This is a genomic window from Variovorax sp. P4_B11 (genome assembly GCF_056402355.1).
The window spans coordinates 1-48,403 of sequence record NZ_JBFUHO010000052.1 but is presented as its reverse complement, the minus strand read 5'-3'; the positions used below and the strand labels follow the sequence as shown (position 1 = coordinate 48,403).

General features: G+C 68.2%; 38 protein-coding genes and 2 pseudogenes. 28 read left to right on the top strand and 12 right to left on the bottom strand.

The window, feature by feature from the left end:
* The 5 genes and pseudogenes from AC1DYD_RS31690 to dhaL all read right to left on the bottom strand — a co-directional run.
* A pseudogene (locus AC1DYD_RS31690) lies at window positions 1–347 on the bottom strand (glucose-6-phosphate dehydrogenase); the annotation flags it as partial.
* A gap of 107 nt (window positions 348–454) precedes the next feature.
* Window positions 455–1,492 (bottom strand): class II fructose-bisphosphate aldolase, encoded by a 1,038-nt coding sequence (fba, locus tag AC1DYD_RS31685; protein WP_478176710.1) that lies wholly within the window; start codon window positions 1,490–1,492, stop codon window positions 455–457.
* A 22-nt stretch (window positions 1,493–1,514) separates the two neighbouring features.
* Window positions 1,515–2,624 carry a class 1 fructose-bisphosphatase gene (locus AC1DYD_RS31680; RefSeq protein WP_478176712.1) on the bottom strand — a complete coding sequence of 370 codons (1,110 nt, stop codon included), beginning with the start codon at window positions 2,622–2,624 and terminating at the stop codon, window positions 1,515–1,517.
* A 29-nt stretch (window positions 2,625–2,653) separates the two neighbouring features.
* Window positions 2,654–4,690 carry a transketolase gene (gene tkt, locus AC1DYD_RS31675; RefSeq protein ID WP_478176709.1) on the bottom strand — a complete coding sequence of 679 codons (2,037 nt, stop codon included), beginning with the start codon at window positions 4,688–4,690 and terminating at the stop codon, window positions 2,654–2,656.
* An 82-nt stretch (window positions 4,691–4,772) separates the two neighbouring features.
* A complete protein-coding gene (dhaL, locus tag AC1DYD_RS31670; protein ID WP_478176708.1) occupies window positions 4,773–6,542 on the bottom strand; it encodes a dihydroxyacetone kinase subunit DhaL in 1,770 nt (589 codons plus the stop codon).
* A gap of 292 nt (window positions 6,543–6,834) precedes the next feature.
* Between dhaL and rpiB the strand changes: the two genes are divergently transcribed.
* From rpiB to AC1DYD_RS31640, 6 genes are read left to right on the top strand one after another with little or no spacing between them, the layout of a single operon-like run.
* Entirely contained in the window at window positions 6,835–7,305 is a 471-nt protein-coding gene (rpiB, locus tag AC1DYD_RS31665; protein WP_478176707.1) for a ribose 5-phosphate isomerase B, read from the top strand.
* A gap of 33 nt (window positions 7,306–7,338) precedes the next feature.
* Window positions 7,339–8,823, top strand: a complete 1,485-nt coding sequence (locus tag AC1DYD_RS31660; RefSeq protein WP_478176706.1) for a sugar ABC transporter ATP-binding protein — start codon at window positions 7,339–7,341, stop codon at window positions 8,821–8,823.
* Window positions 8,824–8,859: 36 nt separating this feature from the next.
* Window positions 8,860–9,843, top strand: a complete 984-nt coding sequence (locus AC1DYD_RS31655) for an ABC transporter permease (protein ID WP_478176705.1) — start codon at window positions 8,860–8,862, stop codon at window positions 9,841–9,843.
* A 25-nt stretch (window positions 9,844–9,868) separates the two neighbouring features.
* Window positions 9,869–10,900 (top strand): substrate-binding domain-containing protein, encoded by a 1,032-nt coding sequence (locus AC1DYD_RS31650; RefSeq protein ID WP_478176711.1) that lies wholly within the window; start codon window positions 9,869–9,871, stop codon window positions 10,898–10,900.
* 13 nt (window positions 10,901–10,913) lie between these two features.
* Window positions 10,914–11,672, top strand: a complete 759-nt coding sequence (locus tag AC1DYD_RS31645) for an SDR family oxidoreductase (protein ID WP_478176704.1) — start codon at window positions 10,914–10,916, stop codon at window positions 11,670–11,672.
* A gap of 24 nt (window positions 11,673–11,696) precedes the next feature.
* Window positions 11,697–12,659 carry a sugar-binding transcriptional regulator gene (locus tag AC1DYD_RS31640; RefSeq protein WP_478176703.1) on the top strand — a complete coding sequence of 321 codons (963 nt, stop codon included), beginning with the start codon at window positions 11,697–11,699 and terminating at the stop codon, window positions 12,657–12,659.
* Between the two features lie 51 nt (window positions 12,660–12,710).
* Here the strand turns inward: AC1DYD_RS31640 and AC1DYD_RS31635 are convergent, their stop codons facing one another.
* A complete protein-coding gene (locus tag AC1DYD_RS31635) occupies window positions 12,711–13,397 on the bottom strand; it encodes a GntR family transcriptional regulator (RefSeq protein ID WP_478176702.1) in 687 nt (228 codons plus the stop codon).
* A gap of 164 nt (window positions 13,398–13,561) precedes the next feature.
* Here AC1DYD_RS31635 and AC1DYD_RS31630 point away from each other — a divergent pair, with 164 nt between their 5' ends.
* From AC1DYD_RS31630 to AC1DYD_RS31580, 11 genes are all read left to right on the top strand, one after another.
* A complete protein-coding gene (locus tag AC1DYD_RS31630) occupies window positions 13,562–14,335 on the top strand; it encodes an SDR family NAD(P)-dependent oxidoreductase (protein WP_478176701.1) in 774 nt (257 codons plus the stop codon).
* A gap of 43 nt (window positions 14,336–14,378) precedes the next feature.
* Window positions 14,379–15,587, top strand: a complete 1,209-nt coding sequence (locus AC1DYD_RS31625; RefSeq protein ID WP_478176700.1) for an ABC transporter substrate-binding protein — start codon at window positions 14,379–14,381, stop codon at window positions 15,585–15,587.
* Between the two features lie 49 nt (window positions 15,588–15,636).
* Window positions 15,637–16,539 (top strand): branched-chain amino acid ABC transporter permease, encoded by a 903-nt coding sequence (locus tag AC1DYD_RS31620; RefSeq protein ID WP_478176699.1) that lies wholly within the window; start codon window positions 15,637–15,639, stop codon window positions 16,537–16,539.
* A gap of 5 nt (window positions 16,540–16,544) precedes the next feature.
* Window positions 16,545–17,489, top strand: coding sequence for a branched-chain amino acid ABC transporter permease (locus AC1DYD_RS31615; protein ID WP_478176698.1), 945 nt, complete (start codon window positions 16,545–16,547; stop codon window positions 17,487–17,489).
* Window positions 17,486–18,250: an ABC transporter ATP-binding protein gene (locus tag AC1DYD_RS31610; protein ID WP_478176697.1), complete on the top strand. Its 765-nt coding sequence runs from the start codon at window positions 17,486–17,488 to the stop codon at window positions 18,248–18,250. The genes AC1DYD_RS31615 and AC1DYD_RS31610 overlap by 4 nt, the downstream gene beginning before the upstream one ends.
* A complete protein-coding gene (locus tag AC1DYD_RS31605; protein ID WP_478176696.1) occupies window positions 18,243–18,977 on the top strand; it encodes an ABC transporter ATP-binding protein in 735 nt (244 codons plus the stop codon). The genes AC1DYD_RS31610 and AC1DYD_RS31605 overlap by 8 nt, the downstream gene beginning before the upstream one ends.
* Window positions 18,978–19,008: 31 nt before the next feature.
* The gene (locus AC1DYD_RS31600; protein WP_478176695.1) at window positions 19,009–19,761 is read left to right on the top strand and encodes an SDR family NAD(P)-dependent oxidoreductase; all 753 of its coding nucleotides are present in this window, start codon (window positions 19,009–19,011) and stop codon (window positions 19,759–19,761) included.
* Window positions 19,762–19,777: 16 nt separating this feature from the next.
* Entirely contained in the window at window positions 19,778–20,512 is a 735-nt protein-coding gene (locus AC1DYD_RS31595; protein ID WP_478176694.1) for an SDR family NAD(P)-dependent oxidoreductase, read from the top strand.
* Complete coding sequence (locus AC1DYD_RS31590) at window positions 20,509–22,239, top strand: FAD-dependent oxidoreductase (RefSeq protein ID WP_478176693.1); 1,731 nt, start codon at window positions 20,509–20,511, stop codon at window positions 22,237–22,239. Before AC1DYD_RS31595 ends, AC1DYD_RS31590 begins: the two co-directional genes overlap by 4 nt.
* Entirely contained in the window at window positions 22,236–22,844 is a 609-nt protein-coding gene (locus AC1DYD_RS31585; protein WP_478176692.1) for a glutathione S-transferase, read from the top strand. The genes AC1DYD_RS31590 and AC1DYD_RS31585 overlap by 4 nt, the downstream gene beginning before the upstream one ends.
* A 209-nt stretch (window positions 22,845–23,053) precedes the next feature.
* Window positions 23,054–27,889 carry an NAD-glutamate dehydrogenase gene (locus AC1DYD_RS31580; RefSeq protein WP_478176691.1) on the top strand — a complete coding sequence of 1,612 codons (4,836 nt, stop codon included), beginning with the start codon at window positions 23,054–23,056 and terminating at the stop codon, window positions 27,887–27,889.
* A 22-nt stretch (window positions 27,890–27,911) separates the two neighbouring features.
* Here the strand turns inward: AC1DYD_RS31580 and AC1DYD_RS31575 are convergent, their stop codons facing one another.
* Window positions 27,912–29,105: a M20 family metallopeptidase gene (locus AC1DYD_RS31575; RefSeq protein ID WP_478176690.1), complete on the bottom strand. Its 1,194-nt coding sequence runs from the start codon at window positions 29,103–29,105 to the stop codon at window positions 27,912–27,914.
* Between the two features lie 158 nt (window positions 29,106–29,263).
* Here AC1DYD_RS31575 and AC1DYD_RS31570 point away from each other — a divergent pair, with 158 nt between their 5' ends.
* Window positions 29,264–29,968, top strand: coding sequence for a Crp/Fnr family transcriptional regulator (locus AC1DYD_RS31570; protein ID WP_478176689.1), 705 nt, complete (start codon window positions 29,264–29,266; stop codon window positions 29,966–29,968).
* Window positions 29,969–30,055: 87 nt separating this feature from the next.
* Here AC1DYD_RS31570 and AC1DYD_RS31565 read toward each other — a convergent pair whose 3' ends face one another.
* Both AC1DYD_RS31565 and AC1DYD_RS31560 read right to left on the bottom strand, forming a co-directional pair.
* Window positions 30,056–30,709, bottom strand: a complete 654-nt coding sequence (locus tag AC1DYD_RS31565) for a peroxiredoxin family protein (protein WP_478176688.1) — start codon at window positions 30,707–30,709, stop codon at window positions 30,056–30,058.
* A gap of 23 nt (window positions 30,710–30,732) precedes the next feature.
* Complete coding sequence (locus tag AC1DYD_RS31560; protein WP_478176687.1) at window positions 30,733–33,897, bottom strand: adenylate/guanylate cyclase domain-containing protein; 3,165 nt, start codon at window positions 33,895–33,897, stop codon at window positions 30,733–30,735.
* Between the two features lie 18 nt (window positions 33,898–33,915).
* On the opposite strand from AC1DYD_RS31560, the gene AC1DYD_RS31555 reads away from it, so the two are divergent.
* The 10 genes and pseudogenes from AC1DYD_RS31555 (at window position 33,916) to AC1DYD_RS31510 (ending at window position 45,475) form a co-directional block, all read left to right on the top strand.
* The gene (locus tag AC1DYD_RS31555; RefSeq protein ID WP_478176686.1) at window positions 33,916–34,050 is read left to right on the top strand and encodes a hypothetical protein; all 135 of its coding nucleotides are present in this window, start codon (window positions 33,916–33,918) and stop codon (window positions 34,048–34,050) included.
* A 174-nt stretch (window positions 34,051–34,224) separates the two neighbouring features.
* Window positions 34,225–36,906 (top strand): helix-turn-helix transcriptional regulator, encoded by a 2,682-nt coding sequence (locus AC1DYD_RS31550; RefSeq protein ID WP_478176685.1) that lies wholly within the window; start codon window positions 34,225–34,227, stop codon window positions 36,904–36,906.
* A gap of 178 nt (window positions 36,907–37,084) precedes the next feature.
* Entirely contained in the window at window positions 37,085–38,008 is a 924-nt protein-coding gene (locus AC1DYD_RS31545) for a TauD/TfdA dioxygenase family protein (RefSeq protein ID WP_478176684.1), read from the top strand.
* A 49-nt stretch (window positions 38,009–38,057) separates the two neighbouring features.
* Window positions 38,058–39,116: a beta-keto acid cleavage family enzyme gene (locus AC1DYD_RS31540; RefSeq protein WP_478176683.1), complete on the top strand. Its 1,059-nt coding sequence runs from the start codon at window positions 38,058–38,060 to the stop codon at window positions 39,114–39,116.
* 101 nt (window positions 39,117–39,217) lie between these two features.
* Window positions 39,218–39,352, top strand: a pseudogene (locus AC1DYD_RS31535) (alpha/beta hydrolase); the annotation flags it as partial.
* A gap of 43 nt (window positions 39,353–39,395) precedes the next feature.
* Window positions 39,396–40,367: a quinone oxidoreductase family protein gene (locus AC1DYD_RS31530; protein ID WP_478176682.1), complete on the top strand. Its 972-nt coding sequence runs from the start codon at window positions 39,396–39,398 to the stop codon at window positions 40,365–40,367.
* A gap of 28 nt (window positions 40,368–40,395) precedes the next feature.
* Complete coding sequence (locus AC1DYD_RS31525) at window positions 40,396–41,760, top strand: MFS transporter (RefSeq protein ID WP_478176681.1); 1,365 nt, start codon at window positions 40,396–40,398, stop codon at window positions 41,758–41,760.
* 44 nt (window positions 41,761–41,804) lie between these two features.
* Window positions 41,805–43,433, top strand: a complete 1,629-nt coding sequence (locus AC1DYD_RS31520) for a 3-(methylthio)propionyl-CoA ligase (protein ID WP_478176680.1) — start codon at window positions 41,805–41,807, stop codon at window positions 43,431–43,433.
* Between the two features lie 7 nt (window positions 43,434–43,440).
* The gene (locus AC1DYD_RS31515; protein ID WP_478176679.1) at window positions 43,441–44,451 is read left to right on the top strand and encodes a YeiH family protein; all 1,011 of its coding nucleotides are present in this window, start codon (window positions 43,441–43,443) and stop codon (window positions 44,449–44,451) included.
* A gap of 22 nt (window positions 44,452–44,473) precedes the next feature.
* Window positions 44,474–45,475 carry a Bug family tripartite tricarboxylate transporter substrate binding protein gene (locus AC1DYD_RS31510; RefSeq protein WP_478176678.1) on the top strand — a complete coding sequence of 334 codons (1,002 nt, stop codon included), beginning with the start codon at window positions 44,474–44,476 and terminating at the stop codon, window positions 45,473–45,475.
* A gap of 75 nt (window positions 45,476–45,550) precedes the next feature.
* Here AC1DYD_RS31510 and cydB read toward each other — a convergent pair whose 3' ends face one another.
* The 3 genes from cydB to AC1DYD_RS31495 all read right to left on the bottom strand — a co-directional run.
* Window positions 45,551–46,558 (bottom strand): cytochrome d ubiquinol oxidase subunit II, encoded by a 1,008-nt coding sequence (gene cydB, locus AC1DYD_RS31505; protein ID WP_478176677.1) that lies wholly within the window; start codon window positions 46,556–46,558, stop codon window positions 45,551–45,553.
* A complete protein-coding gene (locus AC1DYD_RS31500) occupies window positions 46,555–47,964 on the bottom strand; it encodes a cytochrome ubiquinol oxidase subunit I (RefSeq protein WP_478176676.1) in 1,410 nt (469 codons plus the stop codon). Before AC1DYD_RS31500 ends, cydB begins: the two co-directional genes overlap by 4 nt.
* Before the next feature lie 16 nt (window positions 47,965–47,980).
* Window positions 47,981–48,403, bottom strand: a 423-nt coding sequence (locus AC1DYD_RS31495) for an outer membrane protein assembly factor BamB family protein (protein WP_478176675.1), incomplete at its 5' end; no start/stop codon positions are given.

Below are 48,403 nucleotides of genomic sequence, written 5' to 3'. Positions count from 1 at the left end.
AGGAAGAAGACCCGGACCTCGGCCGGCGAATCCTTCAGCACCTCGGCCAGYGCATCGAAATCCGCGGGCGTGTTCGCCTCCACCTTGGCGTAGTCGAGGCGTTCGGCGAAGCTCGCGAAGGTCGCCTCGTCCATGTCCGCGGCGGGCACGAAGCTGGCAAAGCTGGCCTTCACCTTCGCGATGAAGTCCGAGCGCCCGAGCTGCTCGCGCGCCAGGCCCAGGATCCGGCCATGCGGCGCAAGATCACCGTCGCGGTGGCGGAAGTACAGGGCCGGCAGCAGCTTGCGCATGGCAAGGTCGCCGGTGCCGCCGAACAGCAGCAGATCGAATGAATTGACTTGGGGCATGGAAGAATCCTGGGTTGCGAAGCACTGGATGAAGACGCATCGAAGGCTCCTTCATCAAGCGGGTCCCGGCCTCGGCACCGTGAGGGCATCGCTCTCGACGATCGACATCAGGCGTACCGGGCCGACATGGCTTCGAGCGGAATCGGCTTGATGCGCACCGCGTGCCCGGCGCAGCCGAAGGCCTCGAAGCGCACCTTGCATATGTCGCGCGCCGCCCTCTTGGCCGCCGCCATCGCCTTGCGCGGATCGAACTCGCCCGGCTGCTCGGCGAACACCTTGCGCATCGCGCCGGTCATCGCCAGACGAATGTCGGTGTCGATGTTGATCTTGCGCACGCCGCTGCGGATGCCGCGCTGGATCTCCTCGACCGGAACGCCGTAGGTTTCCTTGATGTCGCCGCCGTACTGGCGAATGATCGCCAGCCACTCCTGCGGCACGCTGGACGCGCCGTGCATCACCAGGTGCGTGTTGGGTACCGCGGCGTGGATCTGCGCTATCCGCTCGATGGCCAGGATGTCGCCGGTGGGCTCGCGCGTGAACTTGTAGGCGCCGTGGCTGGTGCCGATGGCGATTGCGAGTGCGTCGACGCCGGTATTCGCGACAAAGCGCCTGGCCTCGTCGGGATCGGTGAGCAGCATGTCTTGGCTCAACTTCCCGGCCGCTCCGACGCCGTCCTCTTCGCCGGCCTCGCCGGTTTCCAGCGAGCCCAGGCAGCCGAGTTCGCCTTCGACCGATACCCCGATCGCGTGCGCCATCTCACAGACCTTGCGCGTCACCTCGACGTTGTAGTCGTAGCTGGCCGGCGTGCGGGCATCCTCGCGCAGCGAGCCATCCATCATCACGCTGGTGAAGCCCGAGCGGACCGCCTGCTGACAGACTGCCGGCGAGGCGCCGTGGTCCTGGTGCAGCACCACCGGGATGTCGGGGTGCGCCTCGACGGCAGCCAGCACCATGTGGCGCAGGTAGGGCTCGCCAGCGTACTTGCGCGCGCCCGCCGAGGCCTGCAGGATCACCGGCGACTGCGTCTCTTGCGCCGCCTCCATGATGGCGTGGATCTGCTCGAGGTTGTTGACGTTGAATGCCGGCACGCCATAGCCGTGCTCAGCGGCGTGGTCGAGCACTTGGCGCAGGGAGACGAGGGCCATGATGCGGTTCTCCTGGGTGGGGTCACGATTCGGTGGCGGGCCCGCCATCGCGGACATGGCTGCGCTCGGCGAGCGCCCGCGGCGTGCCGCTGTCGCGCGCCGCCGGTTCCTGGTGGTAGCACTCGATGCGCTCGACCTCGTTCCTCGAGCCGAACACCAGGCCGATGCGCTCATGCAGCGCGCTCGGCGGCACGCCGAGCATCGGCTGATAGCCCGTGCTTGCGCGGCCTCCGGCCTGCTCCACCACCATGCCGATCGGGTTGGCTTCGTACAGCAGGCGCAAACGTCCGGGCTTGCTCGGATCCTTGGTATCGCGCGGGTACATGAAGACGCCGCCGCGCATCAGGATGCGGTGCGCCTCCGCCACCATGCTGGCGATCCAGCGCATGTTGAAATCCTTGCCGCGCGGGCCGATCTTGCCGGCCAGGCACTCGTCGACGTAGCGCTTGACCGGCGCTTCCCAGAAGCGGCTGTTCGAGCAGTTGATCGCGAATTCATGGGTGTCCGGCGGAATCCGGATGTCCCTGTGCGTCAGCACAAATTCGCCGAGGCCGGGACTCAGCGTGAAGCCCGCGACGCCGTTGCCGATGGTCAGCACGAACATCGTCGTCGGCCCGTAGAGCGCGTAGCCTGCAGCCACCTGATTCGCGCCCGGCTGGAGGAAGTCCGATTCGACCACGTCGCGGCCGCTTTCGATCACCTCCTTCGGCGCGCTCAGGATCGAGAAAATGCTGCCCACCGAGATGTTGACGTCGATGTTGCTCGATCCGTCCAGCGGATCGAACACCAGCAGGTACTTTCCGCGCTGGTACTGCGCCGGGATCTGGAACGGCTCGTCCATCTCTTCGGAGGCCATGCCGGCCAGGCGCCCGTTCCGCTCGTTCGTGCGCAGAAACAGCGCGTTGCTGATCACGTCCAGCGGCTTCTGCACCTCGCCCTGCACGTTGACGGCGCCGCCGGCCGGCGCCGGCGTGCCGTCGCCCAGCGCGCCGAGGCCGACGATGGCGGCAATCTCCTTGCAAGCGAGCGACACGTCGAGAATCAGGGCATCGAGGTCGTCATCGACCTGCGCAAGGCGACGGCGCTCCTCGATCAGATAGCGTGCGAGCGTCCAGCTTCGCGATGGCGGCATGGTGGCATGGCCTTGATCATTCATGCGGGTCACTCGATCCGAAGGGGGTTCTGCCCCAACACCTTGCGGGTCGCGTCGACGACCGCTTCGGCCGTGATGCCGAAATGCTGGAACAACGCCGCGGCCGGGCCGCACTCGCCGAAGCTGTCCAGGCCGATCACCGCGCCGTCCAGCCCGACGACCTCTCGCCAGCCGGCCGTCACGCCGGCCTCCACCGCCACGCGCGGCACTCGGGGTGGCAGTACGCTCGCCTGCCACGCGGCGTCTTGCCGGCGAAACTGGAACCAGGAGGGCAGCGACACCACTCGCACCGGCACACCTTGCCGCTCCAGTTCTGCCTGCGCGGCGACGGCCAGCGCCAGTTCGCTGCCGGTGGCGATGAGCACTGCGCGCGGCACTCCACCGACGGCTTCATTCAGCACGTAACCACCCCGGGCGATGGCCGCGAGTTGCTCGCTGCTGCGCGGCTGGTGTGGCAGGTTCTGCCGGCTGAGCACCAGGCTGGTCGGGTGGTCGCGGCTTTGCAGGGCCGCGGTCCAGGCGACCTGGGTCTCGACCGCGTCGCCGGGGCGCCAGACGTCCATGTTCGGCATCAGTCTCAGCGTGGCGGTCTGCTCTACCGGCTGGTGGGTGGGGCCGTCCTCGCCCAGGCCGATCGAGTCGTGCGTGAAGACGTAGATCGGGTTCAGCTTCATCAGCGCCGCCATGCGCAGCGCATTGCGGGCGTATTCGCTGAACATCAGGAAAGTGCCACCGAAGCCGCGAAACCCGCCGTGCAGCGCCACACCGTTCAGGATGGCTGCCATGCCGAACTCGCGCACGCCGTAGTGCAGGTAGTTCCCGCCCTTGCCGGCACGCAGGCGCTCGGGGGTGACGCTGACACAGCCCGGCCAGTGGGTGAGGTTGGAGCCCGTCAGGTCGGCCGATCCGCCCAGCAGTTCGGGCAGCGTCGAAACCAGCGAGGCGATCGCGTTCTGGCTGGCCTTGCGTGTCGCGATGGTTTCCCCTTTGGCGGCCACATTCGCAAGCGCTCGCTGCGCTTGTGCGTCGAAGCCTTCGGGCAACTCGCCCTTCAGCCGGCGCTCGAGTTCGACCGCGAGCGCCGGGTGGGCGCGCGCGTAGGCGGCCAAGCGCGCGGCCCAGTCGGCATGCCGCTGCGCGCCGGCCTCTCGTGCATCCCAGGCGGCGCGTACCTCGCCCGGTATCTCGAAAGGCCCGTGGGTCCAGCCCAGCGCCGCGCGCGTGGCGGCAACCTCCGCGGCGCCGAGCGGCGCGCCGTGGCTGTCATGCGTGCCGGCCTTGTTGGGTGAGCCGAAGCCGATCGTCGTCTTGCAGCAGATCAGCGTCGGCTTGGCACTCTGCGCGGCGGCCTCGGCGATGGCCGCATCCAGCGCCTTCGGGTCATGCCCGTCGATGCTGCGGATCACGTGCCAGCCGTAGGCCGCAAATCGCGCCGGCGTGTCATCGCCGAACCAGCCCGCCGTGTGGCCGTCGATCGAGATGCCGTTGTCGTCCCAGAAGGCTGTCAGCTTGCCCAAGCCCCAGGTACCGGCCAGCGAGCAGGCCTCGTGGCTCACGCCTTCCATCAGGCAGCCGTCGCCCAGGAATACCCAGGTGCGGTGGTCGACGATGGCGTGGCCCTCGCGGTTGAACTCGGCCGCCAGCAGCTTCTCGGCGAGCGCCATGCCCACCGCGTTCGCGATGCCCTGGCCGAGCGGCCCGGTCGTGGTTTCGACGCCGGGCGCATAGCTATATTCGGGGTGGCCCGGCGTCTTGCTGTGGAGTTGTCGAAATGACCTGAGGTCGTCGATGGAGAGGTCATAGCCGCTCAGATGCAGCAGGCCGTACAGCAGCATGGAACCGTGGCCGTTCGACAGCACGAAGCGGTCACGGTTGGCCCAATCGGGATGTGCCGGGTCGTGGCGCAAGTGGTGGCGCCAGAGCGCTTCGGCAATGTCGGCCATGCCCATGGGCATCCCCGGGTGTCCGGAATTGGCTTGCTGTACGGCGTCCATGGCCAGCACGCGCAGCGCGTGGGCGAGGGTGCTTCGGGTCGGGTCGGTCATGGCTCGATTCGTGTGGACAAAGGAAGCGTTGGACGAGCCGCCGTCAAGGCGGCTCGGGTCGGAACTGCGCGACGGCGCAGACTCAGGCGAGTTGGCGCTGCAGGGACTGCGCCATCGCGCGCAGGATCAGCCAGCAGGAGGTCGCGCCGGCGTCCAGCACGCCGATGGAGCGCGGACCCAGGCGGGCGGAGCGGCCGATGCGGGCCTGGAGATCCTTGGTGGAGTCCTTGCCGGCCTCGGCCGCAGCGCTCATCGCCTGCAGTGCGCCGGAGAAGCCGGCTCCGTCCTTCAGGGCCTCGGCAAAGGCGTCGCGCGCCGGTACCAGGGTGTCGATGAGGGACTTGTCGCCCACCTGGGCGTTGCCCATGCTTTGCACGTTGGCTACCGCCGCGACAAGGGCTTCGCCGAACAGCTTGGCGTCCAGTTGCGTGTGGGGCTCCAAGGTGTTGACGAACCCGAGGAAGAAGTTGCCGTACAGCGGGCCCATGGATCCGCCGATGTCATCCATCAATGCCTGCGACAACTGCGCCATCGCCGCTGGGAGCGAAGCGGCGCGGGCTTCTCCGATTGCGTCCAGGCGCGCGCCGCAGCCTGAGAAACCCTTGGCCATGTTGATGCCGTGGTCGCCGTCGCCGATCAGTCCGTCGATCTCGCTCAGGAACTCGCGGTGCTCGACGATGGTGGCAATCAGGTCGCGCACCAGGCCGCCTGCCTGGCCGAGCATGATGGCCGGGCCTTCGACCGTGCGCGGCGCGGCCGAGGCGCGCACGCCTGACGGCGCCGCCGCGGCCTGCGGCGCGATCGCGGGGATCTGCGGGTTCGCATAGGTGCGCGTGCTGGGCACGCCCTCCACCGTGATGCCCGCCGACCGGCAAGGCGCCTTCAGGCAGGCCTCGAGTTCGTCGTCCAGCCTCATCAGCGTCAGCGTCACGCCGAACATCTCCAGCGATGTGAACAGGTTGCCCACCCGGTTGAAGGCAACCGTGACGCCGCGCGCGGCCAGCCTCCGGGCCACCTCGCCGTAGAGGATGTACTGCTCCATGACCGGCGTGGCGCCCAGGCCGGAGATCAACACGGCCACGCGATCGCCTTCGACGATGGGCAAGTCGGGCAGGATGGCATCCAGCATCATCTCGGCCATCTCGGCAGCGGTGGCGGTGCGCCGCACGTCGATGCCAGGCTCGCCGTGATGGCCGATGCCGACCTCCATCGTGCCGTGCTCGATGTGGAAATTCGCCTTGCCGACCGCCGGGATCACGCAGGCCGACAGGCCCACGCCGATGCTGCGGGTGTTGGCGATGGCCTTCTGCGCGGCGGCGATCACCTCGTCGAGGCTGGAGCCCATGGCGGCTTTGGCGCCGCCCACCTTCCACATCAGGATCTCGCCGGCGACGCCGCGCCGCTTGGCCTCGTCGCCCTTCGGCGCCGAGGGCACGTCGTCGTTGGCCACCACCGTCTGGACCGTGATGCCGTCGCGCGCGGCCATCTGCATGGCCATCTTGACGTTCATGTTGTCACCCGCGTAGTTGCCGTAGAGGCAGGCCACGCCGGCGCCGCCATCGGCTGCGCGCATGGCGTCAAGGAAGCTCTTGGCGGTGGGCGACGAGAAGATTTCCCCGACAGCGACCGCGTCGCAGAGCCCGTCGCCGACATAGCCGATGAAGGCCGGTTCGTGGCCCGATCCGCCGCCGGTCACGATGCCGACCTTGCCTCGTTCCGGTGCGCCGAGCCGGTGGATCACCCGGGCGTTGCCCTCGCTGACGCGCACCGTGTCGGCGTGCGCGATCAGCCAGCCTTGGAGCATGTCCTCGACCACCAGGTCCGGATTGTTGATTACGCGATTCATCGTCATGAAAAGTCTCCGTCGAATGGGGGTGGGTCACAATCGCCAAGGGTTGATCAAATGATCACATGATGACTATTGTGATCACGCAAATTCAGCGAGTCAATCCGGAGCGCGTTGCTTTTTTCTAAGGGTAAATCCTAGCCTATTTCAAGAAGTCTAGATAAATCAATCACTTATCTTCATTTTCTGAAGATGACTCTGGATCATGGGTTTGACATTTGCGCGGTCCACCAAGATACTTTTGCTCATGACATGAACATTGGATCACCCACTGGGCCATCCATACATCGAGGAAATCATGAACATTGCGATTGGTTGTGACGAGGCGGCTTGCGACCTCAAGAACGTCGTCAAGCAGCATTTGCTGGATCAGGGGCACCAGGTCGTCGACTTCGGAACCCATGACAACCAGCCGGTTCTCTATCCGGACATTGGCATTGCCGTGGCTGAGGCGATCGTCCAGGGGCGGCACGAACGGGGGGTACTGTTGTGCGGAACCGGTATCGGCATGGCGATCTCCGCCAACAAGGTGGCAGGGATCCGGGCGGCACAGGCCCACGACACCTACTCGGCGGAGCGGGCCAGCCGCAGCAACAACGCCCAGATCGTCACGCTGGGTTCACGTGTCATCGGCTCCGAACTGGCCAAGGCGATCGTCGATCGTTTCATCGGCTCGAATTTCGACGGTGGCCAGTCGGCCCTGAAGGTCGATGCGATCACCGAGTACGAGCGTTCGCAAGCCTCGCCGGCCCGCGAATCGGATGCGTGAAGCCCCTTCGCCCTCTTGATGCGAGAAGCTGCCATGAACATCCCATTGCTGTCCGCCAAAGGCGTTGCGAAGAGCTTCGGCGGTGTGCCGGCGCTGCGCAATGGTTGCCTCGAACTGCATGCCGGCAGCGTTCACGCGCTGTGCGGCGGTAATGGCGCAGGCAAATCCACGTTCCTGAACATCGTGATGGGCATCTTGCGGCGCGATGCCGGCGAGGTGGCGGTGAAGGGGCAGCCGGTGGATTTCGCATCGCCGCAGGAGGCCATCGCGCATCGCATCTCGATCATCACGCAGGAGCTGTCGCCAATCCCGGGCATGACGGTGGCCGAGAACATCTACCTCGGCCGCGAGCCCAAGCGTGCCGGGCTGGTGATCAATTACCCGGCGTTGTTCGCGCAGGCCAACGCGTTGCTGCGCAAGTTGGGCTTCGATATCGATGCGCGCGTCCTGATGGGGCGCCTGAGTCTCGCGCAGACTCAGCTGGTCGAGATCGCCAAGGCCTTCAGCCGCGACAGCGACATCATCATCATGGACGAGCCGACGTCGGCCATCGGGGAGAGCGAGACCGACATCCTGTTCGACGCGATCCGCAGCGTCACCGCGCAGGGCGCCGGCATCCTGTACGTCTCGCACCGGCTCTCCGAGATCTTCACGATCGCCGACAGCTACACCGTATTCCGTGACGGCGGCTTCGTCCAGGCCGGCAAGCTGGCCGACATCGACCGGCGCCAGCTCGTCAAGCTGATCGTCGGGCAGGAAGTGCGCATCGCCGACAAGAAGCGCAAGCCCGCGCCGACCGGCGATGCCCTGGTGTCGGTGAGGCGTCTGTCGCGCAAGGGCGAATTCGCCGACATCAGCCTCGATGTGGCGCCCGGAGAAGTCCTGGGCATCTACGGCCTGATGGGGTCGGGTCGCAGTGAATTTCTCAATTGCCTCTACGGACTGACGCGCCCCGATACCGGCGAGGCCCGTCTTCGCGGCCAGTTGTTGCCCAAGGGAAATCCGGCTGCATCGATCAAGGCCGGGCTGTCGCTCGTCACGGAGGACCGCAAGGCCTCCGGCCTGGTGCTCAGCTCGTCGGTCAGTTTCAACACCAGCCTGGCCGCGTTGCCCGCGCTGCAGCGCGCCTCGGTGGTCGACCGGGCGGCTGAACGCTCGCTTGTCAGCGAGATGGTCCAACGCATGCGGATCAAGCTGGCCAGCACGGCCATGGCGGTGTCCGGGTTGAGCGGTGGCAACCAGCAGAAAGTGGTGCTGGCGCGCTGCATGGCCACCAACCCGGTGTGCTTGCTGTGCGACGAGCCGACGCGCGGCATCGACGAAGGCGCCAAACGCGAGGTGTACGCGTTCCTGGCGTCATTCGCCGAGCAGGGCAATGCGGTGATCGTGGTGTCGTCCGAGGCGCCCGAAGTGCTGGACCTGAGCGACCGCATCGCCATCTTTCGCAAGGGCCGTGTCTCCGACGTGATCGACGGCCACTCCGCCACGCAGGAGGAACTCCTGCACCTCGCGTCTTGACCCGAGACGCTCTCCATCCTCGACCGGACCCACGCCATGAACGCCGCTCCCACCACCACCGCCGCCGCGCCCGCCAACCAGCTGCGCTGGCGCCATCTGCTTGCCGACTACGGCATCGTCCTCGCCTTCCTGGTGCTCTGCGTCACGCTCAGCGTGGCCGACGAGAACTTTCTGAGCTGGGGCAACTGGGTCAACATCCTGCGCCAGACGTCGATCAACGGGATCCTTGCGATCGGTATGACCTACGTCATCCTGACCAAGGGGATCGACCTCTCGGTCGGCTCGCTGCTCGCCGTCTCGGGCATCGTCGCGGCCAGCCTGGTGACCGGCGAGACCGCCCACCACGCGATGGTCGGCATCCTCGCCGGGCTGGCGGTGGGTGCCGTCCTCGGCGCCGTCAACGGCGGGCTGATCGCCGGGCTGTCCGTGGCACCCTTTGTCGTCACGCTCGGCATGCTCAGCGTGGCGCGCGGCCTGACCTTCATCTACAACGACGGCATGCCGATTGCGGCGCTGTCGCCCGGGTTTCGCTACATCGGGCAGGGCATGCTGGCGGGCATTCCCGTGCCGGTGATCATCCTGGCCGCGACTTTCCTGGTGTTCTGGTTCATCTTGAAGTACACGACCTTCGGCCGCGCCGTGTACGCGGTCGGCGGCAACGAGAAGAGCGCCAAGACCAGCGGCATCAACACCGTCCGCGTGATCTTCCTGGTCTACGTGATCTCGGGCGTGCTGTCGGCGCTGGCCGGCTTGATTCTGGCGGCGCGCACCACCTCGGCACTGCCGCAGGCGGGCGTGGCCTACGAGCTCGACGCGATCGCCGCGGTGGTGATCGGCGGCACCTCGCTGAGCGGGGGCGTCGGCTCGCTGACGGGCACGCTGATCGGCGCGCTGATCATCGGCGTCATCAACAACGGTCTCGATCTGCTGGGCGTTTCGTCGTACTACCAGCAGGTCATCAAGGGTGCAATCATCGTTGCGGCAGTGCTGCTCGATGTCTCGCGCAAGAAGCAGGCTTGACCTGCTGTCCATTCCTCCATCACTGATCCAAACCAAGGAGACATTCCCCATGCGATTCCTCAAACTGGCCGTCCTGACCGTCGCGGTGGCCGCGCTTGCCGCCCCGCAGTTCGCGGCGGCTCAACAGAAGACCTACAAGATCGGCGCCGCCGTCTATGGCCTCAAGGGCGAATTCATGCAGCTTTGGGTGAATGCGCTGAAAGACCACCCGGCCGTCAAGGACGGCACGGTCAAGCTGACGATCTTCGACGGCAAGTACGATGCGCTGACGCAGAACAACCAGTTCGACACGATGGTCACGCAGAAGTACGACGGCATTCTCTTCGTGCCGATCGATATCCAGGCCGGCGCCGAGGCAGTCGAGAAGGCTTCGGCGGCCAAGATCCCCGTGGTCGGGTCCAACACCCGCGTCAACAGCAACAAGCTCGCCGGGTACGTCGGGTCCGACGATGCGGTGGCGGGTGAAATGGAAGCCGAGGCTGTGATCAAGGCGATCGGCAGCAAGGGCAACGTGGTGGTCATCGAGGGCCCGATCGGGCAGTCCGCGCAGATCGAGCGCCGCAAGGGCAACCAGGTCGCGCTCGCCAAGTACAAGGATGTGAAGGTGCTGGAAATGAAGACGGCCAACTGGTCGCGTGCCGAGGCCTTGTCGCTGATGGAGAACTGGCTCACGGCACATCCCGGAAAGATCAACGGCATCATCGGCCAGAACGACGAGATGGCGCTCGGTGCGATCGAGGCGGTCAAGGCCAAGGGCCTGGTGCCGAAATCCATCCCGGTCGCGGGCATTGACGGCGTGACCGATGCAATCAAGGCGGTCAAGTCCGGTGACATGGTGAGCATTCTTCAAGATGCGCAAGGTCAGGCGCAAGGCGGACTCGACGTGCTGCTGCGACAGATCGAAGGCCCGAGCTACAAGCCGCGCGCCGCGCTGTGGACCGAATACGCCGGCACGGGCCTGAGCTGGGGCGACGGCACGGCCAGGCAGTACAACGTGCCGTGGACGCCGATCACGACGCAGAACGCCGACGCACTGCTGGCCAAGCGCAGCAAGTAAAGGGGGAGTTGCCATGTCTCTTGGTTTCGATCAGGCGTTTGACCTCTCCGGACAAGTTGCGCTGGTGACCGGCGGCGCGTCGGGCATCGGTCTCGCGGTTGCCGAGCTGTTCGCCGCCAAGGGCGCCAGCCTGGTGCTGCTCGACCTGAGCGATCAGGTCGCCGCGGTGGCGCAGCGGCTGCCGGGCCAGCATCTCGGGATCGCCTGCAACGTGGCCGACCTCGCCCAGCGCGAGGCTGCCGTTGCCAGCGCCGTCAAGCGCTTCGCGCGTATCGACATGCTGGTCAACAACGCCGGCGTGGCGCTGCTCGATCGCGCCGATGCGGTCACGGAGGCCGACTGGGACAAGACCATGGCGATCAACCTGAAGGCGCCGTTCTTCCTCGCCCAGGCCGTGGCTGCGCAGATGAAGAAGCAGGGCGGCGGCCGCATCGTCAACCTCGCCTCGCAGGCCAGCGTGATCGCGCTGGAGCGCCACGTCGCCTACTGCGCCAGCAAGGCGGCGATGGTCTCGATGACGCAGGTGCTCGCCGTCGAGTGGGCGCCGCTGGGGATTACCGTGAATGCGGTCTCTCCGACCGTCGTCGAAACCGAACTCGGCAAGAAGGCGTGGGCCGGCGAGGTCGGTGAGGCGATGAAGAAGAAGATCCCGATCGGCCGTTTCGCGCAGCCGGCCGAGATCGCGGCGGCGATTCTGTATCTGGTCAGCGCACATGCTGGCATGATTACCGGCGAGAACCTGATCATCGACGGGGGCTACACAATTCAATGAACGACACCCTATCCTCGTGAATCCATGACCGAAAGCGATCTGGCAAAGCTGGCGACCCTGTACTACATCGACGGACGCACCCAGGAGGACTTGTCGAAGCATTTCGGCATCTCCCGTGCGACGGTGGGCCGTTTGCTGCGCCGGGCGCAGGAGCAAGGCGTGGTCGAGATTCGCGTCCGGCCGCATCCCACCTTCGCTGCCGATCTCGAGAAGCAGCTGATCGATCGCTTCGGAATTCGGCGGGCGCTGGTCGCGCTCGATCACCAGGACGCGGACAAGCAGCGCGAACTGCTGGCGGGCCTGGTGGCGAGCGAACTCGACCGCATCTTGCTGGATGGCAGCGTCGTCGCGGTTGGAATGGGGCGCAACGTGAGTTCGGTGTCCGAGCATTCGATGTCGGCGACCCGCCGGCAATGCAACTTCGTCAGCGCCATCGGGGGCTCCTATCGAGGCGGGGAGGCCATGAATGCGGACCATATCGCGCGCCGCCTGGCCGCGCGTTTCGGTGGGGAGTCCGAGTCCCTCTACGCGCCCGCCCTGGTCGATGATCCGCTGATCCGCAAGGCGCTGCTCGAGAACGACACCGTGCGCCACACCCTGGACAAGGCCCGTCGTGCCGACATCGCGCTGATCGGCGTCGGCGACGTGAGCGTGGACAGCAACATGGTGCGCATGGGGTGGTTTACGCCGCAGGAGATCTCCGAAGCCAAGCGCGCCGGGACCGTGGGTGACATGATGGGCTACGACTTCATCGACATTCACGGCGAGCCGGCGATGACGCCGATGCAGGGGCGCGTCATCGGCCTGACCCGCAGCGATCTGCAGCGCATTCCGAACGTGATCGCCGTGGCGGCAGAATCCAGCAAGGTGACGGCCATCGTGGGTGCCTTGCGCACGGGTGCGATCGACACCCTGGCCACGACGGCAGGCAACGCCGCCGCTGTGCTTCAGCTCGACGAGGCGATCAACGCCTCGCGACAAGGCTGAAGTCGCCGCACGGATCGCGAGTCGCGCTCGTGGCTGCCGGGAAGCCGAGGATCAGGCACGCCCGGACGTCCCCTTCAGCAATCGCTCGAAGTTCTGCTTGAAGATGATGCCGGCGTAGTACACGTGCTCGCGCATCAGCTGCTCGGCCCGCGTGCAATCCCGGGCGAGCACCGCCTCGACGATGCGGTGGTGGTCGCCGTGCGAGCGCAGGATCACCGCATGCTCGACGTCCCACAGAACGAGGCGGTCCGACGCATAGGGGATGTTGTGCGCCTGCTCGGCAAATCGGCCGAGCCAGGGATTGCACGAGGCTTCCAGGAACGTGTTGTGCAGGGTGACGTTGATCTTCTGGTACGGCTCGTGGTCCTCGGGCAATAGCACGCCCTTCGACAGGATCTTGTCGCCGTCGGACAGGCACTCCCGCAGCGTCTGCGCCTGCGCCTCGCTGAGGCCGCGTTCAGCCGCCCGCTTGCAGGCCAGACCCTCGAGGGCAGCGCGCACCTCGTACGCCGCCACGATGGTCTCCAGTTCGAACTCGCGCACCAGGTAGCCGCGCTTGGGCTGGTGATCGATCAGCCCTTCGTTGGCGAGGGCCGCGAGCGCGGCGCGCACAGGGGTCCTCGAGACCCCCATCTCGAGCGCGGTCGGGATCTCCTCGATGCGTTCGCCCGCTTTGAAGCGGCCGTGCAGCACCCAGTTGCGTAGCGTGTCCGTGACCTGTTGCGACAGTGTTTCCAACGGCTTGCCTCCAGTTCGAGCGGCTTGCAGCCGCCGCGGATCAAGTATACATGTTTGGCAAAAAGTCGACATTACTGGGGTAAATACCGGTGTATACAGTTAAGCATGTATACATACTCCGTGCAGGCGCCAGGTGGAGCGCGACTTTGAAGATTGGAAATGGCATGACGGACAGTTCGAGCAAGGGCCGGTGGGCGTTGGTGACGGGTGGGGGACGGGGCATCGGCGAGGCCATTGCACGCCGATTGGCGGCAGAGGGCATGCGGGTGGTGGTGGCCGACATCGACCGCGCCAATGCCGATCGCGTGGCCGGCAGCCTGGGCGCGCCGCACGCGAGCCGCGCCGTCGATGTGGCCGACGAGGGCGCGGTGCAGGCCTTGTTCGAGGATGTCGAGTCGACGCTCGGCGCGGTCTCGGTGCTGGTTTGCGTGGCCGGCATCCTGATCCTTCCCGGCGGCGAGCGCCCCCTCATCAAGGACATGACCATGGATACATGGGAGCGCAGTTTCGCGGTCAACACCCGCGGCGCGTTTCTCTGCAGCCGCGAGTACCTTCGCCGGCGGGAGGCCGCGAACGTCGAGCACGGGCGTGTCGTCTTCTTCGGCTCGGTCGCCGCGCAACTCGGCGGCTACCGTTCGAGCGCCGCCTACATCGGCGCCAAGGCGGCGGTGCATGGCTACGCCAAGGCCTTCGCGCGCGAAGCGGCGCATCTGGGCATCACGTCGAACGTCATCGCACCCGGCCTGATCGATACCGACATGCTGCGCAGCACCGTCACCAGCAGCGGTGCGCTGGCCGCGGCCGCCCAGAACATCCCGCTCGGCCGCGTCGGCACGGTCGACGACGTCGCCGCGGCGGTCAGCTACCTGGTATCGCCGGCAGCCGCCTACATCACGGGCGATGTCATCGACGTCAACGGCGGCTACCGCATGCAATAGACGCACACCCAGCCACTCGCAGATTCAATCCCAAGGAGACACCATGAATCGACTCAAGACCCTCGCCGCGCTGGCCGTCTGCAGCCTGGCCATCGGCGCCGCGCACGCGCAGCAGGAACCCGGCGTGACCGACAAGACCATCAAGATCGGCCTCTTCGGCCCCTTGTCGGGGAACTCGATGGCCTATGGCTTCGACGTCATGAACGCGGCGAAGATGTACTACGAGAAGATCAACAAGGAAGGCGGCATCCACGGCCGCAAGATCGAACTCGTGATCGAGGACGATCGCTGCAACGCCAACGACCTGCTGGCCGCGGTCAAGAAGCTGACCGAGCAGGACAAGGTCTTCGCGCTCAACGGCGGCTCCTGCTCCGCGGCCGTGGTCGGTGCGCGCGAATACGTCGAGCGCTCGCAGATCCCCTTCGTGATGCTCAATGCGTCGGGCGACGGCGCGCTCTATCCGCCGTCCAAGTACATCTACGGCGCCTTCTCGATCTCGCAGCGCGCCGTGGGCGGCTCGATGGTGCAGTTCGCCGCCGAGCACCTGAAGGCCAAGAAGATCGGCTACATCAACCACGACGACGCCTATGGCGGCTGGAACCTCGAGGCCGCCGAGTTCCAGGCCAAGAAGATCGGCGTCGAGTTGCAGGTGCAGTCGGTGGCGCCGAACCTGACCGACGTCACTGCCCCGATGCTGAAGATCCGCGCGGCCAATCCCGATGTGCTGCTCATCACCACCTACGCCAGGCCCGTCAGCCTGCTGGTCAAGAAAGCCCAGGAACTGGGCTGGACCAAGCCCATCGTGATCGCGGTCAACGGCACGGCCGACCTCAGGCAACTGGTCGAGAACGTCGGCAACAAGGAGGCGTTCAAGAACGTCTACCTCCAGGAAGTCATGGCCGACGTGGCTGGCGGCCCCAAGCTCAAGTGGGTGTACGACATGTACAAGGCGTCCTATCCCGATCTCGCCGCCAAGCCCGGCTACCCGCAGACCTACATGCCCTACGGGATCCCGTCGGCGATGACGGTGGTCAACGCCCTGAAGGCGGCCGGCCCGCAGCCGACGCGCGAGAAGTTCCTGACGGCGCTGTCGCAGACCAAGTTCGAATCGAACGTCATGGCGGGCCCGATCGAGCTCACGCCCACCGACCACGCGGGCCAGAAGTCGGCCATCTACCTGAAGTTCGACGGCAGCGAGATGACCCCGGTTCCGGGCGCCTATCGCAGCCTGTGGACCTACCAGCCCAAGTAATTCACCAAGGAGACGAGGCGCCCGTGCGAGCGGGCGCCTCTCGCACCCCATGAGCCTCAGCGAGATCTGGCTATTCCTGCAGCAGGGTGTGCTGTCCGGCCTGGTGACCGGCAGCGTGTACGCCCTGCTGGCCATCGCCATCGTCGCGATCTTCAAGACCACCGACGTGCCCAACTTCGCGCAGGGCGAGATCTTCATGATCGGCGGCTACGTGGCCCTGTGCCTGCTGCTGATCGCCGGCCTGTCCTATGCGGTCGTCATTCCGCTGACCGTGATCACGGTGGCTGCCGGCGCGGCGCTTTTCCAGCGCGTCGTCATGGAGCGGGTCACGCATTCGAAGGGCGTGGGCCCGCAGCTCGTGATCGCCACCCTCGGCCTGGCCTACACGCTCAAGGGCCTGGTGCGGCAGACGGGACTGGGCGACACGCCGCGCTCGCTGCCTTCGATCGTGCCCAACGACCCGGTCATGATCGGCGACGCCTTCCTGACCAAGCTCGACGTCACGATCTTCATCAGTTCGGTCGTCGTGATGCTGCTGATCTACCTCATGTTCAGCCACACCCGCATCGGCAAGGCGATGCGCGCGGTCGGCATGAATCCGCGCGCCGCCCAGATCGTGGGCATTCGCCTGTCTCGCATCCGCATGATGGTCTGGGCGATGTCCGGCGTCATCTCGGCGCTGGCCGCGCTGCTGATCACGCCCAAGGTGCTGATCACGCCGGACATCGCGCACATCGCCATCCTGGCCTACGCGGCCGCGATCGTCGGCGGCTTCACGAGCCTGCCCGGCGCCGTGCTGGGCGGCCTGATCATCGGCATCGTCGAGAACCTGGTGGGCCTCTTCATCTCGACCAACGCCATCGTGGTGGCCCCCTTCCTGGCCATCCTGGTCACGCTGATCGTGCGCCCCCAGGGCATCCTGGGCGGCAAGCCGCAAGTCAAGAAAGTGTGAAGTCCATGACCCGCGACCACTGGGCGCTGCTGGCTGCCGCCCTGATCCTCATCGTGCTGCCCTTCACCGTGTCGGGCTACGTGCTGTACGTCGTGAACCTGCTGATGGTCTTCGTGGTGCTGGCGCTCGGCATGCACGTGGTGATCGGCGAGGCGGGGCAGTTCGCCCTGGCGCACGCCGCCTTCTACGGCATCGGCATCTACACCGCGGGGCTCATCAATACGGCCTGGCATCCGCCCTTCATCGTGTCCATCCTGGCGGGCGGCCTGCTGTCGGCGGTCTTGGGCTTCTTCATCGGCTACCTGGCGCTTCGCATGCGCGACATCTACCTGGCCCTGGCGACCTTCGCCTTCGGCGAAGCCATGCAATGGGTCTTCCTGAGCTGGGAAGGCGTCACCGGCGGCTCCAACGGCATGAAGATGCAGCCGGCCGAATTCTTCGGCTACAAGCTGACCAACGACCTGCAGGCCTATCCGTTCGTGATGGTGCTGGCGGCGCTGATGCTGTGGCTGACCGTGGCGCTGGCCCGATCGCAATATGGCTCGGCCCTGCGCGCCGTGCGCGAGAGCGACGTGGCCGCGATGGCCATGGGCATCAACGTCAAGGCGATGAAGCAGAGCGCCTTCGCGATCTCGGCCGCCTTCGCCGGCATCGCGGGCGGCATGTACACCCTGTTCACCTCTTTCATCCATCCCGAAAGCCTGGGCTTCCAGACCACCATCCTGGTGCTGACCATGGTCGTGGTGGGTGGCATGGGGTCGGTGCGCGGCGCGGTGGCCGGCGCGATCGCCTTCGGACTGATCTCCGAGCTGCTGCGCCAGCTGATGTCGGTGCAGGAAATCATTTATGGCCTGATCCTGATGGGCTTCATGATGTTCCGGCCCAAGGGCCTGTTCGCCGACCGCAATCGACGCCTCGCGCGCCAGGCGGTAAAGGGGGGTCAGCCATGAGCGGCCATCCCTTCGTCGAGGTGTCCGGCATCACGGTGCGCTTCGGCGGGCTGGTGGCCGTCAACAGCCTCTCGTTCCAGGTCGAGCGCGGCGCCATCCATGCGCTGATCGGCCCCAATGGTGCGGGCAAGTCGACCACCTTCAATTGCATCTCGCGCTACTACCAGCCCACCGAAGGGCGGATCCGGATCGACGGCGAGGACGTGACCCACTACCCGCCGACCCGCATGGCGGGCATGGGCGTGGCCCGCAGCTTCCAGAATCTCGAGCTCTTCGGCGATCTCAGCGTCTACGAGAACGTGCTGCTGGGATGCCATTCCCACAGCGCCGGCACGCTCGGGCAGCTGTTGCGCCGGCCCAGTGGCGCGATCCGCGACCTGGTCGACAGCCTGATCGAGCGCGTGGGCCTCACGCACGACCGCCAGACGCGCGCCAAGGAGCTCGATTTCGGGCACCAGAAGCTGCTCGAGATCGCCCGGGCACTGGCGTTGAAGCCCAGGCTGCTGCTGCTCGACGAGCCTGCCGCCGGCCTGCGAAACCGCGACATCGAGAACCTCGATCGGCTGCTGACCGAGCTCGCGCAGCGCGACGGCATCACCGTGCTGCTGGTCGAGCACGTGATGCAGCTGGTGATGTCGATCTCCAACCGCATCACCGTGATGTCCTTCGGCCAGAAGATCGCCGAGGGCACGCCGAAGGAAATCAGCGAGGACCCGACCGTGATCGAAGCCTACCTCGGCAAGGGAGCGGCGCATGCCTGAGACCACCCCGACCGAACCCATGCTGGCGCTGCGCGGCATCAGTGCCTCCTACGGGGCCATCCAGGCCCTGTCGAAGGTGTCGTTGAGCGTGCCGCAAGGCGCCATCGTGGCGCTGCTGGGCAGCAACGGCGCCGGCAAGAGCAGCACGCTCAACGCCATCTCCCGCCTGATCCATCCGAGTGCGGGCGAAGTGACATTCGCCGGCTCCGCCATCCACCGGCTGCCTTCCGACGAGATCGTGCGGCGCGGCCTGGTGCAGGTGCCCGAGGGCCGCGAGGTCTTCAAGGAGATGAGCGTGCGCGAGAACCTCGAGCTGGGTGCCTTCCTGCGCGGAAACCGCCGCGAGATGGCCGAAGACCTCGACCGGGTGTTCGCGATGTTTCCGCGCATGAAGGAACGCATCGAGCAGCGCGCCGCGACGCTGTCCGGCGGCGAGCAGCAGATGCTCGCGATCGGCAGGGCGCTGATGTCGCGTCCGCGCATGATCATGTTCGACGAGCCGTCGATGGGCCTTTCTCCCGTGCTGGTCGAGCAGATCTTCGAGTCGATCCAGCGGCTCAACCGCGAACAGGGCCTGACCATCCTGCTGGTCGAGCAGGACGTGCGGCTGGCACTGGCCGTCGCCAGCCACGCCTACATCCTCGAGAACGGCGAGATCACGCTCGAGGGGCCGTCCGCCCAGCTCGCCAGCGATCCCGCGGTACGCAAGGCCTACCTCGGCGTCTGATGCACCGCCTTCCACCTCCAGGAGCAATCGAATGGATCTATTGAAAGACAAGCTGGCGCTCGTGACCGGCGCCGGTGGCGGCCTCGGCTCGGCGATCGCGAACGGCTTCGCCGCGCAGGGCGCGCGCGTCATCGTGGCCGACATCGACCTCGGGCGCGCCGAGGCCACCGCCGCGTCGATCGTCCGGACCGGCGGGCAGGCCTGGAGCGTCGCCATCGACGTCACGGACCGCGCCGCGGTGCAGGCCTGCGCGACGGCGCTGGAAGAACGCTTCGGTCCGATCGACGTGCTGGTCAACAACGCCGGAATCTCGGGCAAGTCGCGCATCGACGATCCGCAGGCCACGGAGGTCTGGGACCGGCTGATCGAGGTCAACCTGCGGGGGCTCTTCAATGTCACGCACGCCTTCGTCCCCGCCCTGAAGAAGACCCGCGGATGCATCGTCAACCTGTCTTCGATCGTCGCCTTCGTCAGCGGCATCTCGTCGGCGGGCTACGTGGCATCGAAGGGAGCGGTGCGCTCGCTGACCCAGGTGCTGGCACGCGAGCTGGCACCGTTCGGCGTCCGCGCCAACGCCGTGGCACCGGGCCTGATGCTGACCGAGATGGTGGCGCCGCAGCTGGCCGTCCCGGGCGGCACCGACTGGTACATGAAGCGGGTGCCGATGGCGCGCGGCGGCGAGGTCGACGAGATCGTCGGCCCGGTCGTCTTCCTCTGTTCGCCGATGGCCAGCTACGTCAATGGCGTGGTGCTGCCGGTCGACGGCGGCTTTCTTTCCGCATGACACAGGACCCTTCCCCATGAACAGCAAGAAACCGATTGCCCTGGTCACCGGCGGTGCCGGCGGCATGGGCCTGGCCACCGTCGAGCGCCTGGCGCGCGATGGCTTCTCCGTGGTGATGGTCGATCGCGACGAAGCGCTCGCGCAGCGCGAGACCGAGCGCCTGGCAGGCCTCGGCCTCGATGTGCAGTGCCGCGTGCTCGACCTCACCGACGAGGACGCCGTGCGCGGCCTGGTGCGTTTGCTTCCGCCCGTGCAGGCGCTGGTCAACAACGCGGGCATCTTCGACGAGCGCAAGTTCCTCGAGGTCAGCAATGCGGATTTCCGGCGCGCCTACGAGGTCAACCTGATCGCCGTCGCCACGCTGACGCAGGAGGTGGCGAAGACGATGCCCGATGGCGGGCGCATCGTGAACATCGCCTCGCGCGCCTACCTCGGTGCCAGGAACCATCCGCACTATGTCGCCTCGAAGGCCGCGGTCGTGGGCTACACCCGCGCCAGCGCCATGGAGCTGGCGCCGCGCGGCATCCTCGTCAATGCCATTGCCCCGGGGCTGATCGACACGCCGATCCTGCGCGCGCTCACGCCCGAGCGGCTGCAGGCCCAGCTGGCCTTGCAGCCCACGGGCAAGGCCGGGCGGCCCGAGGACATCGCGCAGGCGGTGTCCTTCCTCGTGTCGCCGCAGACAGGCTTCATCACCGGCCAGGTGCTCTTCGTCGACGGCGGCAAGTCCCTGGGCGGATCCGGCGCATGAACGCGCAAAGGTGGGACGCCGAATACGACGTCGTCGTGATCGGCGCGGGGACCGGTGGCATGGCGGCGGCCCTGACTGCCAGCATCGAGGGCCAGAGCGTGCTCATCGCCGAGAAGACGGACCGCGTCGGCGGATCGACCGCGGTGTCGGGCGGCGCGGTATGGGCGCCGCTCAATGCACAAGCCGCGATGCTCGGCCATCCGGACAGCTTCGACAAGGCCTGGACCTACATGCGCAGCACCGTGGGCGACGCTGCGCCGGCCGCGATGCAGCAGGCCTTCCTGCGCAGCTGCGCCGGCATGGTCGATTTCTTCGAGCGCAACACCGAAGTGAAACTCGTGGCGCGCAGCTACTCGCCGGACTACTACCCCGACCGCGAGGGCGCGGCGCTGGGCGGTCGCTCGCTGGATCCCGCGATGTTCGACGGCCGCCTGTTGGGCCGGCACTTCAAGGAACTGCGCGATCCCTTGCCCGAGTTCATGGTGCTCGGCGGCATGATGATCACGATGACGGACGCCAAGCACCTGCTCGCGGTGACGAAGTCGTTCACGGCGTGGCGCGAGGGCGTGAGGCTGGTGCTGCGCTACTTCGGCGACCGGCTGCGCGGATACCACCGCGGCACCCGCCTGGTGCTCGGCAATGCACTCGCCGCGCGGCTCTTCAAGAGCGTCCTGGATCGCGGCATCGACTACTGGCTCGAGGCGCCCTTGCAGCAGCTGCTGCGGGCCGGCGGCCGCGTGACGGGGGTCGCATTGCTGCGCGGCGGACAGACCGTGCGGGTGCGCGCGCGGCGCGGCGTCGTGGTGGCCACGGGCGGATTTCCATGGAGCGAGACCCTGCGCAGCGAGCTGTATCCACAGCCGACCGGGAACTGGTCGATGGCACCGCAAGGCAATCGCGGCGAAGGCATTGCGCTTGCCCGTGACGCCGGCGCGGCCATGGGCAGCGGCCATTCGAACCCGGCCTTCTGGGCGCCGGTGTCGATCCTGCAGCGGCCGGACGGCAGCGTGGTGCGCTACCCGCACCTGGTCTGGGACCGCGCCAAGCCGGGGCTGATGGCGGTCAACCAGGCCGGCGAGCGATTCGTCAACGAGTCGACCTCGTATCACGAGTTCGTGCGCGCCATGTACCGCTCGCACGAGACCGTGCCGTCCTTGCCCGTGTACCTCGTCTGCGACCACGACTTCATGGAAAAGTGGGGCATGGGCCTGGCGCTGCCGGGCGGCCGGCCGCGCGAGCACCTGATCCGCGCCGGCTACCTCCACAAGGCGCCTACGCTCGGCTCGCTCGGCGAATCGCTGGGCATCGACGGCGCGCGCCTGCAGGCGTCCGCCGCGCGCTTCAATGCGCAGGCCGCCAGCGGCAAGGACGAGGACTTCGGCAAGGGCAGCACCGAATACAACCGCTATCTGGGCGACCCCGATCACAAGCCCAACGCCTGCCTGGGGCCGCTGCGGCGCGCGCCGTTCTACGCCATCAAGGTGGTGGCCGGCGACATCGGAACCGCAGCAGGCATCGCATGCAACGAGAATGCCCAGGCGCTCGACGCCGAAGGCCGGCCGATCCCCGGCCTCTACATGGCGGGCAACGACATGCACTCGGTGATGGGCGGCGAGTACCCGGCGCCCGGCATCACGCTGGGCCCGGCATTGACCTTCGGCTGGATCGCCGGGCGGCATCTCGCCAAGGCGCCTGAACACTCAACGACGGAACCCATCGGCTCATGAAGATCTACTTTTCTCCCTTCTCTCCCTACGTTCGCAAGTGCCTGGTGGTGGCGCACGAGCTCGGCCTCGGCGAGCGCGTGCAACTGCTGCCGTCGAACGCGAACCCGGTCCAGCGCGATCAGGAGATCATCCCGAAAAACCCGCTGGGCAAGGTTCCCACCTTCATCACCGACGACGGCGAGGTCCTGTATGACAGCCGGGTGATCTGCGAGTACCTGGACAGCCTGGCCGGCGGCCGCCTCTTCCCCCCCAGCGGTGCGGCGCGCTGGAACGCACTGACCCTGCAGTCTCTGGCGGACGGAATCCTCGATGGCGCGCTGCTGGCGCGCTACGAGGACGTGGCTCGGCCGGAGGCTTTGCGCTGGCCCGAATGGCGTGCCGCGCAATTGGACAAGGCCGAGACATCGCTGGCGCACCTCGACGCCAATCCCGCGCTGCTGGCACCCGGGCGCGTCGACATCGGCACCCTCGCCGTGGCCTGCGCGCTCTGGTACCTCGACCTGCGCTTCGGCGACTTCGATTGGCGCACGCGGCATGCCGCGGTGGCCGAGTGGTTCGCCGAGTTCTCGAAGCGTCCGTCCCTGCAGGCCAGCTGGTCGCTCTGAACGCAGCTCATCGAGCGGCCCGGCGCAGAACGGCCAGCACCCGCGGATCTGGATGTGAAGGCCCCATGGCGGCCGGGCCGCTTCCCGAGAAGGGGTACCGGCGTCCGCTTATCGCGATTGCGACAGATCCGAATGCGCTTGCCTTTTTGAACCAGCGCGTTCACAGTGATTTGAAACCAACCCGATCGAAGGTCGGCAAGGAGACAAGCATGGAGATCGATGCAAGCGAGACCGGGCGCAGGGTCGAACGCGTGGACGAGGTGATCCAACTTATCCGCACCAAGGTCGCGGGCGATCCTGCGGAGTTGCTCTCTGCCTTCGTCCGGCAGTACTTCGGCCAGGTCGACCGTGAAGACCTTGACGAACGCCAGGTGGCGGACCTCTATGGCGCCGCGCTGTCGCATTGGAACTTCGCGCGCAAGCGCGAACCGGGGCGCGCGCGGCTGCGCGTGTACAACCCGACGATCGCGGAGCACGGCTGGCAGTCGACCCACACCCTGATCGAGATCGTCAACGACGACATGCCTTTCCTCGTCGACTCGGTGACGATGGAAGTCAACCGCCATGGACTCACCCTGCACCTGATCATCCATCCGCTCGTGGCCGTGAAGCGTGATGGCGAAGGCATCCTTCAGGGCCTGGCCGCGGATCCTGCGCCGCCCGACGCCTGCCGCGAGTCCTTCATCCACGTCGAGGTGGACCGCGTGGCGGACGCGAGCCGCCTCGAGGCACTGGCTGCCGACCTGACGCGCGTGCTCGGCGATGTGCGGCTGGCGGTGGCCGACTGGGAGAAGATGCAGCAGCGCGTGCTGGCCATCGCGCAGGGCCTCGACGAACGGCCGCCGCCGATCCCGCCGCAGGAACTCGCCGAGGGACTGGCCTTCCTGCGATGGCTGGCCGACGACCACTTCACCTTCCTGGGTCACCGCAGCCACGAACTGGAAACGGTCGAGGGCGAAGACGCGCTGCGGATCGTGCCGGATTCGAGCCTGGGTATCCTGCGTGAGCCGGTCAAGGACGTGACGGCCGCCTTCGCCGCGCTGCCGCCGGAGGTGCGCGCCCACGCACGGCGGCCGGAACTGCTGGTGGTCACCAAGTCGACCTCTCGCTCCACCGTGCACCGGCCTGGCTACCTGGACTACATCGGCGTCAAGCGCTTCGATGCCGATGGCCTGGTCTGCGGCGAGGACCGTTTCCTCGGCCTCTTCACCTCCACGGCCTACAGCGCCAACCCGAGCGAGATTCCGCTGCTGCGGCGAAAGGTGGCCGACGTGGTCGGGCGCGCCGGTTTGGCGAGCGGCAGCCACTCGGGCAAGGCGCTCGACAACATCCTCGAGACCTATCCGCGCGACGAGCTGTTCCAGACCCACGCAGACGACCTGCTGCACACGGCCATGGGCATCCTCCACCTGGGCGAGCGCCAGCGCTTTCGCCTGTTCGTGCGGCGCGACCAGTTCGAGCGCTTCCTCGCCTGCATGATCTACGCGCCGCGCGAGACCTACACGACCGATCTGCGCCACAAGTGGCAATCGATCCTCATGGACGCCTTCAACGGCACCAGTTCCGAGTTCAACGTTCAACTCTCGGAGTCGGTGCTGGCACGTATCCAGTTCGTCGTGCGCACCAAGCCCGGCAGCATCCCGCCCTTCGATGTGCGCGCACTGGAGCAGCGCCTGGCCGCCGCGGCCCGGCGCTGGGACGACGACTTGAAGTCGGCATTGACCGAGGCGACCGGCGAAGCGCGCGGCAGCGAACTGCTGCGCCGGTTCGGTGGTGCATTCCCGGTCGGCTACCGCGACGAGTTCGCGGCGCGGGCCGCGGTGCACGACATCGAACTGATGGAGCGGTTGACCGACGCGCAGCCGCTTGGCATGAATCTTTACCGGCCGCTCGAGGCACCGCCCGGCACCTTGCGTTTCAAGGTGCTGCGGCGCGGCGGGCCGCTCGTCCTGTCGGCCAGCCTGCCGATGCTCGAACACTTGGGGATGAAGGTGCTCGACGAGCACCCGCACCGGCTGGCGCCTGAGGGCGCGGCGCCGATCTGGGTCCATGACTTCGGGTTGCAGAGCGTGCTCGGCGCTGCCGACGCCGACACCGAGGTCGACGCGCTGCGGCCGGTGTTCGAGGAGGCCTTCGCCGCCGTTTCTTCCGGCGCGGTCGAGAACGACGACTTCAATCGCCTGGTGCTCGTAGCGCGGCTGCCGGCGCACGAGATCGTCGTGTTGCGCGCCTACGCGAAGTACATGCGGCAGATCGGATTCGCGCTGTCGCTGTCGTTCATCGAGGGCACGCTCGCGGCGAACGGGCGAATTGCGCGCGCGCTGGTCGAACTGTTCAAGCTGCGCTTCGATCCCGCGCAGCCGGCCGGCGCGGAAGGTGCTGCCGGCGAGAAGGTGCGCGAGATCGAGACCGCGCTCGAGGACGTGGCCAACCTGTCGGAAGACCGGGTGCTGCGGAAATTCCTCGCGCTGATCCTGGCCACCACGCGGACCAACTTCTGGCGCCGGGATGCGGCGGACAAGCGGCGCAGCTTCCTGTCGTTCAAATTCGATTCGGCGAAGGTGCCCGACCTGCCGGCGCCGAAGCCGATGTTCGAGATCTTCGTCTACTCGACGCGCTTCGAAGGCGTGCATCTGCGCGGTGGCCGCGTGGCGCGCGGCGGGCTGCGCTGGTCCGACCGGCTGGAAGACTTCCGCACCGAGGTGCTGGGCCTCGTGAAGGCGCAAATGGTCAAGAACACCGTGATCGTGCCGGTGGGCTCGAAGGGCGGCTTCGTGCTCAAGCTCGCACCCCCGCCGAGCGATCGCGATGCCTATCTGCGCGAAGGCGTGGCATGCTACCAGGACTACCTGCGCGGCCTGCTCGACATCACGGACAACCGCGTCGGCGAGGCGCTCGTGCCGCCGCCCCAGGTCAGGCGCCATGACGGCGACGACCCGTACCTGGTGGTCGCGGCCGACAAGGGAACGGCCACGTTCAGCGACTATGCCAACGGCATCAGCAAGGAATACGGCTTCTGGCTCGGCGACGCGTTCGCCTCCGGCGGCTCGGTGGGCTATGACCACAAGGTCATGGGGATCACGGCGCGCGGCGCCTGGGAATCGGTGAAGCGACATTTCCGCGAGATGGGCATCGACACCCAGACGACCGACTTCACGGTCGCCGGCATCGGCGACATGTCGGGCGACGTGTTCGGCAACGGCATGCTGCTGTCGAGGCACATCCGGCTCGTGGCGGCTTTCGACCACCGTCACATCTTTCTCGATCCGAGCCCCGATGTACCCAAGAGCTTCGCCGAGCGCGAGCGCCTCTTCAAGCTGCCGCGTTCGTCGTGGGCCGACTACGACGCGGCGCTGATCTCCGAGGGCGGCGGGATCCATCCGCGCAGCGCCAAGTCGATCCCGCTCACGCCCCAGGTGAAGCAAGTGCTGGGCCTCGATGCCGATGCGCTCGCGCCGACCGATCTGGTCAACGCCATCCTCAAGGCCCCGGTCGACCTGATCTACAACGGCGGCATCGGCACCTACGTGAAGGCGTCGAGCGAGAGCCACGCGCAGGTGGGCGACCGCGCCAACGACGCCTTGCGCGTGAACGGCAGGGAGCTGCGCTGCAAGGTCTTCGCCGAAGGAGGCAACCTCGGCTGCACGCAACTGGGCCGGATCGAGTTCGCGCTGGCGGGCGGGCGCATCAACACCGACGCGATCGACAATTCGGCCGGGGTGGACACCTCCGATCACGAGGTCAACATCAAGATCCTGGTCGGCCTGCCCATCGCCGAAGGCGAGCTCACCGAGAAGCAGCGCAACGCGCTGTTGCCGGAGATGACCGACGACGTGGCCGCGCTGGTGCTGCGCGACAACGTCTTCCAGACGCAGGTGCTGTCGGTCACCGGGCGCATCGCGCCGCAGTTGCTCGATGCGCAGACCCGCTTCATGCAGTACCTCGAGAAAGCCGGGCGCCTGAACCGCGCGATCGAGTACCTGCCGTCCGACGAAGAGCTGGCCGAGCGGCGGGCCAAGGGCCAGGGACTGACCAGCCCCGAGCGCGCCGTCGTGCTCGCCTACAGCAAGATCTGGCTCTACGACGAACTGCTGGCCTCGCCGCTGCCGGACGACCCCTGGGTCGCGACCGCGCTCGAGCGCTATTTTCCGTCGCTGCTCAAGGACAGGTTCGCGGCCTACATGCCCAAGCATCCGCTGCGGCGCGAGATCATCGCCACCCACGTGACCAACAGCATGATCAACCGCGTCGGCAGCACCTTCGTGCACCGCCTGGTCGAGACCACCGGCGCCCGCGCGTTCGAGATCGTGCGCGCCTACCTGATGAGCCGCGAGATCTTCGGCATGGTGCCGCTGTGGCTGGCCATCGAGGCGCTCGACAACCGCGTCGACGACGCGGTGCAGTCGAACCTGCTCATCGACACCAGCCGGCAGCTGGAACGCGGCACCAAGTGGTTCCTGCGCTCGCGGCGCCTGAAGGAAGACATGGCGGCGACCATCGAGCATTTCACGCCGAACGTCGACGCGCTGTCGGCGCGCCTGACCGAACTGCTGGACGCCGATGAGCGCGCCCGCGTCGATGCGGCGGTCGCTCACTACGTGGCCGGCGGCGTGCCGCGCGAACTGGCCGAGCGTGTCGTCACCTTCGATTCCCTGTACGCCACGCTCGACATCGCGGAAATCGCCGGCACTGCCAGGTGGCCGGTCGCCGTGGCCGCGGCGATCTACTTCGAGCTCGCCAACCGGCTCGGCATGCCGTGGCTGCGCGACCGGATCGCGGCATTGCCGGGCGACCAGCATTGGCAGATGCTCGCCAAGGGCGCGATGCTCGACGACCTGTCGGGCCTGCAGCGCGCAATCACCGGCGCGGTGCTTGCGGGGGGCGGCGAGGCGGAAGCGCCGGCCGCGCTGGTCGAGACGTGGCAGGCCGGCAATGGCCGGGCGATCGAGCGTGCCGCGCAACTGATGGGGGAACTGCGTGCCGTGGCAGTGCCGGACGCGGCGATGCTGTCGGTCGCGCTGCGGGAGTTGCGGGCCTTGGCCTAGGACTTGTCGGGCCGGCGCCGGGCTAGCCGCACTGCAATCGATACAGCGCGTCGCGATAGATCCGGTAGACCGGCTCGATGCTGTCGAGCGCGATGCGCTCGTTGGCCGCGTGGATGTTCTCGCCGCGCAGGCCGAAGCCGCAGAGCGCCGGCACGCCCAGGCCATGGAGGTAGTTGCCGATGTTCGACGGCCCGGCCACCGTGGTCGGCAGTTCGGCGCCCAGCTCGGCGCGGCTCGCCGCGCGCAAGGCCGCGACCATCGGGTTCGTGTCGGGCACGCGGTAGGCCGGCCAGCCGGCGGCCCATTCGATCTCGGTCGCCGCCGTGCCGGCGCAGGCCGCGTCCTGCCGATCGACCGTGCGCTGCACCAGCTGGCGCGCCTGGGTGTCGGCGAAGCCGGGCGTGAGCCGCAGGTCCACCCGCAGTTCGCAGCGGTCGGGCACCTGGCCGTAGCCGCCGTCCCCGGCCTGGATGCCGGTCAGCGTCAACTGGGGCGCGAGGCCGAATGCCGGGGCGGCCCGGGGCAACGGGACGGCCTCCAGTGCCCGCGCCAGCGCCGTGGCCCGAGTGATGGCATTGAGGCCGCGCCGGCGCGTGGCGCCGGAATGGGCGGCGACGCCGTGCACCGTGAGGCGCGCGCGCAGGAAGCCGCGGCCGCCGGTGACGATCCGCTCCATGCCCGGGTAGCCGATGATGACGCCGTCGGGCCTCGGTTCGGGCCCGCCGGGCGGCGGGTGGTCGAAGAAGGCCCGCGCGCCGCCGAAGCGTCCGGAATGCTCGTCGAGGTCGAACAGCACGCCGATCCGGCCGGCGAAGCGGTCCCGCGCGTGGCTGAAGTCCTGCAGCAGGTGGGCGAACAGGGCCGCGCCGCCCTTGGAGTCGGCGCTGCCGCGTCCGTGGAGCCAGCCGTCCTCGATCCTCGGTTCGGTCGGCGGGCCTTTCCAGGTCGCGGCGTCGCCGAAGCCCGCGGTGTCGAGCGTGGCGTCGAGCACGGTCCATGGGCCGCCCGGCCGGGCGCCGACCACCTCCGCATAGAGGCCGAGCGCCTCGCCATCGGCATCGCACAGCCGGCGGAAGGCCAGGCCGCGGGCGTCGAGCCAGTCTTGCATGCAGCGCATCACCGGTGCGGGTGCATCGATGCCGGCGCGGCTTGGCGTGCGCACCAGCGACTGGAGCAGCGCGACGATCGAGTCGAAGGGAACGGCGGGGCCTGGCATGCGCGGCCAGGGTGTGAGCTCGGATCGCATGGCGGCAAGGTACCACGGTGGGTTCCCGGGGCGTAGCGCGGATGGCCGGGCGGGAAATGCCGCGTTGAGAATCGGCGGGGTCGTCGCACAATCGGGCGCGCGGCGATGGGCCGGGACAAGGAGCATGCATGGCAACTCAGGCACTGTGGGACACCGCGATGGCGAGTCTGGCGTCGTCGATCTCGACGCCGGCCGGCGTCGTCGCCGTGTGCTCGGCAGCGGTGGCCGGGGCGCTGGTGGTGGTCAGCTCGTTCGTGAAGACCATGATCCCGCTGCGCTGCCTGGCGGTGGGAGGCAACCTCGGCTTCCTGCTCTACGGGGCGCTCCATCCATCGTTGATCATGATGCTGCTGCACGGGGCGCTGCTGCCGATCAACGTCTGGCGTACCGCGGAGATGGTTCGGCTCACGCGCCGCGTGACGGCCGCGGCGGCCCAGAACGACCTGTCCGGTGTCTGGCTCAGGCCCTACATGCGCAGCCGGCGGATGAAGGCCGGCCGGGTGCTGTTCCACAAGGGCGACACGGCCCGCCACCTGTACTTCCTGGCCTCCGGCCGGATCGAGTTCGTCGAGATCGGCGAGATGATGGAGGCCGGGCGCCTGTTCGGCGAGATCGCCTTCTTCGCCCCCGACAAGCGTCGCACGCTGACCGCACGCTGCGCGACCGACTGCACCGTGCTGCGCATCGACGAGACCACCTTCAAGCAGCTCTACTTCCAGAATCCGGCTTTCGGCTTCCAGGTCGTCAACCTGGTGACTTCGCGCCTGATCGCCGACCGCCAGCGGCTCGAATCGCTGATGGCCTCCAGCCGGCCGGCGCCTTTGGGAAGCTAGGCCTAGGCCGGCGCCGGGCCGCCCCAAGGCGGCCTGCGGCCCCCTCGGGGGGCAGCGACGACACGAAGTGCGGAGCGTGGGGGCCCGTCACGCCACGCAGGCGCGCGCGGCGTCGAGGATCATGTCCTCGGAGGGCAGCTTGCCGATGCCGGCCAGCCCCTCGCGGGCGCATTCGATGTCGTGCCAGCGCACGATGCCGTCGCGGTCGATCATGAACAGGGCCTTCAGCTGCGGCCATTGCCGGTCGACGTCGCCCAGGTCGGTGGGCGTGCAGACATAGCCGTCGAGTTTTTCGATGGCCTTGGCGGCCTCCGGGATCGGCAGCGGTTCGGGCAGCTCGCCCGTGGGGTTGACGCGGATTTCCTGCAGTGCCTGCAGCAGGGCGGGCGTCGGCTCGGGCTTGGGCACCCGGTAGGCGCGGTGGGTCGAGAGGGCGGGGTCGGAGGCCAGCCGCAGCGGGGTCGGCCTGAACTTGAAGTAGAGCCGGGCGTTCTCGGGATCGGTGGCCACCACCACCAGGCTCTCGATGCCGAGCGACTTCAGCTTGACCTCGAACTTGCCGAGCTGCACCAGCTGGCGCCGGCAGAACGGGCACCAGAGGCCGACCATCAGCGAGAGCAACAAGGGGCTGCGGCCTCGGTAGTCGGCCAGCGACACCGTACCGGGGCCGGCCACCGTCGGGAGTGCGAAGTCGGGGGCGGCCTCGCCGGGTGCCACGGGGGGAATCATCGCGGAGGTCATGTTCGAGGCTCCTTCCGGCAGGTTCAGCAGAGGAACGGAAGCACCATCAAGGCGTCGGGCTCGAGCCCGGCGCGCTCGCAGACAGTCTGTGCCTTGGCCAGGTAGGTCTCGGCCTGCGCGATGCGCCCGGCGTCGAGGTACAACGTCGCCAATCCATCGTAGCAGGGAAAGAGCAGCTGGGGTTCGTCGATCTGCTCGGCCAATTGCAACGCCTCGTTGTAGGAGGCGAAGGCCCGTGCCTGGTCGCCATGGCACTGGTAGATCTGGCCCAGCACGATCAGCGGCACCGCCAGGTGGTCGAGCAGTCCGAGCCGGCGGTCGAGGCTGGCGGCAGCGCGCGCGGCCTCGATGCCTTCCTCCTCGCAGCGGTTGGTCAGGGCGCAGTAGGCCACCGCGAGATTGGCGTACAGCCGCGACTGGAAGCCGAGGTCGCCGACCTTGCGCGCGGTCTCGAGACCGCGCAGGCAGGTCTCGATGCTGCGCTGCGGATCGAGCGTCGCATACAGCACCCCGAGGTTGGTGTAGCCGCGGCAGGCCGCCTGCAGCAACTGGTGCGCCTCGGCCTGGGCGACGCTGCTTTCGATCTGCGCCACCGCCTCGGCGGGACGACCCAGGCGCGCCAGCGCGACGCCAAGCGTGTTGCAGGCCTCGGCACGCACGACGGTGGCCTCGCGGCTGCGTTCCGGCGTGTCGGCGGGCAGTTCGGCCAGGGCCCGCTGCGCCAGCGCCAGGGCGGCGGCGCTGTCGCCGGCACGAAAGGCGAGCCGGCCCATCTCCTGGAACAGGTGGGCGCGCTCGATCGGGTCGCCTTGCTCGCCCAGCTGCGCCAGGCCGGCGCTGAAGCAGGCGCTGGCGCGCTCGCGCTCGCCGGCCTCCCAATGCAGGCCGCCGGTCTTGCGCAAGGCGCGTGCGGCCCGCACCGGCTCGCGCCGCTGTTCGGCGGCGCGCTGCACGAGTTCGTATTGCGCCAGTGCTTCGGCGCGGCGCCCCTGCAGCCCGTACAGGTCGGCGAGCCGCTCGCGCGCGTCGAGCACCAGGGACTCGACGCCGGAAGCGGCGGCCGGCGTCTGCGCCGGCTCTTCGGCCAGCGTGTGCAGTGCGCGCTCGTAGTGGCGGATCGCGTCGTCGTTGGCGTAGACGGCGCGCGCCCGGTCGCCGGCGGCCAGCAGGTAGCGGGCGCCGCGTGTCTTGTCGGGCGACAGGCTCCAGTGGTGGCCGAGCGCTTCGAGCTCGGCCAGGCGCAGCGGGCCGCGGCCTTCGCCATCGGTCGGCGCGTCGCGGTCCACCCCGAACGTTTCTTCCAGTGCGCAGCCTGCGCGCCGATGCAGCTCGGTGCGTCGGGTCAGCAGCAGGTTCTGGTAGGCGACTTCGTGCAGCAATGCGTGCGTGAAGCGCCAGCGGGGCTGGCTCGCCGGCTGGGCCCGGATCAGGTCGGCCGCCGCGAGCCGTCCCAGTGCGGCCTCGGTCGCCGGCGGGTCGCTGGCGATGCGCTGCAGCAGGGCGGGATCGAAGTCGGCGCCCAGCACCGCTGCCTCCTGCAGCATTCGGCGGTCTTCGGCGTCCAGCCGGTCGATGCGCGACAGCAGCAGGCCGTAGAGCGTCGGCGGCACGTCCACCGCTTCGTGCGTGGCCTCGCAGATCCAGCGCTCGCCCCGGCGCACCAGCAGGCCGCAACCGGCCAGGCTGCGGACGATCTCCTCGACGAACAGGGGATTGCCGCCGGCGCGTGCCGCCACCAGTTCGCGCACCGGGGCCAGGCCGTCGTCGGCCGCGGCGCCCAGCAGGTGGCTCACCAGCGCCCCGGCGTCCCGGTCGCTCAGCGGGCCCAGCTCGACGACCGAATGCTCGGCCCGCGCGGGCCGCAGCGCCCGGGCATCGGGGCGTTGCGCGGCCAGCAGCATCAGGGGCCGGTCGGCCAGCTGGTCGATCACCTCGCGCAGCAGGTCGACCGATGCCGCATCGGCCCATTGCATGTCGTCGATCACGATCAACACCGGCTGATGCGCCAGCCGGCGCTCGAGCAGCGCACGGGCCGCCAGTGTGATCTGGCGCTGCAGCTGCTCGGGCTCGATGTCGCGCGGCCGGGCTTCCTCGATGCCGAGCAGGTGGTTCACCACCCGTGCGACCGCGTCGACCTCGTCGGCATCGGCACCGAGGGCCAGAAGGCCCTGGTGCAGCTTGTCGCGGGCCACTTCCAGCGAGTCGTCGGCGTCGACCTGGTAGACCTCGCGGAACAGGGCGCCGAAAGTGCCGTAGGTCGGCTCGCCGTGGGAGGAGCAGGTGGTGCGGCGCACGCCGGTGCCGGCCAGCCGGCCATCGCCTTCGAGGCGAGCGAACAGCTCGGCCAGCAGGCGCGACTTGCCGGCGCCGGCCTCGCCGACCACGCAGACCAGCTGGGCCTGGCCCGCCTGCATGCGGTCGAAGGCGGCCGCCAGGCGCTCGATGGCCTCGCTGCGACCGACCAGCGGCGCCGTCAGCCCGAGTTCGGCGAGGCCGCGCGCGGAGACCGCGTCGGTGCGTGCGCCGCGCAGTGCGTGGACCCGCATCGGCTGCGCCTTGCCGCGCAATGCCAGTTCGCTGGCCGGCTCGAAGTCGAAGCGATGCCGCACCAGCGACCAGGTGGCCTCCGACACCAGCACCGTGCCCGGCTGCGCGGCCGTGAGCAGCCGCGAGGCCGTGTTGACCGTGTCGCCGGTGACCGCATAGGCCCCACCGGCGCCGCTGCCCAGGCTGCCGGCGACCACCGGGCCGCTGTGGACGCCGATGTGCAGCGTCACGGGACGGCCGAGGCGGGCCGCCCATTGCCGGCTCAGGCGGTCGACGCGCTGCATCATGTCCTGGGCCGCCTCCAGCGCCCGCAGGGGATCGTCCTCGTGCGCGCGCGGGGCGCCGAACACCGCCATCACGGCGTCGCCGACGAACTTCTCCACGAAGCCGTCGCCGTGCGCAATGGCCTGCGCCATGGATTCGAACAGGGCATTCTGGAAGGCGCGCACGGTCTCGGGGTCGAGCTCCTCGGCCAGCGCCGTGAAGCCGGTCAGGTCGGCGAACAGCACCGTGACCTGCCGCCGGTCGGCCGTGGGGTCGGGGTCGGCCGGCCGAGGGGCCTCCAGCCGGCGTCCGCAGCGCTGGCAGAAGGAGGAGGAGGGCAGCACTTCGGCGCCGCAGCCGGCACAGGTCGTGGTCATGGCGAATCCCGAGCCTGGATGCTGCGCCAGTTCGGGCGCGTGCGCCACCCGGAGCGCCCCGGGGCGTTGCGCGGCGCCCTCGGCGTGATCCGCAAAATCCGCGATGGTCCCGCCACCGGCCTGCTGCTGTTGCTGGGATCGGCGGCGCAGTGAAGGGCCGAGCGGTGCGACGACGAAACACCGGGCCGACGATGCCGGCGCCGGGTGACCGGCAGAGCCGGTGCCCTGCACGCCGGGGCGCTTCGGTCGCCATGGCGAAGCTAGAATCCCCGCAACTGCACGCAGCGCGCCTTCCTGCCCCCGCAGGCTCCCAGAGGAAAACTTGTCGTGACCCGTGGTTCCGTCGACGACGATTTGCTGCTCAAGGTCTCGCCTCCACGGGTACCCCGCCATCTTGTTTCGCGTGCGCGCCTGCTGTCGACCGAGGCCGCGATTCGCGATCTCCCCGCCTTGCTGGTTCAAGCGCCGGCGGGCTTCGGCAAGACGTCCTTGCTGGCGCAGTGGCGGCTCGAGCATCTGTCGCATGGCGCCGTGGTCGCCTGGCTGTCGGCCCAGCCGCAGGACGACCCCCAGCGGCTGGCCCAGGCCCTTGCGCTGTCGGTCCGGCGCAGTGCCGGGCGCTCGACCTTCGGCCACACGCTGCTCGAAGCCGTCGGTCCCGGTGGTCTCGAGGGCATCACGGTGTGGCTGGCCGAACTGGCCCAGTCGGCGCTGGATGTGGTGCTGATCGTCGATGAGGCCGATCGCCTGCCGACGGCGTCGCGCGAAGCCCTCGGCTACCTGTTGCGCAATGCGCCGCCCAATCTGCGAGTGATCGTCGCGGCGCGCCCCGATTGCCGGCTGGACATCGACGATCTCATCGCCTACGGGCAATGCGTCGTGATCGGGCCTGCGGCGCTTCGATTCCGGCTCGACGAAACCATGGAACTGGTGCGCGGCCGCCTGGGTGTACGGGTCGACAACGATACCGCCGCCCGCCTGCACGCATTGACCGAAGGCTGGCCGCTGGGCCTTCAGCTGGCCCTGACGGTCATCTCGCGCGGCGTCGATGCGCGCGCCGACGTCGCCCGCATGGCGGTGCTCGACGGCGAGTTGCATGACCATTTCGTCAAGCTGCTGCTGGCCAATCTCGATCCCGGCGACAGCGACTTCCTCGTTCGCATCGCCATCCTGGACCACCTGCACCCGGACCTGTGCCGCGCCGTCACGGACTGCGACGACGCCACCGAGCGGCTGGCACGCCTGAGCCGCGACACGCCGGTCTTCGCTGCCGCCGAGCGCGGCGACTGGCTGCGCATGCACACCCTCGCGCGCGACGTGCTGCGCAAGCAATTCTCGGCCTTGACGCCGCAGCAGCAGGCCCATGCGCATGCGCGCGCGGCGCACTGGCTGGCCGAGCACGGATTGCTCGAATACGCCGCCAGGCACGCCTTGACCGCGGGCGAGCACCAGAAGGCCTATGGGCTGGCCGAGCGCAGCCTCTACGAGTCGATCATGCGGCACGGCCGCCAGGGGGCGGTGCTCGAATGGCTCGCGCAGCTGCCGGCCGACGAGCTGGACCGGCGGCCTCGGCTCCTGCTGGCTGCCGCATGGACGCTGGCCGTGAGCGAGCGCCACGAGGAAGCCGGGCGGCTGGTGGCGCGGATCCTGGCCCAGCCCGGGGTGGGCGAAGAGCTTCGCTGCGAATGCGCGCTCATCCTCGGCGGCGCCGCGCTGTTCGCGGACGATCCGGACCGCTTTGCGGCCCTTCACGATCCATGGGCCCAGGCCGCCCCGCTGCGCGATCCGATGCTGCTGCAGGTGCATGCCAACCGGACGGCGTACCGCGCGCTGCTCGAAGGCGAGCCGGCGCTGGCGCGCCTGCGCGAACAGCAGGCACCGCCCGGTGATTTCGGCCGCGGCGTCGGATACACCCGGCGCTGGGGCGAGTTCATCATCGGGCTCAGCTACCTCTGGGAGGGCCAGGTGCTGCTCGCCGACAGTCTGCTGCGGCCGGCGGTGGCGAGCGCCGAAGCCGACCTGGGGCGGCGCAACCGCTTCAGCTGCATGCTGGCGGCGCTGCTGGCCGCGGCGGCCTGGGAGTGCGATCGCCCCGCCGACTCGATCGCGCTGCTGGCCGATCGGCTCGACATTCTCGAGCACAGCGGCCTGCCGGAGTCGCTGCTGCTCGCCTACCGGACCATGGCCCGGATCGCGGCGGCCGAGGGCGCCGAAAACCGCGCGCTCGAGCTTCTGGGCGCCCTGGACGCGGCCGGCGCGGCCCGCGGACTGCCGCGCCTGCGCATCGCCAGCCTGGCCGAACAGGTGCGCCTGCACGCCGGACGGTACCGCTCACGGAGCTGCCGCGAGCTCTGCGCGCAGATCGACACGCTGCTGAGCGCCGACGCATGGCCTCAGGGGCGGCTCTTGCGGCGCAGCGTCGAGATCCTGCAGGACCTCGCCCACGGCTATGCGGCGATCGCCGACAAGAACTGGCGCGGCGCGCTCGAACCGCTGGCGCGCGCCGACCAACTGGCCCGGGCGCTCAAGCAGGGCCGATTGCACATCGAGATCCTGGGCCTGCACGCCTTCGCCCTGGACCGCTGCGGCGAGCCGTCGCAGGCCCGCTTGCGCGAAGCCGTGGACCTGGCGGATGCCTACGGTCTTCGGCGGGTCTTCGCCGACGCCCATCCGGCGCTCGGGGAGTGGGTGCGCACGGTCGCGGCGCAGGGGCCCCGGCGCGAGCCGCTCGCGCCCGGTTCCGCGCCGAATGCCGGGCCGGCGGCGAAGGAGCCCGAGGCAGCGCGCCCGGCCGAGTCCTACGGCATGGTGCTGACGCCGAAGGAGCGCGAGGTGCTGGCGCTGCTGGCGCGCAACCTGTCGAACAAGGAGATCGGGCGCGCCATGCAGGTCGGTGAGACCACCATCAAGTGGCACGTGAAGAACCTCTTCGCCAAGCTGGATGCCGGGACTCGCAAGCAGGTCGTGGTTCGCGCCCGCATCCTCGGTCTGATCAAGCCGGCGGACTGAGCCGAGGCGCCGCCGCCGGTGCCCCGCGGGCCCGCGCAAGGGGGCTCCCCTCCTGCAAGGAGGGGGCGCCGAAGGGGCCTTCGCCGTATTCTTTGGGCCTGCGAAGCCGCCGAACCGCGGCCCGCTCCACCCCAACGAGCCCGGCCCCGTCCAGAGGCTCCCCACGGAGACAAATGGCATGAACTCAGTCACCCTTTCGAGCCCGTTGCCGGCCGGACCCGCCGTGGTCCACGCCGCGGCCCTGAGGAGCTCCTTCACGGTCGAGCCGCTGACCTGCACGATCGGCGCCGAACTGCACGGCGTGCACCTTGGCGCGGCGTCGCGCGACGCCGGCCTGATGGCCGAGCTGCGCGCCCTGCTGCTCAAGCACCGCGTGCTGTTCTTTCGCGACCAGGACATCACGCGCGCCGAGCACGTGGCCTTCGCCCGCCACTTCGGCGAGCTGGAAGACCATCCTGTGGCCGGCAGCGACCCCGAGAACCCGGGCCTGGTGCGCATCTACAAGTCGCCCGAGACGCCCAACGACCGCTACGAGAACGCCTTCCACGCGGACGCCACCTGGCGCGAGAAGCCGCCCTTCGGCTGCGTGCTGCGCTGCGTCGAATGCCCGCCCGTGGGCGGCGACACCGTCTGGGTCAACATGGTCGAGGCCTACGACCGCCTGCCGCAGGACATCAAGCGCAAGATCGCGAACCTGCGCGCCCGGCACAGCATCGAAGCCAGCTTCGGCGCCGCCATGCCGATCGAGAAGCGCCTGGCGCTCAAGGCCCAGTATCCCGATGCGGAACACCCGGTGGTGCGCACCCATCCGGAAACCGGCGAGAACGTCCTGTTCGTCAACGCCTTCACGACCCACATCACGAACTACCACACGCCGGAGAACGTGCGCTTCGGCCAGGATGCCAACCCCGGCGCCAGCCTGCTGCTGAACTACCTCGTCAGCCAGGCCGCGATCCCCGAATACCAGGTCCGCTGGCGCTGGAAGAAGAACAGCATGGCCTTCTGGGACAACCGCAGCACCCAGCACTACGCCGTGATGGACTACCCGCCGTGCCACCGCCAGATGGAACGCGCCGGGATCATGGGCGAAGCGACGTTCTGACGCCGCACGCCCGCTCTCGATTCACATCAACGCCACAGAAAGACGAACCATGAATTTCCTCGACGGATCGCTGTACCCCGAGAACCAGGACAAGCTGGTCATCACCGCCGCGCCCTACGGCCCCGAGTGGGTGCCTTCAGATTTCCCGCAGGACATCCCGGTCACCATGGAGCAACAGGTGCAGAAGGCGGTCGACTGCTACAACGCCGGCGCCACGGTGCTGCACCTGCACGTGCGCGAGCTCGACGGCAAGGGCTCCAAGCGCCTTTCAATGTTCAACGAGCTGATCGCCGGCGTGCGCAAGGCCGTGCCCGACATGATCATCCAAGTGGGCGGATCGATCTCCTTCGCCCCCGAGGCCGACGGCGCGTCCGCGAAGTGGCTGAAGGACGACACGCGTCACATGCTGGCCGAGCTCGACCCCAAGCCCGACCAGGTCACGGTCACYGTCAACACGACGCAGATGAACGTGCTGGAGCACATGGAGGCCGAGGACATTGCCGGCACCTCGCTGGCCGACCCGGCGAACAACGCGGCCTACCGCGAGATGATCGTGCCCTCCGGCCCCGCCTTCATCGACGAGCATGTGCGCCGCCTGAGCGCCGCCGGCATCCAGAGCGCCTTCCAGTTCTACAACATCAACAGCTACGAGACGGTGGAGCGCCTGATTCGCCGCGGCGTGTACAAGGGACCGCTGGTGATGAACTGGGTGGCGATCAGCGGCGGCATGGACGCGCCCAACATCTACAACCTGTCCAACTTCCTGCGGGCCATCCCCGACGGCTCCAAGCTGACGGTGGAAAGCAGCATGCGCAACGTGTTGCCCATCAACATGATCGGCATGGCGATGGGCCTGCACGTGCGTTGCGGCATCGAGGACAACCTGTGGAACCAGTCGCGCACCGGGAAGGTGTCGTCGGTGCAGCAGATCGAGCAGCTGGTACGCATGGCGCGCGAGTTCGGCCGCGAGGTCGCCAACGGCAAGGAAGCCCGCGAGATCCTGAAGATCGGTGTCTTCTACGACACCGTCGAGGAGACCCTGGCCGCCAACGGCTTCGCGCCCAACCCCAAGGGACGCCAGCAAGGTTACCTGCGCAAGGTGGCGTGACGATGGCCGGTGCTTCCTCCTTGCCGACGGTCCTCGTCGTCCCCGGACTGCGGGACCACGTGGACGCGCACTGGCAGACGCGGCTGGCCGCGAACCTGGAAGCGCGCGACTGGGGCAGCCGTCTGGTCGATCTCGGCGAAGTCGGCCACCTGAACCCGGCGTCCGGATTCGGGCCGTGGCCCGCCGCCGAGCTGTTCATCGACGAACTCGCAGCCTGCGGCTGCACGGCAGGCTGAAGCGCCTGTCGTTCCTGGTTTCAATATTCGAAGGAGACATCCCATGGCACAAGCCATTCGCCTGCACGCAACCGGTGGTCCGGAAGTGCTCCAACTGGAAAGCGTCGAAGTCGGCGAGCCGGGCCCCGGCCAGGCGCGCGTGCGCCACACCTACGTGGCCGTCAACTTCATCGACATCTATTTCCGGACCGGCCGCTATCCCTTGCCGAAGCCCAACGGCCTCGGCTCCGATGCCGTGGGCGTCGTCGAGGCGGTCGGCCCGGGCGTGACCGCCGTCAAGGTCGGTGACCGCGTCGGCTACCTGATCGGGCCGCAGGGCGCCTATTCGGAGGTCCGCATCATGCCGGCCGATGTGCTGATCCCGCTGCCCGCGGGCGTCTCCGACCGCAGCGCATCGACCTTGATGATGAAGGGCATGACGGTGCAGTACCTGTTCCGACAGGTCTTTCCGCTCCATGGCGGCGAGACGATCCTGTACCACGCGGCCGCCGGCGGTGTCGGCCTGATCGCCTGCCAATGGGCGCGTGCGACCGGCGTCACGATGATCGGGACGGTCAGCACCGACGAGAAGGCCGCGCTGGCCAAGGCCAACGGCTGCGCCCACACCATCGTGACCTCGCGCGAGAACATCGCCGAGCGCGTCCGCGAGATCACCGACGGCCAGGGGGTGCCGGTGGTCTACGACTCGGTGGGCAAGGACACGCTGGAGGCCTCGCTCGACAGCCTGCGGCCGCGCGGCGTGCTGGTCAGCAACGGCACGACCTCGGGGCCGGTGGTGATCGATTCGATGACGCTCGCGACCAAGGGTTCGCTCTGGTTCACGCGGCCCGCGATGATGCACTACATCATGCCGCGCTCGCACATGCTCGCCATGGCCGACGAGCTGTTCGGCCACGTGCTGTCCGGCAGCATCGTCAGCGAGCCGAAGCAGGTCTTTGCGCTGGCCGATGCTGCCGAGGCGCATCGCGCGCTCGAGTCGCGCAAGACGGTCGGCGCGACCGTCCTGGTGCCCTGATGCGGCGGCCTTCGGCAGGGAGCACGCAATGAACACCGGTGCGCTTCAAGCGACGCAGGGACGGGACGACGGCTATCTGTTCAGCCGGGGCCAGGCCTGGTTCGCCTTCGCAATGACCGTCGGGCTGATGATGGTCGACTACATCGACCGGCAGGTCATCGTCTCGCTGTTTCCGTACCTCAAGAAGGACTGGGGCTTGTCCGACACGCAGCTCGGCGGCCTGGTCTCGGCGGTGTCGGTGACGGTCGCGCTGGCCGGCATCCCGGTGGCGCTGTTCGCCGATCGCGCCAGCCGCGTCAGGAGCGTGGTGGTCATGGCCGTGGTCTGGAGCCTGGCGTCGATCTCCTGCATGTTCAGCCGCGGCTACGGCCAGTTGCTGGCGGCGCGCTCGCTGGTCGGCCTGGGCGAGGCGGGCTACGGCTCGGTCGGCGCCGCGCTGATCGCCAGCCACTTTCCGGCCCGGCTGCGCGGTGCGCTGCTCGCGGGCTTCTTCGCCTCGGCCTCGGTCGGCTCCGTGCTCGGCGTGCTGCTCGGCGGCATGATCGCGGCGCGCTTCGGCTGGCAGGCCGCGTTCGGCGTCGTCGGCGTGCCGGGCCTGATCCTCGCCTTGCTGTACCTCAAGGTGCGCGACTACCCGACGGTCAAGCTCACGCCCAGGCTCGACCGGGCCACGCGCTCGACGCGGGACGCGGCCGGCGCCATCGTGCGGGCGCTGCTGCGTTCGCGCACCATGCTGTGGCTGTGCCTGGCCGCTCCGGCGCAACTGGTCGTCGTCTCGGCGATCTGGTCCTGGCTGCCCAGCTTTCTGAATCGTGCCCATGGCGTCGCGCCGGAACAGGCGGCCATCAGCGCCGCGCTGGTCGTGCTGTGCGGCGCGCTCGGCAGCGTGGTCTGGGGTGCGGTGGCCGACTTCGCCGGCAAGCGGCGTCCGCGCGCCAAGCTGCACGTCACGGCGCTGCTGTGCGTGGCCTCGATGCTGGTGCTGATGCTGGCCTTCGGTGCCGCGAGCCTGGGGCTCGAGATCAGCGCGCAGACGCAGTTCGCGCTGCTGGCCCTGGGCGGCTTCCTGATGACCTGCACCGTGGGGCCGCTGGCGGCGGCGGTGATCGACGTGATCCATCCCGGCATCCGCGCCACCGGAGCCTCCGTGCTGTCGCTGTTCCAGAACCTGTTCGGCCTCGCCGCCGGCCCGTTCATCGCCGGGCTGCTGTCGGACGCGTGGACCCTCGAACGCGCACTGATGACCGTGCCCTTGTTCAGCCTGCTGGCGGCCGGCGCCCTGCTGGTCGCGGCGCGCAGCTACGAGGCGGACCTCCGGCGGGCCGGAGAAGCCGCAGACGACCCGGCCCGCGCGGCGCCCGCCGAACCCCCCTCGCGCAGGGCCCTGGCCTGAAGCGAAGCCCCCAACCCCCCACCAACGAACCCATGAGAACCTCCATGAATGGATTGATGATGGAGCAGCCGCTGTTGATCTCGACGCTGCTCGTCCACGCCGAACGCCACCACGGCGAACAGGAAATCGTCTCGCGCCGCGTCGAGGGCGACCTCCACCGGACCACCTACCGCGAGCTCGCGCAGCGCTCGCGCCGCTTGGCCAACGCCTTGGCGGCGCACGGCATCGGCGCCGGCGACCGGGTCGCCACGCTGGCCTGGAACGGCTATCGCCACATGGAGCTCTACTACGCCGTCTCCGGGTCGGGCGCCGTGCTGCACACGCTGAACCCCCGCCTGCATCCCGACCAAGTGGTCTGGATCGCCGACCATGCCGAAGACCAGGTGCTGTTCTTCGACCTGAGCTTCCTGCCCCTGGTCGAGGCGATCGCATCGCGCGTTTCGACGATCAGGGCCTTCGTGGCGATGACCGATCGGGCGCACATGCCGGTGTCGCCGAAGCTGCCCAAGCTGCTGTGCTACGAGGAGCTGGTGGCGCAGCATTCGCCCGACTTCGCCTGGCCCAGCTTCGACGAGCGGCGCGCTTCGTCGCTCTGCTACACCTCGGGCACCACCGGCAATCCCAAGGGCGCGCTCTACAGCCATCGCTCGACGCTGCTGCATACCTACGCCGCGGCACTGCCCGATGCGCTGAATTGCTCGGCCAACGATGTCATCCTGCCCGTCGTCCCGATGTTCCATGTCAATGCATGGGGTCTGCCGTACGTGGCTTGCATGGTCGGCGCGAAGCTCGTGTTCCCAGGCCCGTGGCTCGACGGCAAGTCGCTGCACGAGCTGTTCGAGGCCGAAGGCGTGACCCTGTCGGCGGGTGTGCCCACCGTCTGGCAGGGCCTGCTGACCCACGTGGAGGCGAATGGACTCTCGTTCAGCACGATGCGCCGCACCGTCATCGGCGGCTCGGCCTGCCCGCCGGCGATGATGCGCGCCTTTCAGGAGCGCTTCGACGTCCAGGTGCTGCATGCCTGGGGCATGACCGAGATGAGCCCGGTGGGCACGGTCTGCGCCTTGAAGCCGGGGCAGCGGGCGCTCGACGCCGAGGCTCGCCAGGCCATCCAGTCCAAGCAGGGGCGCACGGTGTTCGGCGTCGACATGAAGATCGTCGGCGAGGACGGCGCGGAACTGCCGCACGACGGCGTGTCGGCCGGTGAGCTGATGGTGCGCGGTCCGTGGATCATCTCGAACTACTTCAAGGGCGAGGGCGACGGCCCGCTGGTCGGCGGCTGGTTCCCTACCGGCGATGTCTCGACCATCGACGCCGACGGCTTCATGCAGATCACCGACCGCAGCAAGGACGTCATCAAGTCGGGCGGCGAATGGATCGGCTCGATCGACCTCGAGAACATCGCCATGGCCCATCCGGCGGTGGCGTTGGCGGCCTGCATCGCGGCTCGCCATCCGAAGTGGGACGAGCGCCCGCTGCTGGTGGTGACCCGGAAGCCGGGCGAAAGCCTGACGCGCGACGAGCTGATCGCGTTCTACGACGGCAGGATCGCCAAATGGTGGACCCCGGACGACGTCGTCTTCGTCGACAGCATTCCGCTGGGGCCGACCGGCAAGGTGCAGAAGAACAAGCTGCGCGAAGTGTTCCAGGACCACCTTCTGGCCGCGGCCTGAGACGCCCATGACGACGCTCTCCATCCTGGCCTGGCCGGCCCGCGGCCGCACGCTCTTTCCCGGCGTACTCGCCAGCGTCGTGGTGGCGGCCGCCGCGACCTTCCTGTCGCAGCACTACGGCGCGCCCGTCATGTTGTTCGCCCTCATTCTGGGCATGGCGATGAACTTTCTCTCGGCCGACGGGGCCTGCGCGTCCGGCATCGAGTTCACCGCCCGCCAGGTGCTGCGCTGCGGCGTCGCGCTGCTCGGCCTGCGCATCACCGTGGGGCAGATCGCTGCGCTGGGATGGCATCCGGTGCTGCTGGTGGTGGTGTCGGTCGTGGTCACGATCGGCGTGTCGATGCTGGCGGCCAGGATGCTGGGTTTCCAGAGCCTGTTCGGCCTGCTGACCGGCGGCGCCACCGCCATCTGCGGCGCATCGGCCGCGCTGGCGCTGGCGGCGGCCCTGCCCGGCCACCCGGAGAAGGAGCGCGCCACGCTGTTCACGGTGGTCGGGGTGTCGGCGCTGTCGACACTGGCGATGATCGTCTACCCGATGCTCGCCCACGTGCTCGGGCTCGACGCGCGGCTGGCGGGCATGTTCCTCGGCGCCACCATCCACGACGTGGCGCAGGTGGTAGGGGCCGGCTACAGCATGTCGCGAGAGACCGGCGACGTCGCCACGTTCGTCAAGCTGATGCGGGTGGCGATGCTGCTGCCGGTGATCGTGTTCGCGGTGATGTGCACGCGCGCGCGCGGCAAGGGCGCGGGCGGGCCTCGGCCGCCGTTGCTGCCCTGGTTCGCGGTCGCCTTCGCGGCACTGGTTGCCGTCAACAGCACCGGTTGGGTCCCGGAGGCCGTGAGCGCGCTGGGCAGCGATGTCTCGCGCTGGTGCCTGGTGGCATCGATCGCGGCGATCGGCATGAAGACGCAATTGCGCGACCTCGCCGCTGTCGGCTTGAAGCCGGTGGCCTTGATGCTCGGCGAGAGCGTGTTTCTCGTCATACTGGTGCTGGCGCTGCTGCGCTGGGCGCCTTGATCCCAGACACAGGAGACTGATCATGAGTCGGAAGAAGAAATTGCGGCATGTCGCGCGCGCCGCGTCATTGGCCTGCGTTGCGGCGACCTGCCTGGCGACGTCGATGGCCCACGCCGAGGCCCCGAAGTGGCCCGACAAGACGGTGCGCATCATCGCCGCCGGCCCTGCCGGGGGCTCGGCGGACATCGTCGCGCGGCTGCTGGCGGACAACCTGTCCAAGGAGAGCGGCCAGCCGGTGGTGGTCGACCCCCGGCCCGGCGCCGGCGGCGTCCTCGCGGTGAACGAGCTTTCGCAGGCGCCGCATGACGGCTACACGGTGCTGGTGGCTGTCAATTCGCTGGTCAGCGAGATTCCGCACATCGTCAAGCTGCGCGTCGACATGGCGGCCGAGATCAAGCCGGTGGCCGAGCTCGGGCGCGGCGGCCTGGTCATGGTCGGCTCCCCTTCGGTGCCGGCGAAGAACTTCGGCGAGCTGATCACCTGGATCAAGGCCCACCCCGGGACGGTCAACTACGCGTCCTACACGGCGGGCACGCTGTCGCACGTGCTGGGGCTCCAGCTCAACAAGGCCGCCGGCATCGACATGACCCACGTGGGCTACAAGGGGTCGACGCCCGCGCTGACCGACGTCATGGGCGGCCACGTGCCGCTGATGTTCGACGCCATGCCGAGTTCGCTGCCGCTGATCAAGGCCGGGAAGATCAAGGCCTTCGCGGTCAGCACGCCCAAGCGATCCGCGCTGCTGCCCGAGGTGCCGACCTTCACCGAGCTCGGCTACCCGCAGCTCGAGGCCACTGGCTGGATGGGACTGTGGGTCAAGCCCGACGTGCCTGCCGCGCAGCAGGCCAGGGTGCGCGAAGCCGCTCTCAAGGTGCTGGCGACGCCCGCGGTCCGCGAGCGCTTGCAGGACATCGGCTTCGAGCCGGGCCAGCCGCGCAGTCCCGAGGAATTGAGCAAGTCGCTCAGCGCGGACTACCAGCGCATGGGAGCCGTGCTGAAGTCGATCGACTTCAAGCCCGAGTAAGGGCAGCCGCATCGGCCGGCCGTAGAACCTCACAGAGGCGCTCGGCAGCGCAGCCACGCTGCGGATGGTCCTTGCTCACCGGTAGCCGCTGCGGACCTTGCCGCGGAACACCCAGTAGACACCGATGGTGTAGATCGCGATCACCGGCAACACCACCACGCCGCCGTAGAACAGGAACCGGAGCGATGCCTCCGGCGCCGCCGCACTGGCCACGGTGACTGCATACGGAACCATGAAGGGCCAGAACATCGTGCCGAGCGTCAGGTACGCCGCCGCGATGAACACCACGGTCAGCGTGTACGCGACCCCATCGCGGCGCGCACGAGCCCCCGCCACGACGCCGGTCAACGAGGCGATCGCCAGCGCGACAAAGACCCATCCCCATGGCCGATCTTTCAGATGGCCCTGCGCGACCGCGCCCGCATCGACTGTCAGCGACACGGCGAAGGCCAGGCCCAGGACCACGAGGACCGCCGCGGCCAGCCACGGGATGCGCCGATAGGCCCAGTCGCGCAGATCGCCTTCGCTCTTGAGCACGATCCAGCCCGCACCCAGCAGCGCATAGCCGAAGACGAGACCGATGCCGGTCAGAACCGAAAACGGGTGCAGCCATTCGAACGACGTGCCGGCGAACTGGCCGTTCGCCACCGGTAGGCCGCGCATCAGTGCGCCCACAGCGGCCCCCTGCACGAAGGCGACCGCTGTCGATCCCAGGAAGAACCCCGCATCCCATAGCCAGCGTGTCTTCACGCTGCGGTAGCGGAATTCGAAGGCAATGCCGCGAAAGATCAAGCCGACGAGCAGCAGCAGGACCGGCAGGTAGAACGCGCCCAGGAACACGGCATACACCACCGGAAAGGTCGCGAACAGGCCCGCGCCGATGATCACCAGCCAGGTCTCGTTGCCGTCCCAGAACGGTGCGATGGTGTCCATCATGTGCAGGCGGTGGTTCTCCTCGCTGGTGGTGCCGAAAAGAATCCCGACACCGAGGTCGAAGCCGTCCAGGATCACGTAGACCAGGATCGAGATGGCAATGACCGCCGCCCAGAAAAGCGCCAGGTCGCTGGGCAGGGCCGGGCTCACCGAGCGCCTCCGGATTCGCCGTTGGGCGCGGCGTCCGTGCGCGCGGCGATGGCCAGCGGCCGGCTGCCGGTGACGTTGGCCGTGGCTTGCGTCTTGGCACGCGGTCCCTGGCGCAAGAGCTTGTAGATGGTGTAGATGCCGAAGGAAACGAAGAGCCAGTACACCACCACGTAGATGATCAGGGAGGTCAGCACGTCACCCGTGGTCAGGGAGGGCGTGACCGCGTCCTTGGTCCGCAGCAGTCCGTAGACCACCCAGGGCTGGCGTCCGATCTCTGCGGTGTACCAGCCCATGAGGGTGGCAACGAAGCCGGTCGGGAACGACGCGAAGGTGCACCACAGGAACCAGCGCGACGACTCCAGCTTGCCGCGCCATCGCAGGAAGTTGCCGAGCCACGATACGGCCAGCATGATGAGCCCCATGCCGACCATCAGCCGGAAGGTCCAGAAAGGAATCAGCACTGGCGGCCAGTCTTCGCGAGGAAAGGACTCGAGACCCCGCTCGGCGGCGGTCAAGTTCCCCGACGCGATCAAGCTGCCGAGCTTGGGCACCGAGATGGCGTAGAGATTGCGCCGGTTCGCCTCATCGGGAATGGCGATCAGCACTTCGCTGGCGGGCTGCTCGTTCTTCCAGCGTGCCTCGATCGCGGCGAATTTGACGGGCTGGTGCTGCAGCACGTACAGGCCCGTCAGATGACCGAAGAAGAGCTGGACCGGGATCAACACCGCGGCCAGCCCGAGGCCCCAGTGCAGCATCATCCGGCCTTCGTCGAAGTGCACCCGGCGCAAGAGATACCAGGCACCGGTCCCCGACACGCACATCGCGGTCGTCAACAAGGCGGCGAGCAGCATGTGCGGCCAGCGCACCATCTGAATCGGTCCCAGCACGATCTGCATCCAGTCGACCGGAATGATCTTGCCGTCCACGATCGTGTGGCCCAGCGGCACCTGCATCCAGCTGTTGTTGGCCAGGATCCAGAACGACGAGAACAACGTGCCCAGCGACACCATGCAGCACGAGAAAAAGTAGAAGCGCGGCGACACCCGGTCGCGCCCGAGCAGCATCACGCCGAAGAAGGTCGCCTCGAGCATGAAGGCCGTGAAGCCCTCGTAGCCGAGCAGCGGGCCTTGAATCGAGCCGGTCTTGACTGCGAGCACACCCCAGTTGGTGCCGAACTGAAAAGCCATCACGATGCCCGTGACCACGCCCATTCCGAAAGAGACAGCGAAGATCGGCAGCCAGAAGTCGAACACCCTCCGATAGAGCGTGTTGCCCGTCGCCAGCCGCGCACCCTCGATCGTGGCGAGCCATGCCGCCAGCCCGATCGTGAATGCCGGGAAGATGATGTGAAAGCTGATGACGAATCCGAACTGGATTCGAGACAGCATCACCGGGTCGAGGTCCATGGTTCGAAGTCCCGTTTCATTTCTTCGCCGCGGCGCTGTCGAGGCCCAGGACCACGACCTTTGCGCGCCTCGGCTTGATCGGCCACGCGGCCATCGTGAAGTTGTCGGCTACGGCCACCTTCTGCACGCCATCGACGGTGTAGGTGATGACACCGCCGCCGATCCCGCCGCCGGTTCCGAGCGGACCGCCCCAGAGTTTCTGGCCGGTGGAGGAGTCCAATGCGTAGAAGTTTCCGCCGACGTCCGCCACGAACACGATGCCACCGGCCGTCGGCGTGATGCCGGCCACGAAAGGGTAGTTGGACTTGGCCCGCCATTTCCAGACGCCGGTGTCCGCATCGCTGGCATAGACCCATCCGGCCCAGTGCCCGTCGGTACGGTCTTCCTTGCCGAACATGTTGATAGGGTTCAACGTCGCCATTCCGGTCCAGGGTTGGCC

Bases quoted from the DNA above. Each gene is read 5' to 3' on its own strand.
- AC1DYD_RS31595 (WP_478176694.1), top strand. From the start codon at position 19,778: ATGAACAGCAAGAAACCGATTGCCCTGGTCACCGGCGGTGCCGGCGGC.
- tkt (WP_478176709.1), bottom strand. From the start codon at position 4,690: ATGACCGACCCGACCCGAAGCACCCTCGCCCACGCGCTGCGCGTGCTG.
- AC1DYD_RS31525 (WP_478176681.1), top strand. From the start codon at position 40,396: ATGAACACCGGTGCGCTTCAAGCGACGCAGGGACGGGACGACGGCTAT.
- AC1DYD_RS31600 (WP_478176695.1), top strand. From the start codon at position 19,009: ATGGATCTATTGAAAGACAAGCTGGCGCTCGTGACCGGCGCCGGTGGC.
- AC1DYD_RS31560 (WP_478176687.1), bottom strand. From the start codon at position 33,897: ATGACCACGACCTGTGCCGGCTGCGGCGCCGAAGTGCTGCCCTCCTCC.
- AC1DYD_RS31610 (WP_478176697.1), top strand. From the start codon at position 17,486: ATGAGCGGCCATCCCTTCGTCGAGGTGTCCGGCATCACGGTGCGCTTC.
- AC1DYD_RS31585 (WP_478176692.1), top strand. From the start codon at position 22,236: ATGAAGATCTACTTTTCTCCCTTCTCTCCCTACGTTCGCAAGTGCCTG.
- AC1DYD_RS31630 (WP_478176701.1), top strand. From the start codon at position 13,562: ATGACGGACAGTTCGAGCAAGGGCCGGTGGGCGTTGGTGACGGGTGGG.
- AC1DYD_RS31570 (WP_478176689.1), top strand. From the start codon at position 29,264: ATGGCAACTCAGGCACTGTGGGACACCGCGATGGCGAGTCTGGCGTCG.
- AC1DYD_RS31615 (WP_478176698.1), top strand. From the start codon at position 16,545: ATGACCCGCGACCACTGGGCGCTGCTGGCTGCCGCCCTGATCCTCATC.
- AC1DYD_RS31660 (WP_478176706.1), top strand. From the start codon at position 7,339: ATGAACATCCCATTGCTGTCCGCCAAAGGCGTTGCGAAGAGCTTCGGC.
- fba (WP_478176710.1), bottom strand. From the start codon at position 1,492: ATGGCCCTCGTCTCCCTGCGCCAAGTGCTCGACCACGCCGCTGAGCAC.
- AC1DYD_RS31620 (WP_478176699.1), top strand. From the start codon at position 15,637: ATGAGCCTCAGCGAGATCTGGCTATTCCTGCAGCAGGGTGTGCTGTCC.
- AC1DYD_RS31605 (WP_478176696.1), top strand. From the start codon at position 18,243: ATGCCTGAGACCACCCCGACCGAACCCATGCTGGCGCTGCGCGGCATC.
- AC1DYD_RS31510 (WP_478176678.1), top strand. From the start codon at position 44,474: ATGAGTCGGAAGAAGAAATTGCGGCATGTCGCGCGCGCCGCGTCATTG.
- AC1DYD_RS31530 (WP_478176682.1), top strand. From the start codon at position 39,396: ATGGCACAAGCCATTCGCCTGCACGCAACCGGTGGTCCGGAAGTGCTC.
- AC1DYD_RS31520 (WP_478176680.1), top strand. From the start codon at position 41,805: ATGAATGGATTGATGATGGAGCAGCCGCTGTTGATCTCGACGCTGCTC.
- AC1DYD_RS31515 (WP_478176679.1), top strand. From the start codon at position 43,441: ATGACGACGCTCTCCATCCTGGCCTGGCCGGCCCGCGGCCGCACGCTC.
- AC1DYD_RS31575 (WP_478176690.1), bottom strand. From the start codon at position 29,105: ATGCCAGGCCCCGCCGTTCCCTTCGACTCGATCGTCGCGCTGCTCCAG.
- AC1DYD_RS31500 (WP_478176676.1), bottom strand. From the start codon at position 47,964: ATGGACCTCGACCCGGTGATGCTGTCTCGAATCCAGTTCGGATTCGTC.
- AC1DYD_RS31590 (WP_478176693.1), top strand. From the start codon at position 20,509: ATGAACGCGCAAAGGTGGGACGCCGAATACGACGTCGTCGTGATCGGC.
- AC1DYD_RS31680 (WP_478176712.1), bottom strand. From the start codon at position 2,624: ATGCCGCCATCGCGAAGCTGGACGCTCGCACGCTATCTGATCGAGGAG.
- AC1DYD_RS31625 (WP_478176700.1), top strand. From the start codon at position 14,379: ATGAATCGACTCAAGACCCTCGCCGCGCTGGCCGTCTGCAGCCTGGCC.
- AC1DYD_RS31640 (WP_478176703.1), top strand. From the start codon at position 11,697: ATGACCGAAAGCGATCTGGCAAAGCTGGCGACCCTGTACTACATCGAC.
- AC1DYD_RS31555 (WP_478176686.1), top strand. From the start codon at position 33,916: ATGCTGCGCCAGTTCGGGCGCGTGCGCCACCCGGAGCGCCCCGGGGCG.
- dhaL (WP_478176708.1), bottom strand. From the start codon at position 6,542: ATGACGATGAATCGCGTAATCAACAATCCGGACCTGGTGGTCGAGGAC.
- AC1DYD_RS31655 (WP_478176705.1), top strand. From the start codon at position 8,860: ATGAACGCCGCTCCCACCACCACCGCCGCCGCGCCCGCCAACCAGCTG.
- AC1DYD_RS31580 (WP_478176691.1), top strand. From the start codon at position 23,054: ATGGAGATCGATGCAAGCGAGACCGGGCGCAGGGTCGAACGCGTGGAC.
- AC1DYD_RS31645 (WP_478176704.1), top strand. From the start codon at position 10,914: ATGTCTCTTGGTTTCGATCAGGCGTTTGACCTCTCCGGACAAGTTGCG.
- AC1DYD_RS31545 (WP_478176684.1), top strand. From the start codon at position 37,085: ATGAACTCAGTCACCCTTTCGAGCCCGTTGCCGGCCGGACCCGCCGTG.
- AC1DYD_RS31565 (WP_478176688.1), bottom strand. From the start codon at position 30,709: ATGACCTCCGCGATGATTCCCCCCGTGGCACCCGGCGAGGCCGCCCCC.
- rpiB (WP_478176707.1), top strand. From the start codon at position 6,835: ATGAACATTGCGATTGGTTGTGACGAGGCGGCTTGCGACCTCAAGAAC.